The following is a 55,785-nucleotide window of genomic DNA, read 5'->3' as shown; positions in this document are numbered from 1 at the left end:
CGCCCTCCGACAGCGGCGTATCGAGCACGCGGCCCGGAAACTTGTGGAACAGCCCCTTCGTCACGCCGAGCACGCCGCCCCATGCGTCGTCCTCGCCCGGCGCGCCCGCGCCGCCCGCGTTGTCCTCGCCCATCACGATCACGCTGTCGTCGCGCGCCATTTCCTGCGCGAGCGCCTCGTTGATCGCCTGCGAATAAGTGATCTTCCTTGCCATATCTGTCTCCTGGAATGTTCGTTTCGCCGTGCCGGCCGCCGGGTCAACCCGCGCTCACGGATACGACACGTAGACGTCGGCGAGCAGGTCGGCGGCATCCGGCAGCGGTGCCGCCTTCGCCTGCGCGACCGCGTCGTCGATCAGCGCCTTGACCTGGGCGTCGACCGCGCGCAGGTCGGCGGCGGTCAGCGCTTCGGCACGCACGACGCGCGTTTCGAAATGCTTCAGGCAGTCCTTCTCGTCGCGCAGCTTCTGCACTTCGCCCGGTGCGCGGTAGGTTTGCGCATCGCCCTCGAAGTGGCCGAAATAGCGTGTGAACTTCACCTCGACGAGCGTCGGGCCGCCGCCGTTGCGCGCACGCTCGACGGCTTCGCCCAGCGCCTCGTGCACCGCGAAGAAGTCGAAGCCGTCGACGATCACGCCCGGCATCCCGAACCCGTTCGCCCGATCGGCGATGTTGTCGGTCGCAACCGACCAGCTCGACGACGTCGCTTCCGCATAGCCATTGTTTTCGGCGACGAAGATCGCGGGCAGCCGCCACACCGACGCGAGGTTCATCGATTCGAAGATCACGCCCTGGTTCGACGCGCCGTCGCCGAAGAAGCACACGCCGACGCCGCCCGTCTTCTTGTGCTTGGCCGCGAGCGCCGCGCCGCACACGAGCGGGCCGCCCGCGCCGACGATCCCGTTCGCGCCGAGCATCCCCATCGACAGATCGGCGATGTGCATCGAGCCGCCCTTGCCATGGCAGACGCCCGTCTTCTTGCCGTAGATTTCGGCCATCATCCCGTGCACGTCGACGCCCTTCGCGATGCAATGGCCGTGGCCGCGGTGCGTGGTGGCCACGTAGTCGTCGAGGCCGAGGTGCAGCATCGTGCCGACGGCGGACGCCTCCTCGCCCGCGTACAGGTGAACGAAGCCGGGGATCTCGCCGGTCGCGAATTCGACGTGCAGGCGTTCCTCGAATTCGCGGATCGTGCGCATCAGCCGGTAGGCGTCCAGCAGCTTGTCCCTGCTGAGCTGTGTCGAAGCGGTCATGTGTGTCTCCTGGGTAGGTCTGACTGCGAATGCCGCCCCGGCCATGCCATGGCGGCGGATTGCACGGTTTGCGGCCGTCAGTGGAACGTGAAGCCGCCGTCGACGTTCACGGCCTGGCCCGTCACGTTGTCCATCGTCGCGAAGAACAGCGCGAGCCGGCCCATGTCTTCCGGCGTCTGCGCGCGGCCCTGCGGAATCAGCGTCAACTGGTGCCGCTGCCACGATTCCTCGACCGATTCGCCGTCGGTCTTCCATGCGTCGGACAGCCGGTCCCACATGTAGGTACGGACGATGCCGGGGCAGATCGCGTTGACGGTCACGCCGTCGCGCGCGAGCTCCTTCGCCAGCGCGTTGGTGAAGCCGACGACCGCGAATTTCGATGCGCTGTAATGCGCGAGATTCGGAAAGCCTTCCTTGCCCGCAATCGACGCGACGTTGATGATCCGGCCGCGGCCCTGCGCCTTCAGATGCGCGAGCGCCGCGCGGCAGCCGAGGAACGTGCCCTTCGCGTTCACGTCCATCACGAAATCCCAGTCGCGCTCGGTCAGTTCGGCGACCGGACGAATGCTGATCACGCCCGCGCAGTTCACGAGAATGTCGAGCCCGCCGAGCTCGGCGAGCGCCTGTGCGACCATCGCGTCGACCTGCGCGACCTGCGTGACGTCGACTTTCGCGACCGCCACCCGGCGACCGAGCGCGCGCACCTCGCGCGCGGTGGAATCGAGCGCGTCGTCGAGCAGATCGGCCAGCAGGATGTCGGCGCCGGCACCGGCGAGCGTCAGCGCGATGCCGCGGCCGATGCCGCGCGCGCCGCCCGTGACGATGGCGACCTGTCCTTCGAGAGGGGCTGTCATGGCGATGTCTCCTTGATGATCGTGACGGATGCCGAAATACCGTTGCGCCGGTCGTCAGTCGTGCCGCACACCGGCGTCGCGCAGCAGTTGCCGCGACGATGCGTAGCGCAGCGTGCGGCCGACGTCGACCGTCAACGGCCCGCGCCAATCGAGCGAAATCTCGTAGCGATCGCCGCGTGCGACCTCGATCTCGCGCTCGCCGTCGAACGCGAGCGTGCCGCGCTCGAACGGAATCGCGTGCCACGCGCCCGGTTCGAGCCGCTCGCAACTGCGCATCACGACACGGTCGACGCGCCCCGGCGCGATCGGCGCGACGAGCGGTGTGCCGGCCGCGTTGCCGGCTTGCGCGAAGCGCATCGCGAGCCCGTGCGGCGCGCTGCGTTCGAGCGGCGCCCATGCGCCGCCGAGCGCGGACAGGCCGATGCCGTCCGGTTCCGCGAACGTCAGGTAGAGCGAGTCGATGTCGTCGGGGCCGGAGATCGCGCGTGCGCCGATGAAGCGCTGCCGCGCGGCGCACACGTCGACGAGCGCGATCTCCTCGCGCCCCGGCTGTTCGCCCGCGACGCAGCGCACGACGAGCCGCTTGTTGCGCACGAACGCGACCTCGGCCGGCACCGCGCCGCTCGCGGCGAGCCCTGCCGCGACGCCGGCGACGGTCGCCTCGCGATGTTCGGGAAACGCGTTGTTGGTGCCGGTGGACAGCGCGACGAGCGGCGTCGCGCCGCAATGCGCGGCCACCGCGCGATGGGTGCCGTCGCCGCCGAGCACGACGATCAGCGACACCTTCATCCGGTGCAGATAGGCAGCGCCGGCCTGCGTGTCGGCGACGGTATCGGTGATCGGCAGGTCGACGAAGTCGACCTCGGGCCAGCGCTCGTGCGGCGCGACCGCACGATGCGTGTCGATCGCGCGCAGCAGCAGCGTCGCGATGCCCGTGCGATCACGCAGCGTCAGCACGCGCTCGACGCCCATCGCACCAAGGCCGGCCAGCAGGCGCACGATCATGTTCGCCTTCTCCGCGGTCGGAAACACGGATGCATGCGTCGTGAGGCGGCGGATGTCGCGCCCCGACGCGGGGTTCGCGATCACGCCGACGGTAACGGGCGTCGTCACGGGTTTGTCTCCATCCAGTCAGTCTGCAGGGCCCGCGCGTTGGCGCGCGCCGGCTCCGCCTGTTTCGTCCGCCGCCATCGACGGGCGGCGGATCGTCGTCGCCGATGCGATCGCGCCGGCTTGCCCATATCTCTGCAAGCGGCGTGCCATCGTGCGTGCGATGGCCGCGAAACCCGCGTCCGTACTGGCGCAGCGGGCCTGCACGGGTTCGGAATGCGCGACCGTGACGACGCGGCGCGCATCGAATTCGCCGGGACGTCTCACGTCGTCGATACGGCGAACGCGATCGTCGCGGCGCCCGCGCATGCGCGTCGTTCCGCCGCAAACCCAGCGTTCGCGCGGCGTCGCGCAGGCGACGTCCCGCCGCACGCCGCGCATCCGGTTGTCTCAACGGCGCGAGACACGTTGCGATACCGGTGAGACGACCGTCTCACGCACATCGCGTGCTGCGATGCAATGTGATCCGCCGGACCGGATGTGCTACAAGAACAGCGACATCCCCGCCGTACGGAACCGGAGCCGACCATGCCCTACGCCGTCCCCCAGGCCCAGCACGCCGACCGTGTACTTGGCGCGCTCGCCGGACGCCTGCCCGCGCCGGCGGATTCCGCGCGTCTCGTGTCGTCGTGGCAGCGGTCGCTGGAGCGCTACCGTCTCGACCCCGCTTCGTCGATCGGCCCGCGCGTGCTGACCGCGGCGGAGCTGCGCGAAGTACGCGACAAGGAAGAAGCCTTCCTGCGCGCGTCGGGCCAGTGCCTGACACGGCTGCACGACATGATCCGCGTCGCCGACTACTGCGTGATGCTGACCGACGCGCACGGCGTGACGATCGACTATCGGATCGACCGCGAACGCCGCAACGACTTCCGTCACGCGGGGCTGCACATCGGCTCGTGCTGGTCGGAAAGCGAGGAAGGCACCTGCGGCGTCGCGAGCGTGCTGACCGATCTCGCGCCGATCACCGTGCACAAGACCGATCACTTTCGTGCGGCGTTCACGACGCTCACGTGCAGCGCGGCGCCGATCTTCTCGCCGGGCGGCGAACTGATCGGCGTGCTCGACGCGTCGGCCGTGCACTCGCCGGACGGCCGCGACAGCCAGCGCCTCGTCTACCAGCTCGTGCGACAGAGCGCGGCACTGATCGAGGACGGCTACTTCGTGCACAGCACCGCGCAGCACTGGATATTGTTCGGGCATCCGAACCGTCACTACGTCGAGGCGCAGCCCGAGTGGCTGATCGCGTTCGACGAATGCGGCAACATCGTCGCCGCGAACCGGCAGGCGCGCGACGCGCTGCCGGCGCTACGCGAGCCGCGCCATATCGACGAGATCTTCGATGCGACCGAAATGCCGCTGCGCGACGCCGCGCGGCTCGATGCGATCGTCGCGCTGCGGCTGCGCGCGACCGGCGCCCCGCTCTACGCGCGGCTGCGTGCGCCGCTACGGCGCGCCGGCCGCGAACCCGGCGCGGCATCGCGCCGCCCGGGCACCGCCGCGCCGCGTCACGTCGGCGCGCTGACGCCGTTCCTGAACAGCAGCGACCCGCGCATCGCGCAACAGGCGGAACTCGCGCTGCGGGTCGCGAGCAAGCGGCTGCCGATCCTCGTGCTCGGCGAAACCGGCGCGGGCAAGGAAGTGTTCGCCCGCGCGATCCACGACGCCGGCGCACGGCGCGCGCGGCCGTTCGTCGCCGTCAACTGCGGCGCGCTGCCGGAAGCGCTGATCGAGAGCGAACTGTTCGGTTATGCGGCCGGCGCGTTCACCGGCGCACGCAAGCACGGTGCGCGCGGCAAGATCGCGCTCGCCGACGGCGGGACGCTGTTTCTCGATGAAATCGGCGACATGCCGCTCGCGCTGCAGACGCGTCTGTTGCGCGTACTGGCCGACGGCGAGGTCGTGCCGCTGGGCAGCGATACGCCCGTGCGCGTCGACCTCGACGTGATCTGCGCGACCCACCGCGATCTCGCGCGGATGGTGGCCGACGGCACGTTCCGCGAAGACCTGTACTACCGGTTGAGCGGTGCGACGTTCGACCTGCCGCCGTTGCGCGAACGCGCGGACGTGCGCGACGTGATCGCCGCCGTATTCGCCGAGGAAGCGCAGGCGACCGGCCACGTGCTCACGCTCGACGCGACGCTCGCCGAACAGCTCGCCGCGTATCCATGGCCGGGCAACGTGCGGCAACTGCGTAACGTGCTGCGCTATGCATGCGCGGTGTGCGACGCCGCACGCGTGACGCGGCGCGACCTGCCGGCCGATCTGGCCGCGCAACTCGACGGCGCCCCGACGGGCGCGCTGCCCGATGGCGAACGCGGCCGCATCGTCGCCGCGCTCACAGCGCATCGCTGGCGGCCCGACGCGACCGCCCGCGCGCTCGGCATGTCGCGCGCGACGCTGTATCGGCGCATCGCGAAGTACCGGATCGTCGCGCCGCACCGCGCGTGACGCACCGGCGCACGCTCCATCAGGCGGGCTGCCCGGCCGCTTCGTTCGCATCGTCCGCCACGCCGGCCGCTTCGTCGCGCCGCGTGAACACCTCGTGCGCGGCGAACAGCGCGTTGAGCGCGGCCGGCATCCCCGCATACACGGCCATCTGCATGAACACCTCGACGATCTCGTCGCGCGTGCAGCCGACGTTCAGCGCGGCCTCGATATGCACCTTCAATTGCGGCTGCGCGTTGCCGAGCGCGGCCAGCGCCGCGATCGTCGCGATTTCGCGCGCCTTCAGGTCGAGCTGCGGCCGGCTGTAAATGTCGCCGAAGCTGAATTCGACCAGCAGCCGCCCGAAGTCCGGCGCGATCGGTGCAAGCGCCGCGATCACGCGTTCGCCCACTTCACCGTCGATTTCCTTGAGTTTGTTCCAGCCGCGCGTGTAGCGATCCTCAGCGAGTCGTTCCATCGTGTCCGTCCTGTTCCGATAAAGAGTGAGAAGGATTCGCCCGTCGTTCCGTTTCCCGTGCCTGCGCCTCGTAGTACGCGATCTTGTCGCCGATCGCATCGAGGTTCGCCTGCAGCTCCGCGATATGCGCGCGCACCGCGTCGCGATGCGCGACCAGCAAGTCGCGCCGCGCGCCGAACGTCGACTCGCCCTGCTCGCGCAGCACCGCGAACGCCTGGATCTGCGCGATCGGCATGCCGGTCGCCTTCAGGCGCATCACGAAGGCCAACCCGGCAAGGTCGGCCGGTGCATAGAGCCGGTGCCCGGCCGCCGTGCGCGAAATCGCACGCAGCAGGCCGGCCTGCTCGTAATACCGCAACGTATGCGTCGACACGCCCGTCAGTTCGGCGACTTGCCCGATCGTCAGCGGACCGGCGGCGGAGGGTTGGGATACGGTTTTCGACATGGCAGGAACAAGGTTAGGAGTTAGAGTTCACTCTAAGTCAAGCGTCGTCGAACGGCCAGCGTCGCGACAACCGGCGACACCGTAAAGAATGGTCAAAATCGGCGCATGGCATCGGTTTCGGCCTTTACAGCACCGCAAGCCTTCAGCAAGATTCGGTCAGCTTGTCTTAAAAAGGGCACGCATTTGTCCTATGCTTAACGGCGACGCCCGGCCACCTCGCGCCCCGTCGTCCGTTGCAACAGCCATTCATCCGTCAGAACCAGGGAGCCTTTGCCATGCTGAAAAAGCTGCTGATGCTGTTCGTCGCGCTATCGCTGTCGCTCGCCGCCGGCCTTGCCGCAGCCGTCGAAGTCAACACGGCCGACCAGGCCGCGCTCGAATCCGTGAAGGGTCTCGGGCCCGTGAAGTCGAAGGCGATCATCGACGAACGCACCAAGAACGGCCCGTTCAAGGACGCCGACGATCTCGCAAACCGCGTGAAGGGCCTCGGCACGAAGTCGGTCGGGCATCTCGAGGAAAACGGCCTGACGATCGGCGGCGCGTCGACGCCGCCGAAGGGCGTGAAGCTGTCGAAGCCGGCCGCGACGACGTCCGCGACCACGTCGACCACGACGTCGGCGGGCAGCGCATCGACGTCCACGACCGCGACGGCCGGCACGACGACCGCGGCGCCCGCGCCGACGGCGAGCGCACCGGAAGCGGCCGCCAAGCCGGCCAAGACCAAGCGCGCATCGAAGAAGGAAAAGGCGGCAGCGGCTGCCGCGGCATCCGCCGACGCGGGTGCGAGCGCACCGGCGGCCGCGTCGTCCACGAAGGCGACGAAGGGTTCGAAGAAGAAGAGCAAGAAGGACAAGGCAGCCTCCGCCGCCGCGGCGTCGGGCGCCTGATGTGCGCCGCGCGCACGACAGTGTGCGCGCGGCATTCGTTCAACGGGCGCCGTCGTCACGGCGCCCTTTTCAGTAAAGGTGAAGAACCATGGGTCTCCTCGACATCGTTGGCGGTCTGATCGGCGGCCAGGCCGGCGGCAACTCGCAAAGCGCGCTGATCGCGACCGCGCTCGAATTCATCAACAACCAGCCGGGCGGCCTGAACGGGCTGATCGAGAAGTTCAAGGCCGGCGGCGCCGGCGACGTGATCGGTTCGTGGGTCGGCAACGGCGAAAACCAGCCGATCTCGCCGGACACGCTGCAGAACGTACTGGGCTCGGACGTCGTCGGCTCGCTCGCGAGCAAGGTCGGCATCGATCCGGCGCAGGCCTCGTCGATCCTCGCGCAGGTGCTGCCGCACGTCGTCAACGGCGCGACGCCGAACGGCGAAGTGCCGGCCGGCGGCCAGGTCGACACGTCGAACGTGCTCAGCACGCTCACGCAGCTCGCCGGCATGTTCGGCGGCAACAAGCAGGCCTGAGCGCCCGCCGTGACCGGGCGGCCCGTTCGGCCGCTCCATAAGCAAACACCCCGCCGAGGCGGGGTGTTCGTTTTTGCGCCCGGTGCGAACCGGGCACGCTGCCGACGGCAGGCGATCAGTGAACGACGCGGTCGAACACGAACTGGCCGTCGTTGACGTCGACAGGGATCACGTCCTTCGGGCCGAAGCGGCCGGCGAGGATCAGCTTCGCGACCGGGTTCTCGATCTCCTGCTGGATCGCGCGCTTCAGCGGCCGGGCGCCGAACAGCGGATCGTAGCCGACCTTCCCGATCTGTTCGAGCGCCGCGGGCGACACGTCGAGCGCCATGTCGAGCTTCGCGAGCCGGTCGTGCAGGCGCGCGAGCTGGATCTTCGCGATCGACTCGATGTTGCTGCGGTCGAGCGCATGGAACACGACAACGTCGTCGATCCGGTTCAGGAACTCGGGACGGAAGTGCTGCTTCACCTCGAGCCACACGGCGTCCTTGATCTCTTCCTGCGGCGCCCCCGTCATGGCCTGAATCACCTGCGAGCCGAGGTTCGACGTCATCACGATCACCGTGTTCTTGAAGTCGACCGTACGCCCCTGCCCGTCGGTCATGCGGCCGTCGTCGAGCACCTGCAGCAGCACGTTGAACACGTCCGGATGCGCCTTCTCGATCTCGTCGAGCAGGATCACGCTGTACGGCTTGCGACGCACGGCTTCGGTCAGGTAGCCGCCTTCCTCGTAGCCGACATAGCCCGGCGGCGCGCCGATCAGCCGCGCGACGCTGTGCTTCTCCATGAATTCGCTCATGTCGATGCGAATCAGGTGCTCTTCCGAATCGAACAGGAACGACGCCAGCGCCTTGCACAGCTCGGTCTTGCCGACTCCCGTCGGGCCGAGGAACAGGAACGAGCCGTACGGACGGTTCGGATCGGCGAGACCCGCGCGCGAACGACGGATCGCATCGGCCACCGCGCTGATCGCCTCGTCCTGGCCGACCACGCGCTCGTGCAGCTTTTCCTCGATGTGCAGCAGCTTCTCGCGCTCGCCCTGCATCATCCGCGACACGGGAATGCCCGTCGAACGCGACACCACTTCCGCGATTTCCTCGGCGCCGACCTGCGTGCGCAGCAGGCGCGGGCGGGTCGGGTTGTGCTGCTCCTGCTCTTCGGCCTGCGTGACCTGCTTCAGTTGCGACTCGAGCTGCGGCAGCTTGCCGTACTGCAGCTCGGCGACCTTCTCCAGCTTGCCTTCGCGCTGCAGGCGCGCGATGTCCGCCCGCACCTTCTCGATCTCTTCCTTGAGCTGCGCGCTGCCCTGCACCGCGGCTTTCTCGGCGGTCCAGATCTCCTCCAGGTCCGCATATTCGCGGCCGAGGCGATCGATCTCTTCCTCGATCAGTTGCAGGCGCTTCTGCGACGCTTCGTCCTGCTCCTTCTTCACGGCTTCGCGCTCGATCTTCAACTGGATCAGACGACGGTCGAGCTTGTCCATCTCTTCGGGCTTCGAATCGATTTCCATCTTGATCTTCGAAGCGGCCTCGTCGATCAGGTCGATGGCCTTGTCGGGCAGGAAGCGGTCGGTGATGTAGCGATGCGACAGCTCGGCCGCGGCGACGATCGCCGGGTCGGTGATGTCCACGCCGTGATGCAGTTCGTACTTCTCCTGCAGCCCGCGCAGGATCGCGATCGTCGCCTCGACGCTCGGCTCGTCGACGAGCACCTTCTGGAAGCGGCGTTCGAGCGCGGCGTCCTTCTCGATGTACTTGCGGTATTCGTCGAGCGTGGTCGCGCCGATGCAGTGCAGCTCGCCGCGCGACAGCGCCGGCTTCAGCATGTTGCCCGCATCCATCGCGCCTTCGGCCTTGCCCGCCCCGACCATCGTGTGGATCTCGTCGATGAAGACGATCGTCTGCCCTTCGTCCTTCGCGATATCGTTGAGCACCGCCTTCAGGCGCTCCTCGAACTCGCCGCGATACTTCGCGCCGGCGAGCAGCGCGGCCATGTCGAGCGACAGCACGCGCTTGCCCTTCAGCGTCTCGGGCACTTCGCCGTTGACGATCCGCTGCGCGAGCCCTTCGACGATCGCGGTCTTGCCGACACCCGGCTCGCCGATCAGCACCGGGTTGTTCTTGGTGCGGCGCTGCAGGATCTGGATCGAGCGGCGGATTTCGTCGTCGCGGCCGATCACCGGATCGAGCTTGCCCGCGCGGGCACGCTCGGTCAGGTCGACCGTGTATTTCTTCAGCGCCTCGCGCTGGCTTTCCGCGTCCTGGCTGTGCACCTGCGAGCCGCCGCGCACCGCGGCGATCGCGGCTTCGAGCGACTTGCGCGTGAGGCCGTGCTGGCGTGCGAGCTTGCCGGCCTCGCCCTTGTCGTCGGACACGGCGAGCAGGAACATCTCGCTCGCGATGAACGTGTCGTTGAGCTTCTGTGCTTCCTTGTCGGCCTGGTTCAGCAGTCCGGCCAACTCACGGCCGACCTGGATGTCGCCGCCCGTGCCCGTCACTTGCGGCAGGCGCGAGATCGCTTCGTTCAGCGCGCCTTGCAGCGCCTGCACGTGCACGCCCGCGCGCGACATCAGCGAGCGGGCCGAGCCGTCCTGCTGCGCGATGAGCGCCGCCAGCACGTGAACGGGTTCGATGTATTGATTGTCGCGGCCGGCGGCAAGGCTTTGCGCGTCCGCGAGTGCTTCCTGGAACTTGGTGGTGAGCTTGTCGATTCTCATTTAGTCGAGACCTCCAATTTTCGATTAACACCAAGATGAGGATGGCTATGCGGCTTTCAAGCGAAATTCGGGTTGATTCAGCGCAAAAATTGCCGGATAGCCTGAAAACGGTCCAGCGGTGTGATGAGGGGGTGCGGAGTCGGCGCGCGGCGTCCGCGTGTCAGTGGGTGTTGGCCGACGGCTCGGCGGCGGCCGGCGCGTCGTCCGGCACCGGGGCACGCACGAGCGCGACCGGACGGATGCCGAGCAGCGCCACGAGCGGCGATGCGGGCTCGGCCAGTTCGCCCAGCGTGTGGCGATCGAGTTCCGCGAAGAACGCGTCGCGCGCGGCCGCCAGCACGCCCTTCAGCCGGCACTGCGGCTCGATCACGCAGCCGCGCGACTCGCTGCCGTCGGGCGAAAAGCAACCGACCAGCGCGAAGTCGTTCTCGGTCGCCCGCACGACCTGGCCGACCGTCAGTTCCAGCGAATCGGCAAACAGCCGCAACCCGCCGTTGCGGCCGCGAACGGTGTCGACCCAGCCCAGTTCGCCGAGTCGCTGGACGACTTTCATCAGATGATTTTTCGAGATGCCGTAGGCGTCCGAGATCTCCTGGATGGTCGCGAGCCCCTCACCGCGCACGGCCAGGTACAGCATCACGCGTAGCGAATAGTCGGTGTAGTCGGTGAGTCTCATGAGCGAATACGGAAAAGATCGATCGTGCCCCGATTACCTGAGCCGGGCGGCGCTCGATGCGTGCAGGGCCGATGATGGTGCCGTGGCGCGGCCGCGGGTTGCCGGGAGCACGTGCGCGCAATAAGATGCGCAGTATCTACACGTTTTTCAGGGGTTACAGGACGCTATTTTGCGTCAAAATCCGGCCGGCGTCCTGCTCGTCGCCCGCGCCGCCGCCCCGATCCACCGGCCCCTTTTTTTGTCATGACTGCCCTGCCCGCCTCGCCCGAACCCGCACCGGCCCGCCCTCGCGACGCCGAGCCGACCGAAGACAACATCCGCGATCTCGTCTACGCGTTCTACGACCGCGTGCGCGCCGATCCGCTGCTCGGGCCCGTGTTCGACGCGAAGCTGGCCGGGCGCTGGGACGATCATCTGCCGAAGATGGTGACGTTCTGGTCGAGCCTCGTGCTCGGCACCAAGGGCTATCGCGGCAACGTACAGCAAGCGCACCAGCCGCTCGACGGGATCGAGCCGGCCCATTTCAGCCGCTGGCTGGCGCTGTTCCTGAAGACCGTCGACGCGCGCTACGCGCCGCCCGCGGCGATCCGTTTCATGGAGCCCGCATTGCGGATCGCGCAGAGCCTGCAGTTGAGCCGGTTCGGCTGGGACTACCGGATTCCGCCCGAGCAGCAGGCGCTCCTCGACGCGATCGCGCCGCGCCGCCGCGACACGGGCGACGATCCGCATGGGTTGCCGTCGCGCGCCCGCGGCGAGCCGTTTCCGACCAAGATCATCGGGCGCGGCGTCGACCCGGACGCGTAACGCCCCTCGCGCACGACGATGGCGCGCCTGCGGCACATCGCCGCATCGCCCGGGTGCCGCGCTCAGCGCGGCGTGTTGCCCGACTCGACGCCCCAGCGCGCGAGCGCGGCGTCGTCGGTACTGCGCGCATCGACCCAGCGCTCGCCGTCCGGCGTCGTTTCCTTCTTCCAGAACGGCGCTTCGGTCTTCAGATAGTCCATCACGAACTCGCACGACGCGAACGCATCGCCACGGTGCGCCGCGACCGTCGCGACCATCACGATCTGGTCGAGGGGCAGCAGCCTGCCGACGCGATGCACGATTGCGACGTCGATGCCCGGCCAGCGCCGGCCGGCCTCGGCCGCGATCTTCTCGAGCGCCTTCTCGGTCATTCCCGGATAGTGCTCGAGTTCCATGACGGCGACCGCGTCGCCTTCGTTCAGGTCGCGCACCGTACCGACGAAGCACGCGACCGCGCCGATCTTCGGGTTGCGCGCGCGCAATGCCGTCACTTCGGCATTCAGATCGAAATCGTCGGTCTGGACTCGTACCATAACCATCGTTTGCTCCTGCTCCTGTCGACCCGAGTTGGCGCTTTAGCGCTTACTCGGGTCCCATGCATCGCTGTCGACCCGCGTAAGCGCTTCAGTGCCTACCCCGGGCCCCATGCAAGACTCAACCGCCCGTCACCGGCGGGAAGAACGCGACCTCGCAACCTTCGGTGAGCCGCGTGTCGGGATCGGTCATCTCGTGGTTGCATGCCATGCGCAATGCGCGCCCTTCGGCGAGCGTGTCGGCCCATGCGCCGCCGCGCACGCGCAGCCACGCGCGCACGTCGCCGACGGTCGTCACGCTGTCCGGCACGTCGGCTTCTTCGTCGGCCACGCCCAGTGCTTCACGCACGCTTGCAAAAAATTTCAGCTGAATCTTCATGGTTCGGGGAGCCGCCGCGTTACGACAGCAATTCGGAAAACGGAATGAAACGCACGGTCTCGCCTGCGCTGATCGCGTGCTGCGGCGGATTGTCGATCAGGCCATCGCCCCAGACCGTCGACGTGAGCACGGCCGAGCTCTGGTTCGGGAACAGGTCGAGGCCGCCGGCCGCATTGACGCGCGCCCGCAGGAATTCGTTGCGCCGGTCGCCCTTGCTCTGCGAAAAATCGGCGCGCAGCGACAACGCGCGCGGCGCGACGTCGCGCACGCCGGACAGGCGCAGCAGGAACGGCCGCACGAACAGCAGGAACGTGACGAAGCTCGACACGGGGTTGCCGGGCAGCCCGATGAAATGCGCATCGGCGCGCGCATCGGCGCGGCGCACCGCGCCGTACGCGAGCGGCTTGCCGGGTTTCATCGCGATCTGCCACAGCGCGAGCCGCCCTTCGGCCTCGACGGCCGGCTTCACGTGATCCTCGTCGCCGACCGACACGCCGCCGCTCGTCAGGATCACGTCGTGATCGCGGGCGGCCTCGCGCAGCGTGTCGCGCGTCGCGGCCAGCGAGTCGGGCACGATCCCGTAGTCGGTCACGTGGCAGCCGAGCCGCTCGAGCAGCCCGCGCAGCGTGAAGCGGTTCGAGTTGTAGATCGCACCGGGCTTCAGCGGCTCGCCGGGCATCGTCAGTTCGTCGCCGGTGAAGAACACCGCCACGCGAATCCGCCGCGCGACCGACAGTTGCGCGCAGCCGACCGATGCGGCCAGGCCGAGCGCCTGCGGCGTGAGCCGCGTGCCGGCCGGCAGGATCACCGCACCCCGACGGATGTCCGCGCCCTGCGCGGTGATCCATTCGCCGGCCTTCGGCGTGTGGAGGATCTCGACCGCGTCGCCGTCGGCCGACGTCTGCTCCTGCATCACGACGGCGTCGGCGCCCGGCGGCACCGTCGCGCCGGTGAAGATCCGCGCGGCCGTGCCGGCCGCGAGCGGCGCGGCCGGATGGCCGGCCGGAATGCGCTGCGACACCGGCAAGCGTCGATCGCCGTGCAGCAGATCGGCGACGCGCACCGCATAGCCGTCCATCGCGCTCGTATGCATCGGCGGCACGTCGAGCGGCGAGCTCACGTCGGCCGCCAGCACGCGGCCGAGCGCGTCGAGCGTGGCGACGGTTTCGGCGCCGGGCAGCGGCTGCGCGGCATCGAGCAGCGCGGCAAGCGCCTCGGCGGTCGACAGCATCGGCGCGCGCGGCGCCGCGGGATTCGGGTTCGACATCAATGGAATCGGGAATCGTTGGAGTCAGTACGTCATTGTAGCGACGCCGCCACGCGGGCGCGCGATATGGCGGACATGCGAAGACTGTGATCGGCGCGAACGCGCGGATTTGGCACGTGTTTCGCGCCACCTGCGATGCCGCAGGCCAAACGAAACGGCCGGAACCCCGATCCGTTCGACGAATCGGCATTCCGGCCGTCCTGCACGACCGGGCCCGCAGGCCCGGCCACGCGTCATGCGCCCGTATGGGCGGCGATGAAGTCCTTCACCTGCTGCGCGTCGGCCTTCACGACCTCGAAGCGCTGCGGCAGCGCCTCGAGCCCGTCGAATGCGGCCGGCCGCTCGGCTTCGCGATCGAGCGCTTCGCGAATCGTCTCGCCGAACTTGATCGGCTGCGCCGTCTCGAGCACGACCATCGGCACGCCAGCCTCCAGATGCTCGCGCGCGACCTTCACGCCGTCGGCCGTATGCGTATCGATCATCGTGTCGTAGCGCGAGAACACGTCGCGGATCGTCGCGATACGGTCGGTGTGGCTGCTGCGGCCGGACACGAAACCGAATTCGGCGACGCGCGCGAAATCGCCGCTCGCCGCGAGATCGAAGCCGCCCTTCTCCTCGACGTCGCGGAACAGTTGCATCACGCGGGCCGGATCGCGGCCGAGCAGGTCGAACACGAAGCGCTCGAAGTTCGATGCCTTCGAGATGTCCATGCTCGGGCTGCTCGTGTGATAGGTGTGCTCGGCGCTGCGCACGCGATACGCGCCGGTGCGGAAGAACTCGTCGAGCACGTCGTTCTCGTTGGTCGCGACCACCAGCTTCGCGATCGGCAGCCCCATCATCCGCGCGATGTGGCCCGCGCAGACGTTGCCGAAATTGCCCGACGGCACCGTAAACGATACGCGCTCGTCGTTGGACCGCGTCGCCGCGAAGTAGCCCTTGAAGTAGTACACGACCTGCGCGACGACACGCGCCCAGTTGATCGAGTTGACGGTGCCGATCTTCTGCCGCGCCTTGAACGCATGATCGTTCGACACGGCCTTCACGATGTCCTGGCAATCGTCGAACACGCCTTCGACCGCGAGGTTGAAGATGTTCGGATCCTGCAGGCTGAACATCTGCGCCGTCTGGAACGCGCTCATCTTCTTGTGCGGCGACAGCATGAACACGCGCACGCCGGCCTTGCCGCGCATCGCGTATTCGGCCGCGCTGCCGGTATCGCCCGACGTCGCGCCGAGGATGTTCAGCGTTTCGCCATGCTTCGCGAGCGTGTACTCGAACAGGTTGCCGAGCAACTGCATCGCCATGTCCTTGAACGCGAGCGTCGGGCCGTTCGACAGTTCGAGCAGCGACAGCGCCGCGCCGCTCTCGGTGCCGAGCGTCTTCAGCGGCGTGATGTCGGACGCGTTCTCGCCGTGGCGCGTGTTGCTGTACACGGCGGCCGTATACGTGCGGCGCGTGATCGCGCGCAGGTCGTCGGCCGGCACGTCGTCGCAGAACTTCGACAGGATCTCGAATGCGAGATCCGCGTACGGCAGCGTGCGCCAGCGCGCGAGCTCGTCGGCGGAGACCTTCGGGTATTCGGCCGGCAGATAGAGCCCGCCGTCCTTCGCGAGACCGCCGAGCAGGATGTCGGAGAACGTGTGGCGCTCGCCGATGCCGGCGCCGCGCGTGGAGATGTAGTTCATGTCGTCAGCCTCAGTTCAGCGCTTCCATGCGCAGCTTCGTCACCTTCGACACGACGGTCGCGAGGCTCTCGATTTGTGCGATCGCCGCATTGACGTTCTTCTCGACCGTTTCGTGCGTGATCAGGATGATGTCGGTCTCGCCGTTCGCGCCGTCGATCTGCTCCGATTCCTTCTGCAGCAGCGCGTCGATCGAGATGCCCGATTCGGCGAGGATGCGCGTGATGGCGGCGAGCACGCCGGTCTGGTCGGCGACGCGCAGGCGCAGGTAGTAGCCGCTCGTCACTTCCTCGATCGGCAAAATCGGCGTATTCGACAGGCTGTCCGGCTGGAACGCGAGGTGCGGCACGCGGTGCTCGGGATCGGCCGTATGCAGGCGCGTGACGTCGACGAGATCCGCGACCACGGCCGACGCTGTCGGCTCCGCGCCCGCCCCCTTGCCGTAGTACAGCGTCGTGCCGACCGCATCGCCGTGCACGACGACCGCGTTCATTGCGCCCTCGACGTTCGCGAGCAGGCGCTTTTCCGGGATCAGCGTCGGGTGCACGCGCAGCTCGATGCCGTTCGTGGCGCGGCGCGCGATGCCGAGCAGCTTGATCCGGTAACCGAGCTCCTCCGCGTAGCGGATGTCGGTCGCGTCGAGCTTGCTGATGCCTTCGACGTACGCGCGGTCGAACTGCACCGGCACGCCGAACGCGATCGCGCTCATGATCGTCGCCTTGTGCGCGGCGTCGACGCCCTCGATGTCGAAGGTCGGATCGGCTTCCGCGTAACCGAGTTCCTGCGCGGCCTTCAGCGCGGTCGCGAAGTCGAGCCCGCGGTCGCGCATTTCCGACAGGATGTAGTTCGTCGTGCCGTTGATGATGCCGGCGATGTACTGGATGCGGTTCGCGGTCAGGCCTTCGCGCAGCGCCTTGATGATCGGGATGCCGCCGGCGACGGCCGCCTCGAACGCGACCATCACGCCTTGCTCGCGCGCGGCTTCGAAGATCTCGGTGCCGTGCACCGCGAGCAGCGCCTTGTTCGCCGTCACGACGTGCTTGCCGTTCGCGATCGCGCGCAGCACGAGCTCGCGCGCGATGCCCGTGCCGCCGATCATCTCGGCGACGATCGCGATCGACGGATCGTCGACGACCGCGTTGAAATCGTCGGTGATCTGCGCGGTGCCGGCGTGAGCGCCGAGCGCGGCCTGCGCCTTGGCCGGGTTGCGCACGGCGATGCGCGCGACCTCGATGCCGCGTCCCGCGCGTCGTTTGATTTCTTCCTGGTTGCGGTGCAACACCGTGAAGGTGCCGCTGCCGACGGTGCCGAAGCCCAACAGGCCAACTTTGATCGGTTCCATGCTGCGTGTGATCGATGAGTAAGAAGTAGTGAGTTCCGTGCGGCCCCTGCCCGCTCAGACCGAATGGCGCTTGCGGTAGCCGTCGAGAAAGCGCGCGATCCGGTTGATCGAATCGGCCAGGTCGTCGAGGTTCGGCAGGAAGACCACGCGGAAGTGGTCCGGCGCCGCCCAGTTGAAACCCGTGCCCTGCACGAGCAGCACGCGTTCCTCGAGCAGCAGGTCGAGAATGAACTGCTGGTCGTTCTGGATCGGGTAGAGCTTCGAGTCGAGGCGCGGAAACATGTACAGCGCGGCCTGCGGTTTCACGCAGGTCACGCCCGGGATCGACGTCAGCATGTCGTACGCGAGTTCGCGCTGCTTGTACAGGCGCCCGCTCGGCACGATCAGCTCGTTGATGCTCTGGTAGCCGCCGAGCGCCGTCTGGATCGCGAACTGGCCGGGCACGTTCGCGCACAGGCGCATCGACGACAGGATGCCGAGCCCTTCGAGGTAATCCTTCGCGCGCCGGCGGTTGTCGCCGCCGAGGCCCGACACGGCCATCCAGCCCGCGCGATAGCCGCACGACCGATAGCTCTTCGACAGGCTGTTGAACGTGACGGTGATCACGTCCTCCGACAACGCACCCAACGCGGTGTGCTCGAGGCCGTCGTAGACGATCTTGTCGTAGACCTCGTCGGCGAACACGATCAGCCCGTGCTGGCGCGCGATCTCGAGCAGCTCGAGCAGCAATTCGTCGGAATAAAGCGCGCCGGTCGGATTGTTCGGGTTGATCACGACGATCGCCTTCGTGTTCGGCGTGATCTTGCTGCGGATGTCGTCGAGATCGGGCATCCACGCGTTCTGCTCGTCGCACACGTAGTGCACGGGCGTGCCGCCCGACAGGCTCACGGCCGCCGTCCACAGCGGGTAGTCGGGCGCGGGCAGCAGCACTTCGTCGCCGTCGTTCAGCAGCGCCTGGGTCGCCATCACGATCAGCTCGGACGCGCCGTTGCCGATGTAGATGTCGTCGAGGCCGACGCCGACGACGCCCTTTTCCTGCGTGTAGTGCATCACGGCCTTGCGCGCCGAGAACACGCCCTTCGAGTCCGAATAGCCGGACGACGCCGGCAGGTTGCGGATCATGTCCTGGATGATCTCGTCCGGCGCGTCGAACCCGAACGGCGCGAGGTTGCCGATGTTCAGCTTGATGATGCGGTGGCCTTCTTCCTCGAGGCGCTTCGCGTGCTCGAGCACCGGGCCACGGATGTCGTAGCAGACGTTGAGCAGCTTGTTCGACTTCTGAATCGGTTTCACGACGACACGGTTCCTGGGTTGGCCTTGCGGCCGGGGGACGGGATCAAAACTGGAAAGCGGCCGGTCTGTGCGCGCTGTCTAGACTGGGAAAAAGCGGCGGTCGGACGCGGCTTGTGGCGGCGCACGACGCAAGTGGCGCCCGCGGGCGACCAAAAAGTTATAATTTAGCGGATTTTGGCCGACTTTCGCAATGCACCATAGCCGTGCCGGGCCCGCGCCGTCGGGCGTCCGCGCGTGCCCGAGGGCGCGAAACCGGCCGGCCGGGCCGGTACGGCCCTGCCAACCCATTCCTACGGAACCGCGGAATACCGATTTGAAACTGCACCAGGACACGAGCGGCGCGCTCAACACCGTCACCGGCTACGGCCCCGATTATGTCGACGTCAACCTCGAACGCCATGAAACGAGCGTCATCGTGCTGCCCGGCGCGCCGGTCCAGACCTGGCCCGTGTCGTCGTTCGACTCGCTCGCGCCCGAGCATTTCGCGATGCTGCTCGACCCGACGCCCGAGCTCGTAATCTTCGGCAGCGGCGCGCGGCTGCGCTTCCCGCATCCACGGCTCGTCGCGGCGCTCACCGCGAAGCGGATCGGCGTCGAGACGATGGATTTCCAGGCCGCCTGCCGCACCTACAACATCCTGATGGCCGAGGGCCGCAAAGTCGCCGCCGCGCTCTTAATTGAACGTTAACCCCCGATGCGGTAAAAATCGGGCCGGCGCAGCGGGTCGATCCCCCGATCGCCCCGGCCAGGCCGCCCGGCCCCGGCGCATCCGCCGGCGGCCCGTCACAACAACCAAACAGGCTGAAAACCCATGAACGATACGCCGTCGAGGCTACCGCTCAATCGCATCACGCTCGTCCTCCTGCTCGTCGCGCTCGCGATCGTCTGGTTCGCGCCGCTCGGGCTGCGCCACTTGATCCCAAGCGACGAAGGCCGCTATGCGGAAATGGCGCGCGAGATGTTCGTCACCGGCGACTGGATCACGCCGCGCTACAACGGCTACAAGTACTTCGAGAAGCCGCCGCTGCAAACCTGGCTGAACGCGCTGACGTTCGCGTGGTTCGGCATCGGCGAGTGGCAGGCGCGTCTGTATACCGCGGTGGCGAGCTTCGCCGGCGTGCTGCTCGTCGGCTACACCGGCGCGCGCCTGTTCAACCCGCTGTCGGGCTTCCTCGCGGCCGTCGTGCTCGCCAGCTCGCCGTACTGGAACCTGATGGGCCACTTCAACGCGCTCGACATGGGGCTCGCGTTCTGGATGGCGCTGTCGCTCTGCTCGCTGCTGCTCGCGCAACGGCCCGGGCTGCGCCCGAGCGCGGTGCGCGGCTGGATGTGGGCGTGCTGGGCCGCGATGGCGTTCGCGGTGCTGTCCAAGGGCCTCGTCGGCCTGATCCTGCCCGGCGCCGTGCTCGTGCTGTATACGCTGATCGCGCGCGACTGGGCATTGTGGAAGCGCCTGTACCTGGTCAGCGGCCTCGTGATCTTCTTCGCGATCGTCATGCCGTGGTTCGTGCTCGTCCAGCAGCGCAACCCCGAATTCTTCAACTTCTTCTTCATCGTCCAGCAGTTCCGCCGGTACCTGACCCCGGAACAGAACCGCCCGGGCCCGCTGTACTACTTCGTGCCCGTGCTGCTGGTCGGCTTCCTGCCGTGGCTGTCGGTCGCGTGGCAGAGCATCCGTCATGCGCTGCGCATGCCGCGCCAGCCGAACGGCTTCTCGCCGATGCTCGTTCTGCTGATCTGGAGCGCGTTCATCTTCCTGTTCTTCAGCGCGTCGCATTCGAAGCTGATCTCGTACGTGCTGCCGGTCGCGCCGGCGCTCGCGCTGATTATCGGCGCGTACCTGCCGCTGATGACGGCCGAGCGCTTCCGTCGCCATCTGCTCGGCTACCTCGTGTTCTTCGTCGCCGCGGCGTTCGGGATCATCTTCCTCGCTTATCAAGGCGACGCCCGCACGCCGAACGCGCTGTACCGCGCTTTCCAGACGTGGCTGTACGCCGGTCTCGCGGTCTCGGCCGCGCTGACGCTCGCGGCCGCGTGGCTGAACCGCCGCGCGGGCGTGACCGCCGCGCTCGCCGCGTTCGGCGCCGCGTGGCTCGCGTTCGGCACGATCGGCGGCACCGGGCACGACGAGTTCGGCCGCTACAGCTCGGGCGCGCTACTCGCGCCGGCCGTGCGCGCCGAACTGGCGAAACTGCCGCCCGACACGCCGTTCTACTCGGTCGAGATGCTCGATCACACGTTCCCGTTCTACATGGGCCACACGACGATCATGGTGCAGCGCCAGGACGAGCTCGCATTCGGGATCTCGGTCGAGCCGAACAAGTGGATCCCGACCGTCGGCGAATGGATCACGCGCTGGAAGCAGGACGCCCATGCGCTCGCGATCATGGCGCCCGGCCAGTACGACGCGCTGGTCAAGGAAGGCGTGCCGATGCGCGTGATCGCGCGCGACAACCGCCGCGTGATCGTCGAGAAACCGCAATCGTAAGGACGCCCCCGCATGAATCCCGTTTCGTTCGTCTGCATCGTCACCGGCGTGATGCTCAACGCCTGTGCGCAACTTCTGCTGAAAGCCGGCGTCAACGCCGTTGGACACTTCGAATTCAGCCGTGCGAACATCATCCCGGTCGGGCTCAAGATCGCGACCCAGCTGCCGATCATCGGCGGCCTCGGCTGCTACGTGCTGAGCGTCGTCGTGTGGATCGTCGGGCTGTCGCGGGTCGACGTGTCGATCGCGTACCCGATGCTGTCGCTCGGCTACGTCGTCAACGCGTTCGCGGCGTGGTACCTGTTCGGCGAGGTGTTGTCGGTCCAGCGGCTCGTCGGCATCGGCATCATCCTGATCGGCGTGCTCGTGCTCGCGCGCAGCTGAGCACGGCCCGCCGCGTTAAGCGTCCGCCTACAAAAAATCACGGTACGAATCCGCCAACCGGTGTTTAATGCCGGTTTCGGACGGATCGCCCGACCCTTTTATTACACGCCATTACAGGCCAAACGCGTTCATGAGCCAGACTACCGCTCCGTTTCTGCCGTTCACCCGCCCCGAGATCGATAAGGAAACCATCCAGGGCGTCGTCGACGTGCTGCGCTCGGGCTGGATCACCACCGGCCCGCAGTGCCAGAAATTCGAGGCCGCGCTGTCCGAGTACTGCGGCGGCCGTCCGGTCCGCGCATTCAATTCGGGCACCTGCACGCTCGAGATCGGCCTGCGCATCGCGGGCGTCGGGCCCGGCGACGAGGTGATCACGACGCCGGCGTCGTGGGTCTCGACCAGCAACGTGATCATCGAAACGGGTGCGACGCCCGTGTTCGCCGACATCGACCCCGTCACGCGCAACATCGACCTCGACAAGCTCGAACAGGCGATCACGCCGCGCACGAAGGCGATCATCCCCGTGTTCCTGTCCGGCTTGCCGGTCGACATGGACCGCCTGTACGCGATCGCCCGCGCGCACAAGCTGCGCGTGATCGAGGACGCCGCGCAGGCGTTCGGCTCGACGTGGCGCGGCAAGCGCATCGGCGCGATCGGCGACCTCGTGTCGTTCAGCTTCCACGCGAACAAGAACCTGACGACGATCGAAGGCGGCGCGCTCGTGCTGAACGACGAGGACGAAGCCGTGCTCGCGCAGAAGTACCGATTGCAGGGCATCACGCGCACCGGCTTCGACGGGATGGACTGCGACGTGCTCGGCGGCAAGTACAACCTGACCGACGTGGCCGCGCGCGTCGGCCTCGGCCAGTTGCCGCACATCGAGCGCTTCACCGCGCAGCGCCGCGCACTCGCCCGCGCGTATTTCGCCGCGTTCGACGGCGGCGCGGCCGTGAAGCTCGGCGTCGGCCTGCCGGTCGCCGAATTCGAACACGGCAACTGGCACATGTTCCTGGTCACGCTGCCGCTCGAGCGGCTGTCGATCTCGCGCGCCGAGTTCATGGCGCAGATGAAGGAACGCGGCATCGGCACGGGCATCCACTACCCGGCGATCCATCTTTTCACGCTGTACCGTGCGCGCGGTTTCAAGGAGGGCATGTTCCCCCACGCCGAACGGTACGGCGCGTCGACCGTCACGCTGCCGCTGTTTACGCAGATGACGGAAGGCGACGTGCGTCGCGTGGTCGACGCCGTCAATCAGATTTGCGAACAATACGGAAAATAAGCGTACATGAGTCACCTTGAAGCACGCGCCGGGCACTCGGGCGCCGCGCACCTGGACGCCGGCCGGCCCGAAGTATCGGTCATCATCCCCGTGTACAACGAGGAAGACGGCCTCGCCGCGCTGTTCGCGCGGCTGTATCCGGCGCTCGACGCACTCGACGCGTCGTACGAAGTGATCCTGATCAACGACGGCAGCCGCGACCGCTCGGCCGCGATGCTCGCCGATCAGTTCCACGTCCGGCCCGACACGACGCGCGTGGTGCTGCTCAACGGCAACTACGGCCAGCACATGGCGATCCTCGCCGGCTTCGCGCAATCGCGCGGCGAGATCGTCGTCACGCTCGACGCCGACCTGCAGAACCCGCCCGAGGAAATCGGCAAGCTGATCGCGAAGATGCGCGAGGGCCACGACTACGTCGGCTCGATCCGCAAGCAGCGCCAGGACAGCCTGTGGCGACGCAAGGCGTCGCAGATGATGAACCGGCTGCGCGAGCGCATCACGCGCATCAAGATGACCGACCAGGGCTGCATGCTGCGCGCGTACAGCCGCCGCATCATCGATACGATCAACGTGTGCGGCGAGGTCAACACGTTCATCCCCGCGCTCGCGTACACGTTCGCGCAGAACCCGACCGAAATCGAGGTCGCGCACGAGGAACGCTTCGCGGGCGAATCGAAGTATTCGCTGTACAGCCTGATCCGGCTGAACTTCGACCTGGTGACGGGCTTCTCGGTCGTGCCGTTGCAGTGGCTGTCGTTCATCGGCGTGATCCTGTCGCTCGGCTCCGCCGCGCTGTTCGCGCTGCTGCTCGTGCGCCGCTTCATCGTCGGCGCGGAAGTGCAAGGCGTGTTCACGCTGTTCGCGATCACGTTCTTCCTGCTCGGCGTGATCATCTTCGCGCTCGGCCTGCTCGGCGAATACGTCGGCCGCATCTACCAGCAGGTACGCGCGCGGCCGCGCTACCTGATCCAGGCCGTGCTCGAGCAGCACGACGGCGTGCCGCCGGTGCCGGCCGCCGCGCACCGCCCGGGAGCCGCGCAATGAAGCCGCGCGCGGTCGTCTTCGCGTATCACAACGTCGGCGTGCGGTGCCTGCAGGTGCTGCTCGCGCGCGGCGTCGACGTCGCGCTGGTCGTCACGCACGAGGACAATCCGAACGAGAACATCTGGTTCGGCAGCGTCGCGTCCGTCGCGGCCGAACACGGCATTCCGGTCGTCACGCCGGCCGATCCCGCCGATCCGGCGCTGCGCCGCGCGGTGTCCGACGCGCGGCCCGATTTCATCTTCTCGTTCTACTATCGGCACATGCTGCCGGTGGACCTGCTCGCGATCGCGCCGCGCGGCGCGTACAACATGCATGGTTCGCTGCTGCCGAAATACCGGGGTCGGGTACCGACCAACTGGGCCGTGCTGAACGGCGAGACCGAAACCGGCGCGACGCTGCACGAGATGGCCGCCAAGCCCGACGCGGGCGCGATTCTCGCCCAGACCGCGGTGCCGATCCTGCCGGACGATACGGCCGCGCAGGTATTCGACAAGGTCACGGTGGCCGCCGAGCAGACGCTGTGGCGCGTGCTGCCCGCGCTGCTCGCGGGCGAGGCGCCGCACCTGCCGAACGATCTCGCGACCGGCAGCTACTACGGCGGGCGCAAGCCGGAGGACGGCCGCGTCGACTGGTCGAAACCGGCCGCGCAGGTCTACAACCTGGTGCGCGCGGTCGCCCCCCCGTATCCGGGTGCATTCACGGACGTCGGCGGCGCGCGCTTCGTGATCGCGCGCGCGCGCCTTGCGGCGCCCGGCAGCGCGGCGGCGACGGCCGCGGCAGATTTGCCGCCCGGCCTGCACGTAAGCGATAATGCGCTATTCGGCGTCTGCGGCGACAGCCGCGCCCTATCCATTCTCGAGCTGTGGCAGCAGCGCGACGGCGGCGAAACCGTCGTGACGCCCGCGGAATTCGCGCAGTTCATTCATTCTTCCCGTCATTCATGAAAGCAAAAAAAGTCCTGATCCTGGGTGTGAACGGCTTCATCGGCCATCACCTGTCGAAGCGCATTCTTGAAACCACCGATTGGGAAGTGTTCGGCATGGACATGCAGACCGACCGGCTGGGCGACCTCGTCAACCACGAGCGGATGCATTTCTTCGAAGGCGACATCACGATCAACAAGGAGTGGGTCGAGTATCACGTGAAGAAGTGCGACGTGATCCTGCCGCTCGTCGCAATCGCGACGCCCGCGACCTACGTCCAGCAGCCGCTGCGCGTGTTCGAACTCGACTTCGAGGCGAACCTGCCGATCGTGCGTTCGGCCGTCAAGTACGGCAAGCACCTCGTGTTCCCGTCGACCTCCGAGGTCTACGGCATGTGCTCGGACGAGCAGTTCGACCCGGATGCGTCGGCGCTCACCTACGGCCCGATCAACAAGCCGCGCTGGATCTATGCGTGCTCGAAGCAGTTGATGGATCGCGTGATCTGGGGCTACGGGATGGAAGGCCTGAACTTCACGCTGTTCCGTCCGTTCAACTGGATCGGCCCGGGCCTCGACTCGATCTACACGCCGAAGGAAGGCAGCTCGCGCGTGGTCACGCAGTTCCTCGGCCACATCGTGCGCGGCGAGAACATCAGCCTCGTCGACGGCGGCTCGCAGAAGCGCGCGTTCACCGATATCGGCGACGGCATCAGCGCGCTGATGAAGATCATCGAGAACAAGGGCGGCGTCGCGTCGGGCAAGATCTACAACATCGGGAATCCGAAGAACAACTTCTCGGTTCGCGAGCTCGCGCACAAGATGCTCGAGCTGGCCGCGGAATTCCCCGAGTACGCCGAGTCGGCCAAGCAGGTGAAGCTCGTCGAAACGACGTCCGGCGCCTACTACGGCAACGGCTATCAGGACGTGCAGAACCGCGTGCCGAAGATCGACAACACGATGCAGGAGCTCGGCTGGGCGCCGCAGGCGACGTTCGACGACGCGCTGCGCAACATCTTCGAAGCGTACCGCGGCCACGTAGCCGACGCGCGCGCGCTCGTCGAACAGCAAGGCTGATCGGGACGCTCGCTTGGCTCGTATCGTCCTCAAGATCGACGTCGACACGCTGCGCGGCACGCGCGAAGGCGTGCCGAACCTCGCGCGCATCTTCGACCGCTTCAATGCCCGCGCGACCTTCCTCTTCAGCCTCGGCCCCGATCACACGGGCTGGGCGCTGCGGCGCGTGTTCCGCCCGGGCTTCCTGAAGAAGGTGTCGCGTACGTCGGTGGTCGAGCACTACGGCGTGAAGCAGCTGATGTACGGCGTGCTGCTGCCCGGCCCCGACATCGGCCGCCGCGCGATCGCCGACATGCGCGCGATTCACGAGGCCGGCTTCGAATGTGGGATCCACACGTGGGATCACGTCTACTGGCAGGACAACGTGCGCGTACGCGATCGCGACTGGACCACGCGTGAAATGCAGAAGAGTCACGCGCGCTTCGTCGAGATCTTCGGCGCGCCGCCCGTCACGCACGGCGCGGCGGGCTGGCAGATGAACGACGCCGCATTCGAGCAGATCGACGCGTGGGGGATGCGCTACGCGTCCGACGGTCGCGGCCACTCGCCGTACCTGCCCGTGGTCGGCGGCCGCACGCTGTCGCACGTGCAGATGCCGACCACGCTGCCGACGCTCGACGAAGTGCTCGGCGTCGACGGCGTCGACACGCACAACGTCGCCGCGCACCTCCTCAAGTTCACCGAAACCAATCCGCACGACCAGGTGTTCACGCTGCACGCGGAACTGGAAGGCCAGAAGCTCGCGCCCGTATTCGAGCAACTGCTCGCCGGCTGGCGTGCGCAAGGCCACACGTTTGCGACGATGGGCGACTACCATGCAACGCTGGACCGCGACTCGCTGCCATCGTACCCTGTCGCGTGGGGCGAAATCCCCGGCCGCTCCGGTGAACTGATCGTCCAGCCCGACTGAGTTCGCGCGCGAGCCGGCGTCGCCGCCGCGCCCTTGCGACGCCCCGCCGAACCGCGCCGCCGCAGCGGCGCTCTTCCATAACAACAGGAGAAACACGTGTCCGTCGAAGTTGACCGTCAAGTTCCCGATTTCACCGCACCGGCCACGGGCGGCGACATTTCGCTGTCCGACCTGAAGGGCAAGAAGCTCGTGCTGTACTTCTATCCGAAGGACAACACGCCGGGCTGCACGACCGAAGGGCTGCAGTTCCGCGATCTCTATCCGAAGTTCAAGAAGGCCGGTGCGGAAGTCATCGGCGTGTCGCGCGACAGCCTGCGCTCGCATGACAATTTCAAGGCCAAGCTCGAGCTGCCGTTCCCGCTGATCTCCGATGCCGACGAAGCGCTGTGCGCGTTGTTCGATGTCATCAAGATGAAGAAAATGTATGGCAAGGAAGTGCGCGGAATCGAGCGCTCGACGTTCCTGATCGACGCCGACGGCGTGCTTCGCCAGGCATGGCGCGGCATCAAGGTACCGGGTCACGTGGACGACGTGCTAAAGGCTGTACAAGCGCTTTGAGGCGCGTTATATTGGGCCGCAATGAATGCCAGTTCGCCCCATATTTCTCGTAGCTGCGCCGGTGCCCGTTGCAATGCTTGCCGGCACCTGACGCGCATCACGACGGCATCAGCCGAGCCGCATGTCCCTGTCGACGGGGCAGCGGCTTTTTTTATGGAACGCGCGCCGGCCCTCCCCGGTCCGGCCCTTACCGCATCGAGGAGCTGATCGACACTTAGGCGAACCGGCTAGACGAAATTCCTGTGCGCCACCGCGCGCAAACTGCATGCGTCTACGTCACGCAGGATGCGATCAGCGGCGCACTTCATGCGACACGATTCCTCCCGAGGGACACCATGCCTTTGCCTACTCCCCCCAGCAAGCTCGGCAGCCTGCTGCCGCCCGACGAATACAAGGCGAAAGCGCGGCCCGCGAAAGCCGCGAAGAAATCCGCCGAAGGGGACGCATCCACAGCCGGTGACTATGGTTCGGCCAGCGTGGCCCCACCGATGATCGAAGCCGCGAACACGGCCGCGCCGTTGCGCGCCGTCGCGTCTTCGGTGTCCGGCGCCGCGAGCGCACCCGCACGCGGCCGCAAGACCAAGCAGACGGCCGCCCTGCTGCAGCCGCTGCCGGCGCCCGTCGAGCCCGCGGCGCCGGTCGTCGCACGCAACGACAAGCCGGCCGCCGGCAAACCGGCGGCCACGCCCGCGCGCGACGCCGGCGCCGCGACGAAGTCGCGCGGCCGCAAACCCGCCGAAGCCGAACTGCAGAAACTGTTCGTGCTCGACACCAACGTGCTGATGCACGACCCGAGCAGCCTCTTCCGCTTCGAGGAACACGACGTCTATCTGCCGATGATGACGCTCGAGGAACTCGACAACCACAAGAAGGGGATGTCCGAAGTCGCGCGCAATGCACGCCAGGTCAGCCGCACGCTCGACGCGCTCGTCGCCGACGGCGGCCCGATCTCGGCCGGCATTCCGCTGTCGCGCCTCGGCAGCCGCGACGCGCTCGGCCGCCTGTACTTCCAGACGAAGCTCGCCGACATCGCGCCCGTCGAAGGCCTGCCCGAAGGCAAGGCCGACAACCAGATCCTCGGCGTCGTGCGCGCGCTGCAGCGCGACCGCCCCGATCGCCAGGTCGTGCTGGTGTCGAAAGACATCAACATGCGGATCAAGGCGCACGCGCTCGGCCTGCCTGCGGAAGACTACTTCAACGACCAGGTGCTCGAGGATTCGGATCTCCTGTACAACGGCGTGCGCGAGCTGCCGCAGGACTTCTGGACCAAGCACGCGAAGGGCATGGAGAGCTGGCAGGACACGAAGACGGGTACCACGTACTACCGCGTGACGGGCCCGCTCGTCGCGTCGATGCTCGTCAACGAGTTCGTCTATCTGGAGCCGCAGAACGGCGAGCCGACGTTCCACGCGATCGTCCGCGAGCTGAACGGCAAGACGGCGCTGCTGCAGACTTTGCGCGACTACAGCCACCACAAGAACAACGTGTGGGGCATCACCGCGCGCAACCGCGAGCAGAACTTCGCGCTGAACCTGCTGATGAACCCCGAGATCGACTTCGTCACGCTGCTCGGCCAGGCCGGCACCGGCAAGACGCTCGTCGCGCTCGCGGCCGGCCTCGCGCAGGTGCTCGACGACAAGCGCTACAACGAGATCATCGTGACGCGCGCGACCGTGCCCGTCGGCGAGGACATCGGTTTCCTGCCCGGTACCGAGGAAGAGAAGATGCAACCGTGGATGGGCGCATTCGACGACAACCTCGAAGTGCTGCAGAAGACCGATGATGCGGCCGGCGAATGGGGGCGCGCCGCGACGCAGGAGCTGATCCGTTCGCGCCTCAAAGTGAAGAGCATGAACTTCATGCGCGGCCGCACGTTCGTCGACAAGTACCTGATCATCGACGAGGCGCAGAACCTGACGCCGAAGCAGATGAAGACGCTCGTCACGCGCGCGGGCCCCGGCACGAAGATCGTCTGCCTCGGCAACATCGCGCAGATCGACACGCCGTACCTGACCGAAGGCAGCTCGGGCCTGACCTACGTCGTCGACCGCTTCAAGGGCTGGGGCCACAGCGGCCACGTGACCCTCGCGCGCGGCGAACGCTCGCGGCTCGCCGACTACGCGTCGGACATCCTGTAACGCGCAGGCCGGCCGATCGGCCGGCTTTCGACGCCACGCGGCGCTCCGTTTTTTGGAGCGCCGTTTTTATTTAGGGTCGAAGATATAAGCAATGCTTCGTCACGCGACCATGCAGTTTACGCGCGAAACTTCAAGTAAATTCTCAAGAATGGTTGCTTAAGCCCCGCCGGTGCGTCTACCATCGGGTCTGTCTGTCGTCATACGATTCGCGAGCGCGCCGCGCTCGCCCGCCTTGCCATGCTTCGAATCTGGGTTCCCGTCGCCGTCGTCTCCCTGCTTGCGGCCTGTTCCAGCGTGCCGCCGCAGTCGGCATCGCGTTCCGCTTCGGGCATGAAGATCACGACGCCGCGTGCATTCCCCGCGCCCGCCAATTTCCCGAAATTCGTCGACCACAGCGTCGGTCAGGAAGAAATCTCGATCCAGGCGATGAGCCTCGTCGGCGTCCCGTATCGTTGGGGCGGCAACACGCCGGCGAGCGGCTTCGACTGCAGCGGGCTCGTCCGCTACGTGATCGGCCGCGCGGCCGACGTGAACCTGCCGCGCACGACCGCCGACATGAGCGGCCGCGGCGTGGCGATCGAACCCGACGAGATCGCGCCGGGCGACCTGATCTTCTTCAATACGACCGGGCGTCCGCATTCGCACGTCGGCATCTATGTGGGCAAGCTGCGCTTCGTGAACGCGCCCTCCAGCGGCGGCACCGTGCGGCTCGACTATCTGACGAACCCATACTGGGCGAAGCGCTTCGACGGCATTCGTCGCGTCGCGCCGCCGCGCTCGGCCCCGACGCCGTTCGATGCGCCGACCTACGAAGCCAAGCGCGACGAGCCGCGCAATGCCCCGGCGGTCGCGGCCGCTCCCGTGGTCGTGACGGCTGCCGCCGCGCCGCGGCAGCCCGCGTATGCGCCGCCGCAAACGAGAGCGACGCAGGCGCCGGCCGCCCCGACCACGCGGGTCGTGACGGCCGCCGCAGTTGCACCGGCGGCACCGGTCGCCGATCCGTACGAACCGCCGCCGCCACGGATGCAGGCGGCGCAGCAGCAAGCCACGTCGGCGAATGACGCGATGCCCGCGATGACGGCCAATGCCGCACCGGCCGCCCCGGCGGAAGTCGGCACGCAGATCCCGACGACCGCGCTGACGGCCGCCCAGGCCGCCGCCTTCGATGCCGAACCGCCGCCCGCCACCGCGTCGACGCCCCCACGCGGTATCGAGCCCGCGCCCGTGCAGGTATGGCGAGCATCGACGCAATCCGCGCCCATCAGCCCGCGCACCGGTACGGCAGACGATCCGATCGCGCGGTTTGCGAACGGCAGTTATTGAGCGATTGCCCGAATCCGCCCGTCAACGACGTTGGCGGCATCTGCCGTCCCTCCCGCCTCGTCGCCGCTCTCCCGCCCAGCCTCCAAAAGAAAATGCGCCGCAGCCTTTCGGCTTGCGGCGCATTTCATGTCGATCCGGCCGTGTCGGCGCTCAGAAGATCTGGCGTCCGAGCCACCACCCGCCAGCCGCGAACAACGCGGCCGCCGGCAGCGTCAGCACCCACGCCCACACGATGTTGCCGGCGACGCCCCAGCGCACGGCCGACAGCTTCTGCGTCGCGCCGACACCGACGATCGCGCCGGTAATCGTGTGCGTGGTCGACACGGGAATGCCGAGGAACGACGCGATGAACAGCGTGATCGCGCCGCCGCTTTCCGCGCAAAAACCGCCGACCGGCTTGAGCTTCGTGATCTTCTGGCCCATCGTGCGCACGATGCGCCAGCCGCCGAACAGCGTACCGAGGCCCATCGAAAGGTAGCACGCGCCGATCACCCAGGCCGGCGGCGCATCGGCGCTCGCCGACGCGTAACCGCTCGCGATCAGCAGCATCCAGATGATACCGATCGTCTTCTGTGCGTCGTTGCCGCCGTGACCGAGGCTGTACAGCCCGGCCGACAGCAGTTGCAGCCGGCGGAAGCGCCGGTCGACCTTGCTGGGCGCGGTACGGAAATACAGCCACGACACGCCGAGCATGAACAGCGAACCGAGGATGAAACCGAGCAGCGGCGAAATGAAGATGAACGCGATCGTCTTCAGCAGCCCGTCGATGTTCAGCGCGCTCCAGCCGGACTTCGCGAGCGCCGCGCCGACGAGGCCGCCGATCAGCGCGTGCGACGAGCTCGACGGAATCCCGTAGTACCACGTGATCACGTTCCAGCCGATCGCACCGACCAGTGCGCCGAACACGACGTAATGGTCGACGATCTCGGGATCGATCGTGCCTTTACCGACGGTCTGCGCGACTTTCAGGTGGAAGATGAAGTACGCGATCACGTTGAACGCGGCCGCGAACACCACGGCCTGCTGGGGTTTCAGCACGCCGGTCGACACGACGGTGGCGATCGAGTTCGCCGCGTCGTGAAAGCCGTTCATGAAGTCGAATACGAGCGCGACGAGCACCAGCGTCGCGACCATCCATAGGGCGAGTTGTATCGAATGCATCGTGGTCCGCTCAGGCGTTTTCCAGCACGATGCCTTCGATGATGTTCGCGACGTCCTCGCACTTGTCGGTGATCTCCTCGAGCAGCTCGTAGATCGCCTTCAGCTTGATGAGCGTCTTCACGTCGTCTTCCTCGCGGAACAGCTTCGACATCGCCGCGCGCAGCACGCGATCGGCCTCCGACTCCCAGCGGTCGATTTCCTCGCACTGCTTGAGGATCTGTGCCGACTGCTTCATGTCGGACAGCAAGCCGACGGCCTGCTGCACGTGTTGGGCCGACTGCGTGACGATGTGCGCGAGCTGGCTCGCCTCGGACGTGACGGACTGCACGTCGTACAGCGACACGGCCGTCGCAACGTCTTCCATCAGGTCGAGGATGTCGTCCATCGTCGTGATCAGCTTATGGATCTCGTCGCGATCGAGCGGCGTGATGAAGGTCTTGTGCAGCAGATCGATCGCCTCGTGCGTGAGCTTGTCGGCGGCCTTCTCGGCGATTTGCACGTTTTGCTTGTGAATCTCGGCGTCGGCGAGATTGTCGATCAGCAGTTCGAGCTCGCGGCCACCGGAAACGATGTGCTTCGCGTGCGCGTTGAAGAGTTCAAAGAACTTGCCCTCGGTGGGCATGAATCGACCGAACATGGGATTCCTGAGAGATTGTCAAACTACTGTCACGAAAACGGGCGACATTGTACCGTTTCCGGTCGCGACGCGACGTGCGCATATGCGCACGCCGGGATTGGATACAACATTTGGCGAAATAGGTGTTTACAACCGGCTTCACTCGCCGTAGAAGGTTTGCGCCCCGGCAAAGTTGTCGAACTTCGTGTATTGCCCCAGGAACGTGAGCCGAACGGGCCCGATCGGGCCGTTACGCTGCTTGCCGATGATGATTTCGGCCGTCCCCTTGTCTGGGCTGTCGGGATTGTAGACTTCATCGCGATAGATGAACAGGATCACGTCCGCATCCTGCTCGATTGCGCCCGATTCGCGCAAATCCGACATCACCGGACGCTTGTTCGGGCGCTGTTCGAGGCCGCGGTTCAGCTGCGACAGCGCGATCACCGGCACGTCGAGCTCCTTCGCGAGACTCTTCAACGAGCGCGAAATCTCCGAGATTTCCGTCGCGCGGTTCTCGCCCTGCGACGAACCCGACATCAGCTGCAGGTAGTCGACGATGATCAGGCCGAGCTTGCCGCACTGCCGCGCAAGGCGCCGCGCGCGCGAGCGCAACTCCATCGGGTTCAGGCCGCCCGTCTCGTCGATGAAGAGCTGCGCCTCGCTCATCTTCTGCACCGCGTGCGTCAGTTTCGGCCAGTCCTCGTCCGTCAGGCGGCCGGTTCGCATCCGGTGCTGGTCGAGCCGACCGATCGAGCCGAGCATACGCATCACGAGCTGGGTGCCCGGCATTTCCATCGAGAACACCGCGACCGGCAACCCGTACTCGACCGCGACGTATTCGCCGATGTTCATCGAGAAGGCCGTGTTGTGCGTGACGACATAGTCGTCCGTCACGTACAGGCGCGATGGGTGCGACACCGAGATGCACTGCGTCGCCGTCCGGCGCGTCGGTTCGATGTCGACGATCACCGGCATCTTGCGGCGCGAGCGCCCGCCCGTCAGCCGTTCGCGCTTGCCTTCGAACAGGAACAGGCTCTGCGGTTCCGGATGGCTGATCGTGCACACGTAAGCCGTTGCACCGGCCACTCGCTGGCCGTGCGACGTGAAGCTGGTCGCCTTTTCCGAAATCTGGCACCACGCGCCGAGCGAACGAGCGAGTTCCTGAACGTCGCGCGCCAGTTGCGGGCTGGCCGTCGAATAACGCACCGTGCCCCACGATTCGACCCAGCCGTCGGTATCGAGCAATCCACGCAGCAAGTCGAGCCGCGCGTCCTTTCCCGCATCGAGATACGCGCGCGGAATGAACTTGTCGTAGCTGGTACGCCCCCAGAGGCCGAATTCCGCGAGCGCCGCCTTCAGCGGATTGACCGCCGCGCGCGGCGCCAAGCCGGCCGGCCGGCGCTTGATTCGCCAGTCGTACTGCCCTGCATGTTCGAGTTCGAGCGTCGCATCGACCCGCGAGCGCATCCGTTCGAGCGTTTCCTCGGCCTTCACGCTGAAACGCACGGCGGTACCGCCCAGCGAACCGTCGCCGAGCAGCGCGCCGAGCACCCACGGATCGACGGGAAGCGCGTCCGTATGCCCGAAGTCGCCGCTTGCCATGTCGATCCACAGGCGATTCCGGTAGCGCTGCCGGGTCAGCAGCGTGCGAATTTCCGCCGTGTTCAAAATGCGCGGCTTCGGCCACTCGCGGTAATGGACGCACCAGAGATGCTCGTCGCAGCATTCGGCGGAACGGCCGTCCGAGAATCGGACACGGTAAACCTGCCGCTCACCCTGCGGATAGATGCCGGTCACCATCGACGGCGCGCCGTCGACCGAAGCCAGCGCATCGCCGATCGTCAGCTCGCCCATCCGCTTCCAGCCGCTCAGCGTTTTCACGCGCGCATCGAGCGGCTGTGCCTTGCCCATCGACGGTCTGCCGGCCACGATGATCAGTTCGCCGCCGTGCATCCCCGACGTCATCCGGTCGAGATCGACGAAGCCGGTCGGCGTGCCGGTGACGTCGCTCGGATTCGCGGTGTGGTACAGCGTGTCGATGCGCTCGACCACCTGCGTGAGCAGCGGGCCGATCTCGAGGAAGCCCTGGTTGCCGCGCGCGCCCTCTTCGGCGATCGAGAACACCTTCGATTCGGCTTCGTCGAGCAGCTGGCGGACTTCCTTGCCCTGCGGATTGAAGGCGTCGGCCGAGATTTCGTCGGCGACCGACACCAGCCGGCGCAGCACCGCGCGGTCGCGCACGATTTCCGCGTAGCGGCGGATGTTCGCCGCGCTCGGCGTGTTCTGCGCAAGGGCGTTCAGATACGCGAGCCCGCCGACGTCGTCGGCCTTGCCGGACGTGGTCAGCGCTTCGTACACGGTCACGACGTCGGCCGGGCGCGTCGCCGCGATCAGCCGGCCGATGTGCTCGTAGATGATCCGGTGGTCGTAGCGGTAGAAGTCGCCCTGCGACAGGAAGTCGGCAATCCGGTCCCATGCCGCGTTGTCGAGCAACAGGCCGCCGAGCACCGACTGTTCGGCTTCGACCGAATGCGGCGGGACTTTCAGCGATTCGATTTGGGGATCTTGCGGCGCGTTCATGGGTTGGGATTATCGCGAATAGATGGCGGCAGCGCTACCACCGCTTGCCGGCGAGCAGGCAATAAAAAAGGCAGGCCCCGGTTGCCCGGGCGCCTGCCCTTGTCCGGACGGCGGAAGCCGCCCGGCAAGCTTGCATACGCTTACGCGTGGTCGCCGATCACGTTGATCGTGACGTCGACGACGACGTCCGTGTGCAGCGCAACCTGGACGTTGTGCTCGCCGATCATCTTCAGCGGGCCTTCCGGCATGCGCACTTGCAGCTTTTCGACTTCGTAGCCTGCCTTCTTCAGCAGTTCCGCGACGTCGCCGTTCGTGACCGAGCCGAACAGACGGCCGTCGACGCCCGACTTCTGCGTGATTTCGAACGTCTGGCCGTTCAGCTTCTCGCCGACTGCCTGCGATGCCGCCAGCTTTTCAGCGGCGATCTTTTCGAGTTCAGCGCGGCGCACTTCGAATTCGGCGATCGCTTCCTTCGTTGCACGGCGAGCCTTGCGGTTCGGGATCAGGAAGTTGCGAGCGTAACCGTCCTTGACCTTGACGATATCGCCGAGGTTACCCAGATTGGCGACTTTTTCCAACAGAATGATTTGCATTCGAATTCTCCTTATTGCGTCGCCTGATTACGCCTTGTGCTGATCGGTGTACGGCAGCAGCGCGAGGAAACGCGCACGCTTGATGGCCGTATCCAGCTGACGCTGATAGTGCGCCTTCGTACCCGTCAGACGAGCCGGCGTGATCTTGCCGTTTTCGCCGATGAAGTCCTTCAGCGTTTCCGTGTCCTTGTAGTCGATCTGCTCGACGCCGGCAGCCGTGAAACGGCAGAACTTCTTGCGCTTGAAGAGCGGGTTTTGTTGCTGACGACGCTTGTCGAATTTCTTACCAGTCGGGCGGGGCATGATTTCAGTCCTTTCCAATGTCCTGCAATGCTGTGATGTGAAACACCAAGGTTCTCGCGTTGCGGCTTTTCTTGGCCAGGAAGCCCGTGAACAGCGTTTCGACGCCCATTTCACGACTTTCCAGCTTGCCGCTCGCCTCACCGGCCGCCACCGCCTCGATCGTCATTTCGACCTGGCGGGGAATGCCTGCTTCGACGACTTCCGTGCGGTGATGCAATGTGGCGCTTGCGATCGGAACACCTGCCGGCGTATATCGCACCGGTGCGCGTTCGACGACGCTCGCCGTCAATTGCAACCTGTTCACGTGAGTGGCGCGCTCCTTGATGGCTTAATGCGTGACGAACTTAAGCCTGCGCTTCGGCCGGCTGAGCTGCAGCCGCCTTCTTGGCTTCTTCGCGCTGAACTTCCTTCATCATCGGCGACGGGCCGGTTTCGGCCTTCTTCATCTTGACGATGAGGTGGCGCAGCACGGCGTCGTTGAACTTGAACGCGTGTTCGAGTTCGTCGAGCGTCGTCTGGTCGCACTCGATGTTCATGCAGACGTAGTGAGCCTTCGCGAGTTTCTCGATCATGTAGGCCAGTTGGCGACGGCCCCAGTCTTCGACGCGGTGGATCTGGCCGCCGTGCGACGTGATCGTGGTCTTGTAACGCTCGATCATCGCGGGCACTTGCTCGCTTTGATCGGGGTGCACGATGAATACGATTTCGTAATGACGCATTACACACTCCTTGTGGATTAAAGCCACCCGGGCGTCTGAACCGGTGTGGCAAGTGAGAAGCCGAAGATTCTAACCCGGTTACGGGGCGCATGCAAGGCCAATCGACGATTGGCAAACGGATTCGGCCGTGTTTTCAAAGACTTGAACAGGTATGCCGGCGCAAATGCCATCGGTTCGCGCGTTATCGCGCCGGGGTCGGAACAGCCACGCGCCGCGCCGCCGCCGGCGCGGTCATTCGCCGTGCGTGCCCGCAAGTCGCGCGTCGAGCGCCGTCCGGAACGCCGCGAGCGCCGACGGCTCGGCGTCGGTCACGGCCCACCACGTCATCCCGGCCGCGCTCCAGCGGTCGAGCGCATAGCCCTGCGACACCGTCGCATACGGAGCAGCCGGCCGCTCCCCGGCCGGCTGCACGTAGACGTCGACCACGTGCTGCCGGTGGCGATAGACGAGCACCGCGACGCGGCGACGCCCGACGTAGTCGAGCCGGCCGCCGACCAGCGCGAAGCCGCTCGCCGCAAGATCCTCGACCGGCGGCGCATAGTCGAGCCGGCCGTTGAACCACGGCTTGACCGTGTGCCGGTCGGTCGAGATCACGTCGATGTCGCGCGCCGACAGGTCGGCCCGCACATGGCTCGCGACGAGCTCGTCGACCGTTCGGTCGGTATCGGCATGGCGGGCGGACCATGCCATTGCGCCCGCCGCCGCGAGCGCCACCAGCAACGCGACGCCCCAGCCGAGGCCCGGCAACGCGGCCACGCGGGGCCCGGCACCGGTCGATACCGGTCGTGCCGCGCCACCGCGCCCGGGCAGCCAGGAGAACCGGTCGCGCCCGCGCGGCCGCCGCGGCGGCGACCGGGGCTCATCCCGAGGCTCGGCCCGCGACGGCTCGTGGGCATGCGCGTCGGCTGCCGCCGGCAGGCTCGCGAGGATGCTCGCCCGCAGCGCGTCCGGCGCGCGGTGATAATCGGCCTGCCGTACGGCCTGCACCAGCGCGACGATCCGCGCACGTTCGCGGCGGCACGCATCGCACCCGTCGACATGCTGCTGGACCCGCAACGCATCGGGCGCCGACAGCTCGCGGTCGACGTCCGCGTCCAGCAACGCTCGCGCTTCGTTACAGTCCATCGATAGCCTCCGATGCGGTTCCGCCTGCCGGCGCACGGCCCGGCCGGCCTTCGGTCGCCGGCGCAGGCGCGCCGCCCAGCAACGCGGCGAGCTTGCGCCGGCCGCGCGCGAGCCGCGACATCACCGTGCCGACCGGCACGTCCGCGATCGCCGCGATCTCGCGGTAGCTCAGGTCCTCCATCTCGCGCAGCACGAGCACCTCGCGGTATTCGGGCGGCAGCTGCGCGAGCGCCGCATTCACGAGCCGCACGTTCTCGCCGCGCAGCAGATGCGCCAGCGGATCCTCCGTGGCCGGCTGCCAGTCGTCGGGCACGTCGGCGTCGTCGAGCGTGTCGGGCAACGCGACCTCGTGCGCATGCGTGCGCCGCCGCCACTCCGTGTACCAGGTGTGGCGCACGATCGTCAGCAGCCACGGCCGCGCGTTGTCGCCGCGACACGAATCGACGAAGCGCAGCGCGCGCATGCACGCGTCCTGGACGACGTCGTCCGCATCGCCGGCGCTGCCGCTCAGCCAGCGCGCGAGGTTGTACGCGGCGTCGAGATGCGGGAGCACGAGCACGCGAAACCGCTCGCCGCGCGCGATCGCATCGTCCGCCGCTCGTTCATCGACCGCCTGTCCGGCTTGCCCCACATGGCCTCCCTGGTCCCGGCGGCCGACGCCGCGCCCGTTCCGCGCACGGCGCCCGGACAGACCGGCAACGTGCGCGCTCGATGACCTTACCGCCGCTGCGTCGAGTTTATTCCCGCACCGTGCACACGAAGCGTAAAAAATCGCCGGACGGCCGCGCGGGCTGCCCCGTCACGGCGTGGTGCTCCAGTAGCCGGGGCGCGCGTACGCGGCGCGCAGGTAGTCGATGAAATAGCGCACGCGCGCCGGCACGTAGCGTTGCTGCGGGTAGACCGCGAGGATGTCGTAGTCGGGCAGCGCATATTCGTCGAGCACGGTCTCGAGTTCGCCCGTTTCGAGCTGCGCGGCGATTTCCCACGTCGAGCGCCAGCCGAGCCCGAGCCCTTCGGCCACCCAGCGGTGCAGCAGCTCGCCGTCGTTGCAGTCGAGATTGCCGGTCACGCGCATCGTCGCGATCTTGCCGTGGCGCTGGAAATACCAGCCGCGGTTCTGGCCGCCCTGCAGGTTGAACGCGAGACAGTTGTGCTTCAGCAGGTCGTCGAGCGACTTCGGCCGGCCGTGCTTGCGGAAATACCCGGGCGTGCCGCACACCACGCGCCGGTTCGACGCGAGCTTCACCGCGACGAAGTTCGGATCGACCGCGCCGCCGATCCGGATCGACAGGTCATAGCCCTCGCGCACGAGATCGACGACGCGGTCGGTCAGGTTGAACGACAGCTGCATCTCCGGCTTGTCGGCCAGAAAACCGGGCGCGTGCGGCGCGACGTGCTTGCGGCCGAACGCGGCCGGCGCCGACACGATCAGGTGGCCGCTCACCGCGCGCCGCCCGGCGGCCAGCTCGTTCTCGGCCTGATCCCATTCGCTGAGCAGCCCGCGGCAGCGCTCGAGGAACGCGGCCCCCTCCTCGCTGACGACCAGCCGCCGCGTCGAGCGGTACATCAGCTTCACGCCGAGGCGCTTCTCCAGCGCGTCGATGCGCCGCCCGAGCACCACCGGCGACACGCCCTCCTCGAGCGCCGCCGCCGCGAGGCTGCCGGCATCGGCCACCCGTACGAACGTCTCGATCTGCTTGAAGCGGTCCATCTTCCGTCTCCGTTCCGACTCCGGCGGGAAGCCCCGTCCGGCGGTCATTCCATACTTTTAGTTTCGAAATAAGCGACTTCGGCTGATCTTATCAAACCTTTCCTGCATCCCTAAAGTGTTCCCAACAGACCGATTCGCAAGATCCGCCACATTCAAGGAGACATTCATGGCCAAGATGAGAGCCGTCGACGCAGCCGTACTCGTGCTCGAGAAGGAAGGCATCCAGACCGCGTTCGGCGTGCCGGGCGCCGCGATCAACCCGTTCTACTCGGCCATGCGCAAGTCGGGCGGCATCAGCCACGTGCTCGCCCGTCACGTCGAAGGCGCGTCGCACATGGCCGAAGGCTTCACGCGTGCGGCACCGGGCAACATCGGCGTGTGCATCGGCACGTCGGGCCCCGCCGGCACCGACATGATCACCGGCCTCTACTCCGCGTCGGCCGACTCGATTCCGATCCTCGCGATCACGGGCCAGGCGCCGCGCGCGCGCCTCTACAAGGAAGATTTCCAGGCCGTCGACATCGAATCGATCGCCAAGCCGGTCACCAAGTGGGCCGTCACCGTGCGCGAACCGGCGCTCGTGCCGCGCGTGTTCCAGCAGGCGTTCCACCTGATGCGCTCGGGCCGTCCGGGCCCGGTGCTGGTCGACCTGCCGATCGACGTGCAGCTCGCCGAAATCGAATTCGACATCGACACGTACGAACCGCTGCCGGTCTACAAGCCCGCGGCCACCCGCGCGCAGATCGAGAAGGCGCTCGCAATGCTGAACGACGCGGACAAGCCGCTGATCGTGTCGGGCGGCGGCGTGCTCAACGCGGCGGCCGAAGACCTGCTCGTGCAGTTCGCCGAAACGGTCGGCGTGCCGGTGATCCCGACGCTGATGTCGTGGGGCGCGATTGCCGACGACCACCCGCTGATGGCCGGCATGGTCGGCCTGCAGACGTCGCACCGCTACGGCAACGCGACGATGCTCGCGTCCGACTTCGTGCTCGGCATCGGCAACCGCTGGGCGAACCGCCACACGGGCAGCATCGAGGTCTACACGAAGGGCCGCAAGTTCGTGCACGTCGACATCGAGCCGACGCAGATCGGCCGCGTGTTCGGCCCCGATCTCGGCATCGTGTCGGACGCGAAGGCGGCGCTCGAGCTGTTCGTCGCGGTGGCACGGGAATGGAAGACCGCCGGCAAGCTGAAGGATCGCAGCGCGTGGGTCGCGGAATGCCAGGAACGCAAGCGCACGCTGCAGCGCAAGACGCACTTCGACAACGTGCCGGTCAAGCCGCAGCGCGTGTACGAAGAGATGAACAAGGTGTTCGGCCGCGATACCTGCTACGTCAGCACGATCGGCCTGTCGCAGATCGCCGCCGCGCAGTTCCTGCACGTGTTCAAGGCGCGCAACTGGATCAACTGCGGCCAGGCCGGCCCGCTCGGCTGGACGATCCCCGCCGCGCTCGGCGTGCGTGCGGCCGACCCGAGCCGCCCGATCGTCGCGCTGTCCGGCGACTACGACTTCCAGTTCATGATCGAGGAACTGGCGGCCGGCGCGCAATTCAAGCTGCCGTACGTGCACGTCGTCGTGAACAACTCGTACCTCGGGCTGATCCGCCAGGCGCAGCGCGCGTTCGACATGGACTACTGCGTGCAGCTCGCGTTCGACAACGTGAACGCGCCGGAACTGAACGGGTATGGCGTCGACCACGTGGCCGTCGCGGAAGGCCTCGGCTGCAAGGCGCTGCGCGTGTTCAAGCCGGAAGAAATCGAGCCGGCGCTGCGCCAGGCGCAAACGCTCGCGGAAGAGTTCAGCGTGCCGGTGGTCGTCGAAGTGATCCTCGAGCGCGTGACGAACATCTCGATGGGCACCGAAATCGACGCGATCAACGAATTCGAGGAGCTCGCCGAAAAGGCCGAGCACGCACCGACCGCGATCTCGATGCTCGACTGAACCGCACGATATTTTTGACTGACCGACCGAAGAGGCTTAGCTCATGCCGAAGTTTGCTGCAAACCTGACCATGCTGTTCAACGAAGTGCCGTTCCTCGACCGCTTCAAGGCGGCCGCGGACGCGGGCTTCGACGCCGTCGAGTTTCTGTTCCCGTATCCGTACGCGAAAGAGGAACTCGCCGAGCGGCTCGAGACGCACCGCCTGCGCCTCGTGCTGCACAACCTGCCCGCCGGCAACTGGGATCAGGGCGAGCGCGGCATTGCGTGCCTGCCCGATCGCGTGAGCGAATTCCAGGAAGGCGTCGGCCGTGCGATCGAGTACGCGAAGGCGCTGAAGGTGCCGCAGCTGAACTGCCTCGTCGGCATCCCGTCGGCGAGCACCGCGCGCGACAAGACGTTCGTGACGATCGTCGACAACCTGCGCTTCGCCGCCGACGCGCTGAAGCGCGAAGGCATCCGCCTGCTCGTCGAACCGTGCAACAGCTTCGACATCCCGGGCTTCGCGCTGAACCGCTCGTCCGAAGGGCTCGACGTGATCCGCGCGGTCGGCTCGGACAACCTGTTCCTGCAGTACGACATCTATCACATGCAACGCATGGAAGGCGAACTGGCCGCGACGATCGAACGCAACCTCGCGTCGATCGGCCACGTCCAGCTCGCGGACAACCCGGGCCGCAACGAGCCGGGCACCGGCGAGATCAACTACGCGTTCCTGTTCGCGCTGCTCGACCGGCTCGGCTATGCCGGCTACGTCGGCTGCGAATACAAGCCCCGTACCACCACGACGGAAGGCCTCGGCTGGCTGCAAAGCGTGGCCGGCTGTGCACCGGCCTCGGCGCGTCGCGCCGCCTGAGTCGCGCCCTTCCCGTTTTCAGCCCTATAGGAGACTTTCACATGGCAACCATCGGTTTCATCGGCCTCGGCATCATGGGCGCGCACATGGCGCGCAACCTGCTCAAGGGCGATCATCAGCTCGTCGTGAACGGTGCGTTCCCGATTCCCGACGACCTGCGCGGCAGCGCGAAGGTCGTCGCGAACTCGACCGAAGTCGCGCAGCACGCCGACATCATCATCTCGATGGTGCCGGACACGCCCGACGTGCGCAACGTGCTGTTCGCCGACGACGGCGTCGCGAAGGGCCTGACGGCCGGCAAGCTCGTGATCGACATGAGCTCGATTTCGCCGCTCGACACGCAGGCATTCGCGAAGCAGATCAACGCGCTCGGCTGCGACTACCTCGACGCGCCGGTGTCCGGCGGCGAGGTCGGCGCACGCGAAGCGACGCTGACGATCATGGTCGGCGGCCCGGAGAAGGCATTCGAGCGCGCGAAGCCGCTGTTCGAGAAGATGGGCAAGAACATCACGCTCGTCGGCGACAACGGTGCCGGCCAGACCTGCAAGGTCGCGAATCAGATCATCGTCGCGCTGAACATCGAGGCGGTCGGCGAAGCGCTGCTGTTCGCCGCACGTTCGGGCGCCGACCCGGAGCGTGTGCGCCAGGCGCTGATGGGCGGCTTCGCCGCGTCGCGCATCCTCGAAGTGCACGGCGCGCGGATGACCAAGCGCACGTTCGATCCGGGCTTCCGCATCGAGCTGCACCAGAAGGACCTGAACCTCGCGCTCGACGGCGCACGCAAGCTCGGCCTCGCGCTGCCGCACACCGCGAGCGCGCAGCAGCTGTTCAGCGTGTGCGCATCGCACGGCGGCAAGGCATGGGATCACTCGGCCCTCGTGCGCGCGCTCGAGATCATGTCGAACTTCGAGATCGGCCAGACGCCGGCCGCGTAACGCGGATGCCGCAACGCGCGCTTTCGCTGCGATGGCGCAGGCGCGCGACGCATACACGCGACTCGGCCACGGCCGGTCGCCTCGATGCGCGACGCACGCGCGCATCACGTTGGGGCGCCCCGCCCCGCATCGCCAACGGCATGCGGGACGGGGCGAAAAACGCCGCTCTGGGCTGAGAGCGGCGTGGTGGGGTCCGCAGCGGCACCCGGCGGCGCCGGGGAAGCCTTGGTCGGTCAGACGTCGTCGTCGGGTGTCCGCCTGTCGGATTTCGCGTATTACATTTCTTTACGTTCGAGCGTGCGATTTTTCATGCAATCGTCGCGTTGAACGCCTACACTTTCGCCACGCCTTTCGAGAAAACCGCCGCGCTTGCGCCCGCCCAGGTGGCCGCATCCAGCGCGGTGTTTTTTTCGCCACTTCATGGCGCGTTTTCTTTTCAACCACCTAAGGAGTGCAGCGATGGGTCTTCTTTCGTTTATCAAAGAGGCGGGTGAAAAACTGCTGGGTCATGCCGACGCGCAAGCGGCGGAAGATCCGAATGCCGCAAACCAGACCGCGGCCGACGCAATCAAGAACTACATCAACACGCAAGGTCTCGACACGTCGAATCTGACCGTCGCGTTCGACGGCGCGTCGCGCACCGTGTCGCTGTCGGGCAGCGTGCCCGATCTCGACACGAAGGCGAAGGTCAAGGTCGCGGCCGGCAACGTGCAAGGCGTCGCAGGCGTCAACGACGACGGCCTGCAGCCGGACGATCCGGAAGTCCAGTACCACGACGTGAAGCCGGGCGACACGCTGTCGGCGATCGCGAAGGAAGTGTATGGCGACGCGAACAAGTACCCGGTGATCTTCGAGGCGAACAAGCCGATGCTGTCGAGCCCGGACCGGATCTACCCGGGCCAGAAGCTCGTGATTCCGCCGCAGTCCTGATCGTGCAATCCTGATCGTTCTCGCAGTACCGACGCAAAAATGGCAGGCCACCAGCCTGCCATTTTTTATGCGCGCCGCACGCCGCCCGAGCGGCGGCCATCCGTCACAGCGTATCGAACGCGTGCTGCAGTGCGTCTCGATCCCGAATGCCGTTCGCCAGCGCGAGCATCAGCAGCACGCGCGCCTTGAACGGGTGCAGCGAGCCCGCGCTCACGAAACCGAGCGCATCGTCGCTCGCGGCGCCGTTGCGCATCACGTGTCCCGAACCGACGCGCGACGCACGGACCACCGCCACGCCCGCGTTCGCCGCATCGGCGAGCGCCGCCTGCAGCACCGCATGGATCGACCCGTTGCCGGTGCCCGCGACGACGAGCCCGCGCACGCCGGCCGCGACGAGCGCGTCCACGGCCGTGCGCGTCACGCCCGCATAACTCGCGACGACTTCGACCGGCGGCCAGGTCGCGGCGATCGCCAGTTGCGTGTCGCGCGTGCGCGTGACGCGGCGCGCGAATTCGACGCGGCCGTCCTGCACCCAGCCGAGCGCGCCGAGTTCCGGCGACTGGAACGCGTCGACCGCATAGGTGCTCGTCTTCACGACATCGCGCGCGCCGTGGATCCGGTTGTTGAACGCGACCAGCACGCCCTGCCCGCGCGCGGCCGGATGCGCGGCCACCGTCACCGCGTTCAGCAGGTTCAGCGGGCCGTCGGACGACAGCGCGGTGGCCGGCCGCATCGCGGCCGTCAGCACGACCGGCTTGTCGCCCCGCACGACCAGATGCAGTGCATACGCGGTTTCCTCGAGCGTATCGGTGCCGTGGGTGATCACGATGCCGTCGACGGCCGGGTCGGCCATCAGCGCGTCGATCCGCGCGGCGAGCGTGTTCCACAGCGGCAGCGCGAGATCCTTGCTGTCGATGCTGGCGACCTGTTCCGCGTCGATGCGTGCGACCGACGCGAGTGCCGGCACGGCGTCGACCAGGAAATTGACGCCGAGCGCGCCGGCCTGGTAGCCGGCCGTGCTGGCGGCGTCGGGCGCGGCGCCGGCGATCGTGCCGCCCGTGGCGAGTACGGCGATGCGCGGCAGCGGCGCCGCGGACGAAGGGGATGCGATGTTCGGTGTATTCATGGCCGCGATTGTAATGGCTCCCGGCCGCGAGCCGGCAGGTTCCGGCGCGGCGGCCGGCGATAGCCGGCGCGCATCATGGTTTGTCCCGATCTCCGGGCCGCGCGCGGCGTCAACGGCCATGGCGTCCGCAACGTTATAGGAAGTGCCGTTTTGGTGTTTTCACCTTGATTTGCCATAATCGGAGCGCGCGGTGCGATGTGGCCCTGTCCTCATCGCGTCGTGCTTCGTGACGGCGTCGATCACACGCAATTCACCCCATGGGAGTGTCGAAATGAAAATCCAATCGCTCGTAGCCGCAGTGCTTCTCGGCGGCATGCTGGCTTCCCCCGCATTCGCGGCGAACAGCCAGCAGGACAAGATGAAGGCCTGTAACACCCAGGCAGCCGGCAAGACGGGCGACGAACGCAAGGCGTTCATGAAGGACTGCCTGTCGGCGAAGCCCGCGAAGGCGATGACGCAGCAGGAAAAGATGAAGGCGTGCAATACGCAGGCCACCGGCAAGAAGGGTGACGATCGCAAGGCGTTCATGAAGAGCTGCCTGAGCAACCAGCCGGCCGCCTGAGTCCCGGCGCTCCCGCCTCGAATGCCGCGCCCCGCTTCGGCGGGCGCGGCATTTTCATTTTCGTTGCACGCGCATCGACGCCCGCACTCCCGTCTTTCCCGCCCCGTTTTTTCCGGCAGCCGGCCCCGCGCCGCCACGCGGTGCGGCATTTCGCCGCGTTTTCTTCTATGATGGCTGCAACGCGGCCCACCCAAGACCAAGAAGCGCCATCGGGCCGCCCTCGAGACGGACGCGCACGCGCGTCAAACGGAGGCTTGGATGGCATGGAGACAACACCGCTGGTTCCGCCGCTGGCTGATCGTGATCGTGTTCTGGGCGGTGCCCGTCGCGATCGTCGCCGTACGCGAGATCCGCGAGGAAATGGCCTACAACAAGGCGGACCTGCAGCTCGCGCTGACCACCTGGCAGCTCACCGACGCGCAGCAGGCCGCCGGCGCCGCCGCGAAGTGTCACGGGGAGCCTGACGAAGCGCGCGCGGCCGGCTGCCCGGCCGACGTGCTCGCCGCCAACGCGCCGCGCCAGCAGGCGGCTCGCGACGAATACGTGGTACGCCGCAATACGCTCGCGGGCTATCTGTGGCATGCGTTCGTCGGCTACTGGGTCGTCCCGGCCGCGTTCCTGTTCGCGTGCGGCATCGTGATCGCGCTGATCCGCCGCGCGCTTCGCCGCCCGCCGATCAAGCCGCCCGTTCCGCCCGTCACACACTGACACGGGCGCGCGCTGCAAACGCCGCGCCCTCCCGCCCGCTCGTCGCGCGCCCCGCATGCCGACCCGCCCCCTCGCGCGTCGGCGCCGCATCGTCCGTTGGCGCGCCGCGACACCCCCACGCGATTTGACGCTTTTTCACGCGGCAACGAAAAGAGGCCGTAATCCGCTGTGATATAACTGCCGACGTGATCCGCTCCTTGAGCGAGACTCACTCCGAACGTCATCCGATGGAGAACAACGATGCAAAAACGGAATCTTGTGCTGAAAGCCGCCGCTGCGCTCATCGTCGGTAGCCTCGCGCTCACCGGTTGCACCACCACCCCGGACAAGCCGGACAACGCCGCGACCAACGCGTCCAAACGCCAGTCGATCGACGCGAGCGTCGACGCCACGCTGTCGCGCATGTACTCCACGGTCAAGGGTTCGCGCGAACTCGTCGCGAAATCGCGCGGCGTGCTGGTCTTCCCCGAAGTGCTCCAGGCCGGCTTCATCGTCGGCGGCCAGTCCGGCAACGGCGCGCTGCGCGTCGGCGGCAGCACGGTCGGCTACTACAACACGTCGTCGCTGTCGGTCGGCCTGCAGGCCGGCGCGCAGTCGAAGGCGATCGTGTTCCTGTTCATGACGCAGCAGGCGCTCGACGAATTCCGCAACTCGGACGGCTGGGCCGCCGGCGCCGGCGCCTCGGTCGCACTCGTGAAGATGGGCGCGAACGGCGCGGTCGATTCCAACACGGCCACCGCACCGGTCCAGGTCGTCGTGCTGACCAACGCCGGCCTGATGGGCGACGTATCGATCAACGGCACGAAGGTCACGAAGCTCAAGATCTGACGTTGACGCCCTGCCCGCGCGGGCCTCGCGCGGGTCATGCACAAACGGCGATGTCCTTGCGGGCATCGCCGTTTTTTTATCCGCCGGCGCGCTGCGCCAACGCGGCCGGGTCGATCGGGCCGCTCAGGTCGTCGAGTCGATCACCTTGAAGCGCGAGCGCTTCTGCGCGCGGATCACCGACTGGTACACGTCCACGTACTGCTGCGCCATCCGGCGCGACGTGAAGCGCTCCTCGAAGCGCTGCCGCACGCGCGCACGCGGCAGCAGGTGCAGCCGGTTCACGGCGGCCACCGCGCTGATTTCATCCTCGACGATGAAACCCGACACGCCCTCGTCCACCACTTCGGGCACCGCGCCGCGGTTGAACGCGATCACCGGCGTGCCGCACGACATCGCCTCGATCATCACCAGGCCGAACGGTTCCGGCCAGTCGATCGGAAACAGCAGCGCATGCGCGCCCGACAGGAATTCAGCCTTCTCGTGATCGGCGATCTCGCCGACGTATTCGACGTGCGGCAACGCGAAGAGCGGCTTGATCTCGCGGTCGAAGTATTCCTGGTCGGCCGCGTCGATCTTCGCGGCAATCCGGATCGGCAACCCGCACTGGCCGGCAATGCGGATCGCGGTGTCGACGCGTTTTTCCGGCGAGATGCGGCCGAGGAATGCGAGATAGCGCGGCTCGACGGGCTGCGGCATGTACAGCGTCTCGGGCAACCCGTGATAGACGGTCGTCAGCCATTTCGCCTGCGGCAACGGCTGGCGCTGCGAATTGGAAATCGAGATCACCGGGGCCGTGTTGAACGTGTCGAACACCGGTTGCTGCTCGGGCAGGTCGAGGCGGCCGTGCAGCGTCGTCACGTAAGGCGTGTCCTGTCGGTTGAAGACCGAGAACGAGTAGTAGTCCATGTGGAAATGGAGCACGTCGAAATCCTTCGCGCGGCGCGCGACCGTCTCCATCAGCAGCATGTGCGGCGCAACCCGGTCGCGGATCGACGAATCGAGTCGCAGCGCGCGCGGCCACACGGGCTCGAGCTTCGCCCGCGTCGTCGAATCGCCGCTCGCGAACAGCGTCACATCGTGGCCGAGCTCGACGAGCGCCTCGGTGATGTAGGACACGACGCGCTCCGTGCCGCCGTACAGCTTCGGCGGCACGGATTCGGTCAGCGGGGCGATCTGGGCAATTCTCATGGTCCACGTCTCCTGTGTCCTGTCCGTTGCGGTACGGCCGGCAGGGGGCCGCGCTTGCGCGCGCACGTCCTGCGTCCATCCCGCGCCGGCCGGCGCGGCACCAGCCGGATATCCCATTATTATTCGCGATCCCGATGAGCGGAACCGCCGGTCTTTCATTTTTTGGGGGTTGTTACAGACCGGATACATTCCGCAGAGCGGGCCCGGCCGCCTCGCATCGAGCCCGTTCGGGGCCGATCCGATGCCTTCGCGCGCCGATCGCGACCCAACGCACGCCATCAGGCCGTCAGCGCGACGGCCACTTCCACGCCGGCAGGTCGCGCGAGTCGGCATCGACGAGCGCGGTCGCGCCGAGCTGCTTGTCGAGCACCAGCGATTCGCAGCCGGCCTCGCGCTCGAGCGTCGCGATGAGCCGCGCCGCGTGCGACACGACCAGCACCTGCGAATGCCGCGCGGCCTGCGCGATCAGCCGGCCGAGCGCCGGCAGCAGATCGGGATGCAGGCTCGTCTCGGGTTCGTTCAGCACCATCAGCGCCGGCGGCCGCGGCGTCAGTAGCGCGGCCGCGAGCAGCAGGTAGCGCAGCGTGCCGTCGGACAACTCGGCCGCCGCCAGCGGCCGCAGCAGCCCCGGCTGGCGCATCAGCACGTCGAAACGGCCGCGGCCGCCCGGTTTGTCGATCTCGACCGACGCGCCGGGAAACGCGTCGTCGATCGCCGCGTCGAGCGCCGCCGCATCGCCGATTTCGCGGATCGTCTGCAGCGCGGCGGCCAGGTCGGCCCCGTCGTCCGCGAGCACCGGCGTATGGGTGCCGATGTGCGACTGGCGCGCCGGTGCCCGCGCATCGGTCCGGAAATGGTCGTAGAAGCGCCACGAGCGGATCCGCTCGCGCACCGCGATCATCTCGGGCGCGCCGGTCGGATCGGCGAACTCGGTCATCATGCTGTCGAAGCTCGCGACCGGTTGCGGAATCGTCCGCCAGTCGCCCGACGCGGTACGCACGCGAATCTGCGCGCCCTGCCGGTCGACCAGCAGCGTGGACGGGCGCGGCAACGCGCCGCCCCAGATGCATTCGCGCTTGATCACCGGATCGAGCGCGAACTGCGAGCTGCTCGGCAGCGGCAGGCCGAGATCGATCGAATAGCCGAAATCGTCGCACGCAAAGCCGAGCTTCAGGCTCACCGGCCCGTTGCGCACGGTGCCCGTCACCGGCACCTCGCCGGCCAGCATCGCGCGCGAGAAGCGCTCGGGCCCGGCCCACAACGTCGACGGCAAGCCGCCCTCGCGCGCGAGCGACGGGATCACGCGGCCCTGCGCGGTGTCGGCGAGCAGCCTCAGCGCGCGGTACACGCTCGACTTGCCGCTGCCGTTCGGCCCCGTGACGACGTTGAGCGCCGCGAGCGGCACGATGAGCTCGCGCAGCGAGCGGTAATTGGCGATGGCGAGCGTCTTCAGCGCGGTCATGGGAATGGGCGATGGGGCATGGCAGGCCGGCGCCGGGCCGCGTTCAGCGACCGTCGACGGCCTGCGGGTCGGCCGCGGTGTTGGCCGCCGTGCTGGCGGCAGGCGAGCGCGCGTGCGGCCGTTCGGGATTCGGCGCATCGGGCGCGGATTCGTGCGGATACAGCTCCATCCGGCTGCGCGGCAGGCATTGCGGATAGCGGTTCTGCAGATAGGCGATCAGCCCTTCGCGCACGCGGCAGCGCAGATCCCAGCACGACGACGAGTCGGCCGCGCTGACGAGCGCACGCAGTTGCATCGTGCGCTCCGTCGCGTCGGTCACCTGCAGCACCTGCACGCGGCCGTCCCATTCCGGCGCGGCGTGGACGAGCCGTGCGAGTTCCTCGCGCAGCGGCGCGAGCGGCGTGCGGTAATCGACCGACAGGTAAACGGTACCGATGATCTCCGCGCTACTGCGCGTCCAGTTCGTGAACGGGTTCTCGATGATCCACTGCAGCGGCACGACGAGACGCCGCTGGTCCCACAGCCGCACCGACACGAACGAGCCGGTGATTTCCTCGATGCGCCCCCACTCGCCCTGGATCACGACCACGTCGTCGAGCCGGATCGGCTGCGTGAGCGCGATCTGCAACCCGGCAATCAGGTTGCCGAGCACCGGCCGCGCGGCGATACCGGCGACCAGCCCTGCCACACCGGCCGACGCCAGCAGGCTCGCGCCGATCTGGCGCACGTTCGGGAACGTCATCAGCGCGGCGCCGGTGCCGATGATCACGATCAGCACCATCACGGTCCGCACGAGCACCTTGGCCTGCGTATGGACGCGCCGCGCCTGGAGGTTGTCGGCCGTATCGATCGGATGGGCCTGGATGATCGCGTCGCCGACGCCGGCCGCGAGCCGCACCAGCAGCCACGTGAGCGACACGATGGAGCCGACGGCGGCCGCGGTGCGCATGCCGCGCACGAACGACATGCCGTCGTCCGCCTGGAGCCACAGGAATTCGAGCGCCAGCAGCGCCAGCACGACGAGCGACGGCTTGTCGATGTAGCGCAGGATCGCGCTCATCAGCGGATACGGCTGCGCGACGCGTTTGACGATGCGTGCGCCGAGGCGGTGCACGACCGTGACGACCAGTATGACGATGACCGACACGCCCAGCGTGCCGAGCCACGAATGCAACGGCGCATCGGCGATGCGCTGCAGTTCCTCGATTGAAATCATCGGCGCCCTCGAGTGATGAAGCGCACAGGCTTCGTCCTGGATGCGTCGGCGACGTCCGGGCCGCGCACGCGCCCGGACACGGCGTCAGATCAGCTGCCGCTCCTGCAGGGAAACGCCTTGCCGAGACCGAGCGACACCGCGGTGCTCGCGTTGTAGTCGGCCAGCTTCGGATTTTCCGCGATGTACTTGCGCACCGCGTCCGTCATCTGTTGCGCCCGGATGTCGGGCGGCAGGCAAAAGTACTGACCGACGCGCGGCCCCGTGGTGCCGCCGATCGCATCGATCGTGTTGTAGACGCCGTCGGCGGCGCCTTCGATATAGGCCGCGCACGACGCCCGCGACTTGACGTCCGTCTTCGCGCACAGCCGGTCGAGATCCGCGCCCGTGAAAGCCGCCGCCGACAACGGCACGGCAAACGCCGCGGCACAAAACATTGCGCGCAACATGGTGTTCCTTATGTCAATGCGGCGGGGGACCGCCTGCTGCGTTGGCCGGTGCGGCGCCGGATGCCCTGTTCCGGCCGGAAGGCGGCCGGGCGGACAGGCGCCGCCGCACCAAAAACCGTTATTTTGCACTCTTTTGAGCATCTGCCGGCGTCGCCGCACCGATACGCGTCGTCCGCTTGCTCAGGATCTCGATCGCGTCCGGCGCGTTGTAGTGCTTCGCGAACTCGAGCGCGGTGATGCCGAGCTGGTTCTTCACCTGCGGATCGGCGCCCTGGTCGAGCAGCAGCGTGACCGTCGACGCATGGTTGCCGCGCGCGGCCATCATCAGCGGCGTCGTGCCGTTCGGCGACGCGGTGTCGATGTACGCGTCGTGGTCGAGCAGCACCTTGACGACCGCGTCGTGGCCGTTGGTCGCCGCGTAGTGCAGCGGCGCCCAGCCCTTCTTGCTGACTTCCGCGCCCTTGTCGATCAGCAGCTTGACGAGGTCGAGGTCGCCGTTCAGCGACGCGAGCATCAGTGCGTTTTCGCCGGCCTTGTCTTCCTTCTCGAGATCGACGTTCGGCGTCGTGGCGATCGCCGCCGCGACCTTGTCGGATTTCTCGCGTGCGGCGATCACGAGGATCGGGTCGCCGTTCGGCGCGAGCGTGTTCGGATCGAGCTTGCCGCTCTTGAGCTGCTTGCCGATATCGGCGATGTCGTCGAACTTGACGGCCTTGACGATCGCGTCGAGCGACTCGGCATGCGCGCCGGCGGCGGCGAACAGCCCGCTCGCGACGAATGCGGCCGCAACGAGTGCGCGTTTGGGCAGGTGGTTGGTCGGCTTCGTCATTGTTGTGGGCTCCTTCCCTGGGTTGTCGGCTGCGCGCCCGTCGTTAGCGGGCGATCTTGAACAGCCGGAAAAAGTTCTGCGTCGTCGCATCGGCGAGCACCTCGACGGCGATCCCGCGTTCGGATGCGATAAAGCGTCCGACATGGCTGACGTACGCAGGTTCATTCGGCTTGCCGCGATACGGCACCGGCGCGAGGTACGGCGAGTCGGTCTCGATCAGCAGCCGGTCGAGCGGCACGCGCCGCGCGACGTCCTGCACGTCGGTCGCGCTCTTGAACGTGACGATACCCGACAGCGAGATATGGAAGTTCTGCGCGAGCGCCTGCTCGGCGACCGGCCACGGCTCGGTGAAGCAGTGCATCACGCCGCCCGGCACGTCCGCGCGCTCCTCGGCCATGATTCGCAGCGTGTCTTCCGACGACGCGCGCGTGTGGACGATCAGCGGCTTCATCGTCGCGGTCGCCGCGCGGATGTGCGTGCGAAAGCGCTCGCGCTGCCATTCCATGTCGGCGATCGAGCGGCCTTCGAGGCGATAGTAGTCGAGGCCGGTCTCGCCGATCGCGACGACCTTCGGGTGCGCGGCCAGCTCGACGAGCTCCGCGAGCGTCGGCTCGCGCGCATCCTCGTGATCGGGATGCACGCCGACCGATGCGTACACGTTGTCGTGCGCTTCGGCGATCGCGAGCACGTCGGGCAGCGTCTCGAAATCGACCGATACGCACAGCGCGTGCGTGACGTCGTGCTCGCGCATGTTCTCGAGAACGGCCGGCAGACGATCGGCCAGGCCCTTGAAATTGATGTGGCAGTGAGAGTCGACGAACATCGTGTTTCCTGAATACGTGAGACGGGCGCTCATGCGCCCGCCGGCATGCGGCACCGGGCGACGTGGGCGGACCGGCCGGCCACGCTCGCGCCCGCGCGTGATCCGTTCATCGTTTCGCAACCCATCGGAAACAATGCCGGATCAAGCGAACATTTCCCGATATCCGAGAAACAATTCCTCGAATACGAGCCGTGCGTTGAGCGGATGGTTCTCGACCGTCCGCTGCCGCGTCACGGCTTTCATGAAGCGCGCGAATGCGTTCGCGTCGACCGCTTCCGCGCAGCGCGCCAGGGCGGCCGCGTGCATCGGGAAGTAGCGCGGCGCACCGGCCATCCGCTGGGCGAGCAGATCGTACAGCCAGCGCTGCAGCCAGCCGAGCACCAGCGGCACCGGCAGCTTCTGCAGCGTCTCGCCGCACGCGAACGGATCGCAGGCCGCACCGGCGGCCAGTTGCCCGAGCGTGTAGTCGCGCAGCGGACGGTTCTCGTCGCTCGCGAGCGCCAGCGCGGCGAGCGGCGCGCCGCCGGCTTCGGCGAGCAGCGCGCTGGCGTGGTCGACACCCTGCGCCGCCAGCCACGCGGCGGCGGCCTCCGGCGCCGGCACGGTCATCGGCCACTGGCGGCAGCGGCTGATGATCGTCGGCAACAAGCGGTCGATGCGCGCCGACACGAGCAGGAACACGACGCCGGGCGGCGGTTCCTCCAACGTTTTCAGCAGCGCGTTCGACGCGGCGACATTGAGCGCTTCGGCCGGATACAGCACGACGACGCGTGCGCCGCCGCGGTGCGAACCCACCCCGCAGAAGTCGAGCAGCGCGCGCACCTGCTCGATCTTGATTTCCTTGCTCGGCGCCCGCGTCTTCTTGCCGCCTTCGTCCGCGTCGGCCGGCTTCGCGTCGTCCGCCGCACCCGGCGCCTCGCCCGCCAGCGCCTCGGGCAGCACGATCCGGTAGTCCGGATGGTTGCCCTGCGAGAACCAATTGCAGGCCGCGCAGGCGCCGCACGGCTCGCCGTTCGGCTGCGGCGATTCGCACAGGAAACCCTGCGCGAGATGCTGCGCGAACTGCAGCTTGCCGATCCCGGCCTGACCGTGCAGCAGCAGCGCATGCGGCCATTGCGCGCGCAGTTGCTGCAGGCGGTTCCAGTCGTCGGTTTGCCACGGATAGATCATGGGGGGCGTTCCTTGCGGGTTACAGCGCGGCGAGCACGCGTTCGAGCTGCTGGCGGATCTCGGGAATCGATCGCGTCGCGTCGACGACCGCGAAGCGATGCGGCGCCTCTTCCGCGCGCCGCAGGTATTCGGCGCGTGTGCGGGTAAAGAACGCGTCAGACTCGCTTTCGAACTTGTCCGGCATGCGCGCGGCGCCGCGACGCTCGCTCGCGACCTGCGGCGCGACGTCGAACAACACCGTGAGGTCGGGCTGGAAACCGCCCTGCACCCAGCGCTCGAGCGTCTCGAGCTTGTCGCGCGGCAGCCCGCGGCCGCCGCCCTGGTACGCGAAGGTCGCGTCGGTGAAGCGATCCGACACGACCCAGTCGCCGCGCGCGAGCGCCGGCTCGATCACGAGCGCGAGGTGCTCGCGACGCGCGGCGAACATCAGCAGCGCTTCCGTCTCGAGATCCATCGGCTGGTTCAGCAGGATCTCGCGCAGTTTCTCGCCGAGCTGCGTGCCGCCCGGCTCGCGGGTGACGACGACCTGCCGGCCGGCCGCGGCCAGCCGGTCCTGGAGGCGTTCGCAGAACCATGACAGGTGGGTGGTCTTCCCCGCCCCGTCGATGCCTTCGAACGTGATGAATTTACCGCTCGCCATTATTGACCTCGTATGTACTTGTCCACGGCCTTGTTGTGGTCGCCGAGCGTGTCCGAGAACACGCTCGTGCCGTCGCCCTTCGCGACGAAATAGAGCGCGCTCGTCGGGGCCGGATTGATCGCCGCCTGCAGCGCGGCGACACCCGGCAACGCGATCGGCGTGGGCGGCAGCCCGCGTCGGGTGTAGGTATTGTAAGGAGTGTCGGCCTGCAGGTCGCGCTTGCGCAGACGGCCGTCGTACGCGTCGCCGAGCCCGTAGATCACCGACGGATCGGTCTGCAGCGGCATGCCGATGCGCAGCCGGTTCGCGAACACGGCGGCGACGAACGCGCGGTCGGCCGCATGGCCGGTTTCCTTCTCGACGATCGACGCGATCGTCAGCATTTCGTAAGGTGTCTTGTACGGCAGCCCCGGCGTGCGCGCGGCCCATGCCTCGTCGACGCGCGTCTGCATCAGGCGGTATGCGCGCCGGTAGATGTTCAGGTCGCTCGTGCCCTTGTCGAACAGGTAGGTATCGGGAAAGAACAGCCCCTCGCCG

The 55,785-nt window shown here is 67.2% G+C and carries 57 protein-coding genes and 1 pseudogene (2 of these 58 cut by a window edge); 22 read left to right on the top strand and 36 right to left on the bottom strand.

The window, feature by feature from the left end; genetic code table 11:
- From WT97_RS06320 to WT97_RS06300, 5 genes are all read right to left on the bottom strand, one after another.
- Positions 1-214, bottom strand: partial view of an alpha-ketoacid dehydrogenase subunit beta gene (locus WT97_RS06320; RefSeq protein WP_059504955.1) — the start only. 791 nt of this gene lie to the left of the window's left edge; only the first 214 of its 1,005 coding nucleotides appear in the window; the start codon lies at positions 212-214; its stop codon lies off the left edge, out of view.
- A 54-nt stretch (positions 215-268) separates the two neighbouring features.
- Positions 269-1,252, bottom strand: a complete 984-nt coding sequence (locus tag WT97_RS06315; RefSeq protein WP_060353162.1) for a thiamine pyrophosphate-dependent dehydrogenase E1 component subunit alpha — start codon at positions 1,250-1,252, stop codon at positions 269-271.
- 77 nt (positions 1,253-1,329) lie between these two features.
- Positions 1,330-2,106, bottom strand: coding sequence for an SDR family NAD(P)-dependent oxidoreductase (locus WT97_RS06310; RefSeq protein ID WP_060353161.1), 777 nt, complete (start codon positions 2,104-2,106; stop codon positions 1,330-1,332).
- Between the two features lie 54 nt (positions 2,107-2,160).
- A complete protein-coding gene (locus WT97_RS06305; RefSeq protein WP_060353160.1) occupies positions 2,161-3,219 on the bottom strand; it encodes an ATP-NAD kinase family protein in 1,059 nt (352 codons plus the stop codon).
- 18 nt (positions 3,220-3,237) lie between these two features.
- Positions 3,238-3,597: a hypothetical protein gene (locus tag WT97_RS06300; RefSeq protein WP_060353159.1), complete on the bottom strand. Its 360-nt coding sequence runs from the start codon at positions 3,595-3,597 to the stop codon at positions 3,238-3,240.
- Positions 3,598-3,744: 147 nt separating this feature from the next.
- Between WT97_RS06300 and WT97_RS06295 the strand changes: the two genes are divergently transcribed.
- The gene (locus WT97_RS06295; protein ID WP_059504966.1) at positions 3,745-5,664 is read left to right on the top strand and encodes a sigma-54-dependent Fis family transcriptional regulator; all 1,920 of its coding nucleotides are present in this window, start codon (positions 3,745-3,747) and stop codon (positions 5,662-5,664) included.
- 19 nt (positions 5,665-5,683) lie between these two features.
- Here the strand turns inward: WT97_RS06295 and WT97_RS06290 are convergent, their stop codons facing one another.
- The gene (locus WT97_RS06290) at positions 5,684-6,118 is read right to left on the bottom strand and encodes a carboxymuconolactone decarboxylase family protein (protein WP_059790736.1); all 435 of its coding nucleotides are present in this window, start codon (positions 6,116-6,118) and stop codon (positions 5,684-5,686) included.
- Positions 6,102-6,563 (bottom strand): MerR family transcriptional regulator, encoded by a 462-nt coding sequence (locus WT97_RS06285; protein ID WP_059790734.1) that lies wholly within the window; start codon positions 6,561-6,563, stop codon positions 6,102-6,104. Before WT97_RS06285 ends, WT97_RS06290 begins: the two co-directional genes overlap by 17 nt.
- 275 nt (positions 6,564-6,838) lie before the next feature.
- On the opposite strand from WT97_RS06285, the gene WT97_RS06280 reads away from it, so the two are divergent.
- Together WT97_RS06280 and WT97_RS06275 are read left to right on the top strand one after the other, a co-directional pair.
- Positions 6,839-7,450, top strand: coding sequence for a helix-hairpin-helix domain-containing protein (locus WT97_RS06280; protein ID WP_060353158.1), 612 nt, complete (start codon positions 6,839-6,841; stop codon positions 7,448-7,450).
- A gap of 88 nt (positions 7,451-7,538) precedes the next feature.
- Positions 7,539-7,970 (top strand): YidB family protein, encoded by a 432-nt coding sequence (locus WT97_RS06275; protein WP_059504971.1) that lies wholly within the window; start codon positions 7,539-7,541, stop codon positions 7,968-7,970.
- Positions 7,971-8,085: 115 nt separating this feature from the next.
- On the opposite strand, the gene clpB is transcribed toward WT97_RS06275, so the two are convergent.
- Both clpB and WT97_RS06265 read right to left on the bottom strand, forming a co-directional pair.
- Positions 8,086-10,683 (bottom strand): ATP-dependent chaperone ClpB, encoded by a 2,598-nt coding sequence (clpB, locus tag WT97_RS06270; protein WP_059504973.1) that lies wholly within the window; start codon positions 10,681-10,683, stop codon positions 8,086-8,088.
- Between the two features lie 160 nt (positions 10,684-10,843).
- The gene (locus WT97_RS06265) at positions 10,844-11,359 is read right to left on the bottom strand and encodes an Rrf2 family transcriptional regulator (RefSeq protein WP_060353157.1); all 516 of its coding nucleotides are present in this window, start codon (positions 11,357-11,359) and stop codon (positions 10,844-10,846) included.
- Between the two features lie 243 nt (positions 11,360-11,602).
- Here WT97_RS06265 and WT97_RS06260 point away from each other — a divergent pair, with 243 nt between their 5' ends.
- Complete coding sequence (locus WT97_RS06260) at positions 11,603-12,163, top strand: group III truncated hemoglobin (protein ID WP_059504977.1); 561 nt, start codon at positions 11,603-11,605, stop codon at positions 12,161-12,163.
- 62 nt (positions 12,164-12,225) lie between these two features.
- On the opposite strand, the gene WT97_RS06255 is transcribed toward WT97_RS06260, so the two are convergent.
- The 6 genes from WT97_RS06255 to WT97_RS06230 all read right to left on the bottom strand — a co-directional run bounded on the left by WT97_RS06255 (position 12,226) and on the right by WT97_RS06230 (position 18,659).
- Positions 12,226-12,702 carry a molybdenum cofactor biosynthesis protein MoaE gene (locus WT97_RS06255; RefSeq protein WP_059790727.1) on the bottom strand — a complete coding sequence of 159 codons (477 nt, stop codon included), beginning with the start codon at positions 12,700-12,702 and terminating at the stop codon, positions 12,226-12,228.
- Positions 12,703-12,817: 115 nt separating this feature from the next.
- Positions 12,818-13,075, bottom strand: a complete 258-nt coding sequence (gene moaD, locus WT97_RS06250; protein WP_050013225.1) for a molybdopterin converting factor subunit 1 — start codon at positions 13,073-13,075, stop codon at positions 12,818-12,820.
- 19 nt (positions 13,076-13,094) lie between these two features.
- Positions 13,095-14,342 (bottom strand): gephyrin-like molybdotransferase Glp, encoded by a 1,248-nt coding sequence (gene glp, locus WT97_RS06245; RefSeq protein WP_060353156.1) that lies wholly within the window; start codon positions 14,340-14,342, stop codon positions 13,095-13,097.
- Positions 14,343-14,575: 233 nt separating this feature from the next.
- Positions 14,576-16,027: a threonine synthase gene (thrC, locus tag WT97_RS06240; protein ID WP_059790721.1), complete on the bottom strand. Its 1,452-nt coding sequence runs from the start codon at positions 16,025-16,027 to the stop codon at positions 14,576-14,578.
- A gap of 10 nt (positions 16,028-16,037) precedes the next feature.
- Positions 16,038-17,366 carry a homoserine dehydrogenase gene (locus tag WT97_RS06235; protein WP_059504983.1) on the bottom strand — a complete coding sequence of 443 codons (1,329 nt, stop codon included), beginning with the start codon at positions 17,364-17,366 and terminating at the stop codon, positions 16,038-16,040.
- A gap of 54 nt (positions 17,367-17,420) precedes the next feature.
- Positions 17,421-18,659 carry a pyridoxal phosphate-dependent aminotransferase gene (locus WT97_RS06230; RefSeq protein ID WP_060353155.1) on the bottom strand — a complete coding sequence of 413 codons (1,239 nt, stop codon included), beginning with the start codon at positions 18,657-18,659 and terminating at the stop codon, positions 17,421-17,423.
- A gap of 313 nt (positions 18,660-18,972) precedes the next feature.
- On the opposite strand from WT97_RS06230, the gene WT97_RS06225 reads away from it, so the two are divergent.
- The 9 genes from WT97_RS06225 (at position 18,973) to WT97_RS06185 (ending at position 27,321) form a co-directional block, all read left to right on the top strand.
- Complete coding sequence (locus WT97_RS06225) at positions 18,973-19,347, top strand: Mth938-like domain-containing protein (RefSeq protein WP_060353154.1); 375 nt, start codon at positions 18,973-18,975, stop codon at positions 19,345-19,347.
- 123 nt (positions 19,348-19,470) lie between these two features.
- Positions 19,471-21,147 carry a glycosyltransferase family 39 protein gene (locus WT97_RS06220; protein ID WP_060353153.1) on the top strand — a complete coding sequence of 559 codons (1,677 nt, stop codon included), beginning with the start codon at positions 19,471-19,473 and terminating at the stop codon, positions 21,145-21,147.
- Positions 21,148-21,159: 12 nt separating this feature from the next.
- Positions 21,160-21,531 carry an EamA family transporter gene (locus WT97_RS06215; protein WP_006482863.1) on the top strand — a complete coding sequence of 124 codons (372 nt, stop codon included), beginning with the start codon at positions 21,160-21,162 and terminating at the stop codon, positions 21,529-21,531.
- Between the two features lie 130 nt (positions 21,532-21,661).
- A complete protein-coding gene (locus WT97_RS06210) occupies positions 21,662-22,813 on the top strand; it encodes a DegT/DnrJ/EryC1/StrS aminotransferase family protein (RefSeq protein ID WP_060353152.1) in 1,152 nt (383 codons plus the stop codon).
- A gap of 6 nt (positions 22,814-22,819) precedes the next feature.
- The gene (locus WT97_RS06205) at positions 22,820-23,857 is read left to right on the top strand and encodes a glycosyltransferase (protein WP_059504993.1); all 1,038 of its coding nucleotides are present in this window, start codon (positions 22,820-22,822) and stop codon (positions 23,855-23,857) included.
- Positions 23,854-24,801: a formyltransferase gene (locus WT97_RS06200; RefSeq protein WP_059504995.1), complete on the top strand. Its 948-nt coding sequence runs from the start codon at positions 23,854-23,856 to the stop codon at positions 24,799-24,801. Before WT97_RS06205 ends, WT97_RS06200 begins: the two co-directional genes overlap by 4 nt.
- On the top strand, positions 24,798-25,853 hold the full coding sequence (locus tag WT97_RS06195; protein ID WP_059504997.1) for a bifunctional UDP-4-keto-pentose/UDP-xylose synthase: 1,056 nt from the start codon (positions 24,798-24,800) through the stop codon (positions 25,851-25,853). Before WT97_RS06200 ends, WT97_RS06195 begins: the two co-directional genes overlap by 4 nt.
- A 13-nt stretch (positions 25,854-25,866) precedes the next feature.
- Complete coding sequence (locus WT97_RS06190) at positions 25,867-26,763, top strand: polysaccharide deacetylase family protein (protein ID WP_060353151.1); 897 nt, start codon at positions 25,867-25,869, stop codon at positions 26,761-26,763.
- Between the two features lie 96 nt (positions 26,764-26,859).
- Positions 26,860-27,321 carry a peroxiredoxin gene (locus WT97_RS06185; RefSeq protein ID WP_034207483.1) on the top strand — a complete coding sequence of 154 codons (462 nt, stop codon included), beginning with the start codon at positions 26,860-26,862 and terminating at the stop codon, positions 27,319-27,321.
- Positions 27,322-27,519: 198 nt separating this feature from the next.
- Here the strand turns inward: WT97_RS06185 and WT97_RS35095 are convergent.
- A pseudogene (locus WT97_RS35095) lies at positions 27,520-27,761 on the bottom strand (hypothetical protein); the annotation flags it as partial.
- Between WT97_RS35095 and WT97_RS06180 the strand changes: the two are divergent.
- Both WT97_RS06180 and WT97_RS06175 read left to right on the top strand, forming a co-directional pair.
- Complete coding sequence (locus WT97_RS06180) at positions 27,657-29,459, top strand: PhoH family protein (protein WP_060353150.1); 1,803 nt, start codon at positions 27,657-27,659, stop codon at positions 29,457-29,459. The pseudogene WT97_RS35095 and the gene WT97_RS06180 overlap by 105 nt on opposite strands.
- Before the next feature lie 237 nt (positions 29,460-29,696).
- Positions 29,697-30,782 carry a C40 family peptidase gene (locus WT97_RS06175; RefSeq protein WP_060033908.1) on the top strand — a complete coding sequence of 362 codons (1,086 nt, stop codon included), beginning with the start codon at positions 29,697-29,699 and terminating at the stop codon, positions 30,780-30,782.
- Between the two features lie 150 nt (positions 30,783-30,932).
- Here the strand turns inward: WT97_RS06175 and WT97_RS06170 are convergent, their stop codons facing one another.
- The 10 genes from WT97_RS06170 to WT97_RS06125 all read right to left on the bottom strand — a co-directional run bounded on the left by WT97_RS06170 (position 30,933) and on the right by WT97_RS06125 (position 39,590).
- Complete coding sequence (locus tag WT97_RS06170; RefSeq protein WP_059505011.1) at positions 30,933-31,943, bottom strand: inorganic phosphate transporter; 1,011 nt, start codon at positions 31,941-31,943, stop codon at positions 30,933-30,935.
- Between the two features lie 10 nt (positions 31,944-31,953).
- The gene (locus WT97_RS06165) at positions 31,954-32,580 is read right to left on the bottom strand and encodes a DUF47 domain-containing protein (RefSeq protein ID WP_006478627.1); all 627 of its coding nucleotides are present in this window, start codon (positions 32,578-32,580) and stop codon (positions 31,954-31,956) included.
- Between the two features lie 138 nt (positions 32,581-32,718).
- Complete coding sequence (dnaB, locus tag WT97_RS06160) at positions 32,719-35,139, bottom strand: replicative DNA helicase (RefSeq protein WP_060353149.1); 2,421 nt, start codon at positions 35,137-35,139, stop codon at positions 32,719-32,721.
- Positions 35,140-35,279: 140 nt separating this feature from the next.
- Positions 35,280-35,732 (bottom strand): 50S ribosomal protein L9, encoded by a 453-nt coding sequence (gene rplI, locus WT97_RS06155; protein ID WP_027784634.1) that lies wholly within the window; start codon positions 35,730-35,732, stop codon positions 35,280-35,282.
- 27 nt (positions 35,733-35,759) lie between these two features.
- Entirely contained in the window at positions 35,760-36,035 is a 276-nt protein-coding gene (rpsR, locus tag WT97_RS06150; RefSeq protein ID WP_006486248.1) for a 30S ribosomal protein S18, read from the bottom strand.
- A gap of 4 nt (positions 36,036-36,039) precedes the next feature.
- Positions 36,040-36,339, bottom strand: coding sequence for a primosomal replication protein N (gene priB / locus WT97_RS06145; protein WP_006486250.1), 300 nt, complete (start codon positions 36,337-36,339; stop codon positions 36,040-36,042).
- A gap of 40 nt (positions 36,340-36,379) precedes the next feature.
- Positions 36,380-36,754, bottom strand: coding sequence for a 30S ribosomal protein S6 (gene rpsF, locus WT97_RS06140; RefSeq protein ID WP_027784636.1), 375 nt, complete (start codon positions 36,752-36,754; stop codon positions 36,380-36,382).
- A 231-nt stretch (positions 36,755-36,985) separates the two neighbouring features.
- Positions 36,986-37,879 carry an anti-sigma factor gene (locus WT97_RS06135; protein WP_060353148.1) on the bottom strand — a complete coding sequence of 298 codons (894 nt, stop codon included), beginning with the start codon at positions 37,877-37,879 and terminating at the stop codon, positions 36,986-36,988.
- Complete coding sequence (locus WT97_RS06130) at positions 37,869-38,510, bottom strand: RNA polymerase sigma factor (protein ID WP_060353147.1); 642 nt, start codon at positions 38,508-38,510, stop codon at positions 37,869-37,871. Before WT97_RS06130 ends, WT97_RS06135 begins: the two co-directional genes overlap by 11 nt.
- Positions 38,511-38,678: 168 nt before the next feature.
- Positions 38,679-39,590 (bottom strand): LysR family transcriptional regulator, encoded by a 912-nt coding sequence (locus tag WT97_RS06125; protein ID WP_059790707.1) that lies wholly within the window; start codon positions 39,588-39,590, stop codon positions 38,679-38,681.
- Between the two features lie 166 nt (positions 39,591-39,756).
- Between WT97_RS06125 and gcl the strand changes: the two genes are divergently transcribed.
- The 4 genes from gcl (at position 39,757) to lysM (ending at position 44,250) form a co-directional block, all read left to right on the top strand.
- The gene (gene gcl / locus WT97_RS06120; RefSeq protein WP_059790705.1) at positions 39,757-41,532 is read left to right on the top strand and encodes a glyoxylate carboligase; all 1,776 of its coding nucleotides are present in this window, start codon (positions 39,757-39,759) and stop codon (positions 41,530-41,532) included.
- 43 nt (positions 41,533-41,575) lie between these two features.
- Complete coding sequence (gene hyi, locus WT97_RS06115; RefSeq protein ID WP_034207492.1) at positions 41,576-42,385, top strand: hydroxypyruvate isomerase; 810 nt, start codon at positions 41,576-41,578, stop codon at positions 42,383-42,385.
- Positions 42,386-42,426: 41 nt separating this feature from the next.
- Complete coding sequence (locus tag WT97_RS06110; RefSeq protein WP_006485940.1) at positions 42,427-43,320, top strand: 2-hydroxy-3-oxopropionate reductase; 894 nt, start codon at positions 42,427-42,429, stop codon at positions 43,318-43,320.
- Between the two features lie 459 nt (positions 43,321-43,779).
- On the top strand, positions 43,780-44,250 hold the full coding sequence (gene lysM, locus WT97_RS06105; protein WP_059505022.1) for a peptidoglycan-binding protein LysM: 471 nt from the start codon (positions 43,780-43,782) through the stop codon (positions 44,248-44,250).
- A gap of 103 nt (positions 44,251-44,353) precedes the next feature.
- On the opposite strand, the gene WT97_RS06100 is transcribed toward lysM, so the two are convergent.
- Positions 44,354-45,376, bottom strand: coding sequence for an asparaginase (locus WT97_RS06100; RefSeq protein ID WP_060353146.1), 1,023 nt, complete (start codon positions 45,374-45,376; stop codon positions 44,354-44,356).
- A gap of 271 nt (positions 45,377-45,647) precedes the next feature.
- On the opposite strand from WT97_RS06100, the gene WT97_RS06095 reads away from it, so the two are divergent.
- The 3 genes from WT97_RS06095 (at position 45,648) to WT97_RS06085 (ending at position 47,474) form a co-directional block, all read left to right on the top strand.
- Positions 45,648-45,938, top strand: coding sequence for a PsiF family protein (locus WT97_RS06095; protein WP_011549641.1), 291 nt, complete (start codon positions 45,648-45,650; stop codon positions 45,936-45,938).
- A gap of 258 nt (positions 45,939-46,196) precedes the next feature.
- Positions 46,197-46,646, top strand: a complete 450-nt coding sequence (locus tag WT97_RS06090; protein ID WP_059505027.1) for a hypothetical protein — start codon at positions 46,197-46,199, stop codon at positions 46,644-46,646.
- 240 nt (positions 46,647-46,886) lie between these two features.
- Complete coding sequence (locus tag WT97_RS06085; protein ID WP_034207498.1) at positions 46,887-47,474, top strand: YSC84-related protein; 588 nt, start codon at positions 46,887-46,889, stop codon at positions 47,472-47,474.
- 123 nt (positions 47,475-47,597) lie between these two features.
- Here the strand turns inward: WT97_RS06085 and WT97_RS06080 are convergent, their stop codons facing one another.
- The 9 genes from WT97_RS06080 to mltG all read right to left on the bottom strand — a co-directional run.
- Positions 47,598-48,662 carry a glycosyltransferase family 4 protein gene (locus WT97_RS06080; RefSeq protein WP_059505029.1) on the bottom strand — a complete coding sequence of 355 codons (1,065 nt, stop codon included), beginning with the start codon at positions 48,660-48,662 and terminating at the stop codon, positions 47,598-47,600.
- Positions 48,663-48,948: 286 nt separating this feature from the next.
- A complete protein-coding gene (locus WT97_RS06075; RefSeq protein ID WP_060353145.1) occupies positions 48,949-50,124 on the bottom strand; it encodes an AAA family ATPase in 1,176 nt (391 codons plus the stop codon).
- Positions 50,125-50,167: 43 nt separating this feature from the next.
- Positions 50,168-51,340, bottom strand: a complete 1,173-nt coding sequence (locus WT97_RS06070; protein WP_059506078.1) for a mechanosensitive ion channel family protein — start codon at positions 51,338-51,340, stop codon at positions 50,168-50,170.
- A gap of 89 nt (positions 51,341-51,429) precedes the next feature.
- Positions 51,430-51,786, bottom strand: a complete 357-nt coding sequence (locus tag WT97_RS06065) for a Rap1a/Tai family immunity protein (protein WP_059506076.1) — start codon at positions 51,784-51,786, stop codon at positions 51,430-51,432.
- 118 nt (positions 51,787-51,904) lie between these two features.
- Positions 51,905-52,615 carry an ankyrin repeat domain-containing protein gene (locus WT97_RS06060; RefSeq protein WP_059506074.1) on the bottom strand — a complete coding sequence of 237 codons (711 nt, stop codon included), beginning with the start codon at positions 52,613-52,615 and terminating at the stop codon, positions 51,905-51,907.
- A gap of 43 nt (positions 52,616-52,658) precedes the next feature.
- Positions 52,659-53,438, bottom strand: coding sequence for a TatD family hydrolase (locus tag WT97_RS06055; protein ID WP_060033892.1), 780 nt, complete (start codon positions 53,436-53,438; stop codon positions 52,659-52,661).
- Positions 53,439-53,579: 141 nt separating this feature from the next.
- Positions 53,580-54,608 (bottom strand): DNA polymerase III subunit delta', encoded by a 1,029-nt coding sequence (locus WT97_RS06050; protein ID WP_059506070.1) that lies wholly within the window; start codon positions 54,606-54,608, stop codon positions 53,580-53,582.
- A 19-nt stretch (positions 54,609-54,627) separates the two neighbouring features.
- Positions 54,628-55,248 (bottom strand): dTMP kinase, encoded by a 621-nt coding sequence (tmk, locus tag WT97_RS06045; RefSeq protein ID WP_034207505.1) that lies wholly within the window; start codon positions 55,246-55,248, stop codon positions 54,628-54,630.
- On the bottom strand, positions 55,248-55,785 hold the 3' portion of the coding sequence (mltG, locus tag WT97_RS06040) for an endolytic transglycosylase MltG (RefSeq protein WP_034207506.1). Its footprint extends 482 nt past the window's final position; only the last 538 of its 1,020 coding nucleotides appear in the window; its start codon lies beyond the right edge, outside the window; it ends in the stop codon at positions 55,248-55,250. The genes tmk and mltG overlap by 1 nt, the downstream gene beginning before the upstream one ends.

Origin of the sequence: Burkholderia sp. MSMB1459WGS (assembly GCF_001534535.1) — a bacterium.
In the GTDB taxonomy this organism is placed as follows: Bacteria; Pseudomonadota; Gammaproteobacteria; order Burkholderiales; family Burkholderiaceae; genus Burkholderia.
This window is presented reverse-complemented; position numbering and strand designations above follow the sequence as displayed.

Bases quoted from the DNA above. Each gene is read 5' to 3' on its own strand.
- WT97_RS06315 (WP_060353162.1), bottom strand. From the start codon at position 1,252: ATGACCGCTTCGACACAGCTCAGCAGGGACAAGCTGCTGGACGCCTAC.
- WT97_RS06310 (WP_060353161.1), bottom strand. From the start codon at position 2,106: ATGACAGCCCCTCTCGAAGGACAGGTCGCCATCGTCACGGGCGGCGCG.
- WT97_RS06300 (WP_060353159.1), bottom strand. From the start codon at position 3,597: ATGCGCGGCGTGCGGCGGGACGTCGCCTGCGCGACGCCGCGCGAACGC.
- WT97_RS06295 (WP_059504966.1), top strand. From the start codon at position 3,745: ATGCCCTACGCCGTCCCCCAGGCCCAGCACGCCGACCGTGTACTTGGC.
- WT97_RS06290 (WP_059790736.1), bottom strand. From the start codon at position 6,118: ATGGAACGACTCGCTGAGGATCGCTACACGCGCGGCTGGAACAAACTC.
- WT97_RS06285 (WP_059790734.1), bottom strand. From the start codon at position 6,563: ATGTCGAAAACCGTATCCCAACCCTCCGCCGCCGGTCCGCTGACGATC.
- WT97_RS06280 (WP_060353158.1), top strand. From the start codon at position 6,839: ATGCTGAAAAAGCTGCTGATGCTGTTCGTCGCGCTATCGCTGTCGCTC.
- WT97_RS06275 (WP_059504971.1), top strand. From the start codon at position 7,539: ATGGGTCTCCTCGACATCGTTGGCGGTCTGATCGGCGGCCAGGCCGGC.
- clpB (WP_059504973.1), bottom strand. From the start codon at position 10,683: ATGAGAATCGACAAGCTCACCACCAAGTTCCAGGAAGCACTCGCGGAC.
- WT97_RS06265 (WP_060353157.1), bottom strand. From the start codon at position 11,359: ATGAGACTCACCGACTACACCGACTATTCGCTACGCGTGATGCTGTAC.
- WT97_RS06260 (WP_059504977.1), top strand. From the start codon at position 11,603: ATGACTGCCCTGCCCGCCTCGCCCGAACCCGCACCGGCCCGCCCTCGC.
- WT97_RS06255 (WP_059790727.1), bottom strand. From the start codon at position 12,702: ATGGTTATGGTACGAGTCCAGACCGACGATTTCGATCTGAATGCCGAA.
- moaD (WP_050013225.1), bottom strand. From the start codon at position 13,075: ATGAAGATTCAGCTGAAATTTTTTGCAAGCGTGCGTGAAGCACTGGGC.
- glp (WP_060353156.1), bottom strand. From the start codon at position 14,342: ATGTCGAACCCGAATCCCGCGGCGCCGCGCGCGCCGATGCTGTCGACC.
- thrC (WP_059790721.1), bottom strand. From the start codon at position 16,027: ATGAACTACATCTCCACGCGCGGCGCCGGCATCGGCGAGCGCCACACG.
- WT97_RS06235 (WP_059504983.1), bottom strand. From the start codon at position 17,366: ATGGAACCGATCAAAGTTGGCCTGTTGGGCTTCGGCACCGTCGGCAGC.
- WT97_RS06220 (WP_060353153.1), top strand. From the start codon at position 19,471: ATGAACGATACGCCGTCGAGGCTACCGCTCAATCGCATCACGCTCGTC.
- WT97_RS06215 (WP_006482863.1), top strand. From the start codon at position 21,160: ATGAATCCCGTTTCGTTCGTCTGCATCGTCACCGGCGTGATGCTCAAC.
- WT97_RS06210 (WP_060353152.1), top strand. From the start codon at position 21,662: ATGAGCCAGACTACCGCTCCGTTTCTGCCGTTCACCCGCCCCGAGATC.
- WT97_RS06205 (WP_059504993.1), top strand. From the start codon at position 22,820: ATGAGTCACCTTGAAGCACGCGCCGGGCACTCGGGCGCCGCGCACCTG.
- WT97_RS06200 (WP_059504995.1), top strand. From the start codon at position 23,854: ATGAAGCCGCGCGCGGTCGTCTTCGCGTATCACAACGTCGGCGTGCGG.
- WT97_RS06195 (WP_059504997.1), top strand. From the start codon at position 24,798: ATGAAAGCAAAAAAAGTCCTGATCCTGGGTGTGAACGGCTTCATCGGC.
- WT97_RS06180 (WP_060353150.1), top strand. From the start codon at position 27,657: ATGCCTTTGCCTACTCCCCCCAGCAAGCTCGGCAGCCTGCTGCCGCCC.
- WT97_RS06175 (WP_060033908.1), top strand. From the start codon at position 29,697: ATGCTTCGAATCTGGGTTCCCGTCGCCGTCGTCTCCCTGCTTGCGGCC.
- WT97_RS06170 (WP_059505011.1), bottom strand. From the start codon at position 31,943: ATGCATTCGATACAACTCGCCCTATGGATGGTCGCGACGCTGGTGCTC.
- WT97_RS06165 (WP_006478627.1), bottom strand. From the start codon at position 32,580: ATGTTCGGTCGATTCATGCCCACCGAGGGCAAGTTCTTTGAACTCTTC.
- dnaB (WP_060353149.1), bottom strand. From the start codon at position 35,139: ATGAACGCGCCGCAAGATCCCCAAATCGAATCGCTGAAAGTCCCGCCG.
- rplI (WP_027784634.1), bottom strand. From the start codon at position 35,732: ATGCAAATCATTCTGTTGGAAAAAGTCGCCAATCTGGGTAACCTCGGC.
- rpsR (WP_006486248.1), bottom strand. From the start codon at position 36,035: ATGCCCCGCCCGACTGGTAAGAAATTCGACAAGCGTCGTCAGCAACAA.
- rpsF (WP_027784636.1), bottom strand. From the start codon at position 36,754: ATGCGTCATTACGAAATCGTATTCATCGTGCACCCCGATCAAAGCGAG.
- WT97_RS06135 (WP_060353148.1), bottom strand. From the start codon at position 37,879: ATGGACTGTAACGAAGCGCGAGCGTTGCTGGACGCGGACGTCGACCGC.
- WT97_RS06125 (WP_059790707.1), bottom strand. From the start codon at position 39,590: ATGGACCGCTTCAAGCAGATCGAGACGTTCGTACGGGTGGCCGATGCC.
- gcl (WP_059790705.1), top strand. From the start codon at position 39,757: ATGGCCAAGATGAGAGCCGTCGACGCAGCCGTACTCGTGCTCGAGAAG.
- hyi (WP_034207492.1), top strand. From the start codon at position 41,576: ATGCCGAAGTTTGCTGCAAACCTGACCATGCTGTTCAACGAAGTGCCG.
- WT97_RS06110 (WP_006485940.1), top strand. From the start codon at position 42,427: ATGGCAACCATCGGTTTCATCGGCCTCGGCATCATGGGCGCGCACATG.
- lysM (WP_059505022.1), top strand. From the start codon at position 43,780: ATGGGTCTTCTTTCGTTTATCAAAGAGGCGGGTGAAAAACTGCTGGGT.
- WT97_RS06100 (WP_060353146.1), bottom strand. From the start codon at position 45,376: ATGAATACACCGAACATCGCATCCCCTTCGTCCGCGGCGCCGCTGCCG.
- WT97_RS06095 (WP_011549641.1), top strand. From the start codon at position 45,648: ATGAAAATCCAATCGCTCGTAGCCGCAGTGCTTCTCGGCGGCATGCTG.
- WT97_RS06090 (WP_059505027.1), top strand. From the start codon at position 46,197: ATGGCATGGAGACAACACCGCTGGTTCCGCCGCTGGCTGATCGTGATC.
- WT97_RS06085 (WP_034207498.1), top strand. From the start codon at position 46,887: ATGCAAAAACGGAATCTTGTGCTGAAAGCCGCCGCTGCGCTCATCGTC.
- WT97_RS06080 (WP_059505029.1), bottom strand. From the start codon at position 48,662: ATGAGAATTGCCCAGATCGCCCCGCTGACCGAATCCGTGCCGCCGAAG.
- WT97_RS06075 (WP_060353145.1), bottom strand. From the start codon at position 50,124: ATGACCGCGCTGAAGACGCTCGCCATCGCCAATTACCGCTCGCTGCGC.
- WT97_RS06070 (WP_059506078.1), bottom strand. From the start codon at position 51,340: ATGATTTCAATCGAGGAACTGCAGCGCATCGCCGATGCGCCGTTGCAT.
- WT97_RS06065 (WP_059506076.1), bottom strand. From the start codon at position 51,786: ATGTTGCGCGCAATGTTTTGTGCCGCGGCGTTTGCCGTGCCGTTGTCG.
- WT97_RS06060 (WP_059506074.1), bottom strand. From the start codon at position 52,615: ATGACGAAGCCGACCAACCACCTGCCCAAACGCGCACTCGTTGCGGCC.
- WT97_RS06055 (WP_060033892.1), bottom strand. From the start codon at position 53,438: ATGTTCGTCGACTCTCACTGCCACATCAATTTCAAGGGCCTGGCCGAT.
- WT97_RS06050 (WP_059506070.1), bottom strand. From the start codon at position 54,608: ATGATCTATCCGTGGCAAACCGACGACTGGAACCGCCTGCAGCAACTG.
- tmk (WP_034207505.1), bottom strand. From the start codon at position 55,248: ATGGCGAGCGGTAAATTCATCACGTTCGAAGGCATCGACGGGGCGGGG.